Origin of the sequence: Celerinatantimonas diazotrophica, from assembly GCF_004339545.1 — a bacterium.
GTDB lineage: Bacteria > Pseudomonadota > Gammaproteobacteria > Enterobacterales > Celerinatantimonadaceae > Celerinatantimonas > Celerinatantimonas diazotrophica.
Genome location: NZ_SMGD01000018.1, coordinates 57672 through 115342 on the forward strand (window position 1 = coordinate 57672; position 57671 = coordinate 115342).

Below are 57671 nucleotides of genomic sequence, written 5' to 3' on the forward strand. Positions count from 1 at the left end.
AATTAATGTCAGCGGTTGGCGTGCGTAACTTAAAGGGCTACAACGCCAAAGTTAAGGAAGCGAATGCTCGTGGTGAGCCCATTGCTGATCCACTATGGAAACCGGGCGACAGTATGGATGAGCAAGCGCCACCCCTTGAGAAACTGCCTTCGATTGTTGTAGTCGTTGATGAGTTTGCTGACATGATGATGATTGTTGGTAAAAAAGTAGAAGAGTTGATTGCGCGAATTGCGCAGAAAGCTCGCGCAGCAGGGATCCATTTGATTTTAGCAACGCAACGACCTTCGGTAGATGTGATTACCGGACTGATTAAGGCCAATATTCCAACTCGTATTGCTTTTCAGGTTTCCAGTAAAGTGGATTCGCGTACGATTCTCGACCAGCAAGGGGCCGAAACCCTTCTAGGGCAGGGTGATATGCTTTATCTGCCACCTGGAACTAGTGTTCCGACTCGTGTTCATGGTGCTTTTGTTGATGATGATGAAGTGCACCGAGTTGTTTCCGACTGGAAATTACGCGGCCAACCTGATTATATCGACGAAATTTTAAATGGGGATATGGGGCCGGAAGCATTGCTACCTGGCGAGCAACCCGAAGGTGATGAAGAGATCGATGAACTTTATGATCAGGCGGTTGCATTTGTCACTGAAACTCGTCGTGGCTCGGTTTCTGGGGTTCAGCGGAAATTTAAAATTGGTTATAACCGTGCCGCTCGGATTGTAGAGCAGATGCAGGCACAAGGCGTTGTGAGTGCTCCAGGGCATAATGGCAATCGTGAAGTGATTGCTCCGCCACCCGTGAGAACCGAGTGATAGAAAGCAAGCGAGGTATTATGCGACAGTTACGAATTTTAGGGGCAATAGTTTATTTGTTGTTAAGCCCGTTAGTGATGGCGAATCCTGCGTCCGATTTACGTCATAAACTGGAAAAAATCAGTCACTTTGGCGCTGATTTCTCGCAAACAGTTATTAGCCCCGAAGGCAAAGTGATTCATCGGGGCAAAGGGCATTTTGTAATTGCTAAACCAGGGAAACTGCATTGGCAGGAAACTCATCCTGGCCATGACGAGATTATCTCGGATGGGAAAACCATCTGGTATTATTCTCCAATGGTTGAGCAGGTCACCATTTACAATACGTCTCAGGCAATTGTGCATACGCCGTTTATATTGTTAACAGATCAGCGTGAGAAGACTTGGAAACAGTATCAGGTTAAACAGCATGATGGTGTCTATACAGTGAGTAGCAAAGACCCATCACAGCTGGTTACATTCTCTCTGAGCTTTGGTAAAACGGGTAATATTCGTGAATTTACGGTTGTTGATGGACAGGGGCAACACAGCGAATTCAAATTAACTCATTTTAATCTACACCCTGACATTCAGCCGGGGATTTTTAGTTTTAAAGTTCCAAAAGGAACACAAATCGACGATCAGCGCCAGTGATATGGATAATTTAGGATTCGACTTTGCGCCGGATTTTCGACCCCTCGCGGCTCGAATGCGCCCACAAACCTTAGAAACATATGCAGGTCAAGCACAAATTCTAGACCCTGAGAAACCGTTATATAAAGCGATTCAAAATGGTCAGTTACACTCGATGATCCTCTGGGGCCCTCCTGGTACTGGTAAGACGACTCTTGCTGAGATTATTGCTCGATATGCTGATGCTCATGTTGAAAAAATTTCAGCGGTGACCGGTGGGATGAAAGAGATCCGCCAAGCGATTGAAAATGCAAAAATAACTCAGCAGAGTGGTCGACGAACTATTTTATTTGTGGATGAAGTTCATCGCTTTAATAAGAGTCAACAAGATGCATTTCTGCCGCATATCGAAGATGGAACGGTCGTTTTTATCGGAGCTACGACGGAAAATCCTTCGTTTGAAGTGAATAATGCGTTGCTCTCCAGAGCGCGCGTGTATGTGCTTGAGCCGCTAACCGATGGTGATATCGAAGAGGTCCTTACTCGAGCACTAAGTGACGATCTCCAGCTTAAACAACGCCATCTCAGCTTTGCTGATGGCGTTATCGGACAATTAGCACAGTTTGCTCAGGGAGATGCTCGACAGGCGCTTAATTTTCTTGAGATGGCGACAGATTTAGTTAGTGATGGACAACCGATTGGTTCTGACTTATTAGCTCAGGTTTGTGGAGAACATTTTGCCAAAGTCGATAAGCAGGGGGATCAATATTATGATTTGCTTTCGGCTTTACATAAGTCGATTCGAGGGTCTAATCCGGATGGGGCGCTCTTTTGGTTTTGTAGAATATTGGAGTCAGGTTGCGATCCACTCATTGTTGCTCGGCGGTTACTAGCGATTGCCTCTGAAGATATTGGAAATGCCGATATTCGAGCCATGCAGGTTGCGATTAATGCCTGGGATTGTTTTACTCGGGTTGGCCCTGCTGAAGGAGAACGCGCTATTGCTCAAGCTGTCGTGTTTTTGGCTTGTGCGCCCAAAAGTAATGCTGTTTATGAAGCATTTAAGGCTGCTCGCCAGGCTGCTAAAGAATATGGTCATTTAGGTGTGCCAGCTCATCTGCGCAATGCCCCAACTGAATTAATGAAACAGATGGGCTATGGTGCCGAATACCGTTATGCGCATCTAGAACCGGGGGCATATGCGGCAGGGGAAAAATATTTGCCTGAAGAAATTGCCGATTTACGCTTTTATCATCCCCACGATCGAGGACTAGAAAAACAGATCCAGAGCAAACTGGATTATCTTAATGAATTAGATGCGAAAAGTCCGCGACAAAGATACCCTAAGAAGTGATAGAATAACGACGTAGCGAATGAAGCTACGTCGTTAAGTTTATAGAACCAATTGATTAAGCCTTGAATAAGGCGAATGGAACAAAGATAAGGTATATCATGCTAGATGCTAAATATCTCAGGAGTGATATTGAAATCGCAGCGCAGAAATTAGCGCGTCGTGGTTTCAAATTAGACGTCGCATTAGTGACTCAACTAGAAGAACAACGTAAGTCGCTGCAGGTACAAACTGAAAACTTGCAAAGCGAACGCAACTCCCGTTCCAAATCGATTGGACAAGCGAAAGCTCGTGGTGAGGATATTCAACCATTATTAGATGAAGTCGGTTCATTAGGTGAAGAGCTCAACGAAGCGAAAAAATGCTTGAGTGATATTCAACAACAGTTACAGGATATCGCATACAGTATTCCGAACTTGCCAAATGACACGGTTCCTGAAGGTAAAGACGACAGTGAAAATGTGGAGCTACATCGCTGGGGAACACCGCGGGAGTTTAATTTCCCAATTAAGGATCACGTTGATATTGGTGAGTTGCTTAATGGTTTAGATTTTCAGGCTGCAACTAAAATTAGTGGGTCACGTTTTATCGTGATGAAAGATAAGATTGCACGGTTGCATCGTGCACTTGCCCAGTTCATGCTTGATACCCAAACAACTGAGCATGGTTATCACGAGATGTATGTGCCATATTTGGTCAATGCAGATTCGCTCTATGGAACGAGTCAGTTACCGAAATTTGGTGAAGATTTATTTAACACCAAACCAGCAACTGAAGAAGGCATCGGCATGAGTCTGATTCCAACTGCCGAAGTTCCTTTGACGAATATGGTGCGTGATACCATTGTCGATGAAGCTGATTTACCGATTAAAATGACAGCTCATACCCCATGTTTTCGTAGTGAGGCAGGGTCATATGGCCGTGATACACGCGGTTTAATTCGGCAACACCAGTTTGATAAAATTGAGATGGTTCAGGTCGTTCATCCAGATCATTCATATGAAGTGCTAGAACAGATGCGTGAACATGCCGAACATATTCTGCAGAAACTTAATTTACCGTATCGTGTCGTTACATTGTGCTCCGGAGATTTAGGGTTTTCTGCTGCCAAAACATACGATCTAGAAGTTTGGGTACCTGCGCAGAATACTTACCGAGAAATATCATCTGTAAGTAACTGTGAAGATTTTCAAGCTCGTCGAATGCAAGCTCGATTCCGCCCGGCGGGAAGCAAAAAACCTGAGTTGGTTCATACCTTAAATGGTTCTGGGCTCGCTGTTGGAAGAGCACTGGTTGCAGTGTTGGAGAACTACCAACAGGCAGATGGCTCTGTAGTGATTCCAGAAGTACTCCGACCCTATATGAATGGCCTTGAAGTGATTGCTATCGATTGATGAAATCCCTTTATGGGGAAGGCGAGCAGTTAATAACTGCTTGAAATGATTTGATCGAACGTTAAAAGGATTTAAAATCCGATGTTAGTTAGCTGATATCGGATTTTTTTGTGTGTGGAATCAACTCAGTATTCCCGTCTGGCGATTACCTTGTTTTCGCTGCCCCGTAGCTGGACATTCGAGAAATTTCCCTAACTATTTCGAAAAAAACAGGTTTAAATTGCCGCCTTGAAAGACTGGGTTAGTAGCACAACCGAAATTTTGGATATATTCGTTGAAAAATAAAACGTTAGTCAGCTTAACTGAGGGGGATTATTCTGAAAGGGATTTTTATAATGACAAATCTAGATATCGAATTATGATTCTATGTTAATTGGCAAAGACCCAAATTATTTTGTTGTATTGTTCAATTATTTTCTTTTTCATCCCTCTTTTTTGATAAACTCTATCAGCCTTTAATTAATTTCACTTGTTTTTTAATATCAAGAGATTCATCCATGCCAAGTCTTACCAAAAGCGTCTCCTTGTTTTCTCGTATACCTTATCCCATTTGTTGGATTATCTTGGCGGTTCTTTCGGTTAGCTTTGCTTGGGCGATGCAACTCGTTGGCTTGAGTGCTGAGTGGATGGTTGGACCAATGGTTGCCGCCATTGTGATTGCCCTCATGGGGATTAAATTAAAGATGAACCGCCCCTTGTACCAATTTTGCCAAGCTGTTGTAGGGTGTGTGATTGCGCAAAGTTTAACCCCTCAGATTATCAGAGAGGTTTTGAAAGATTGGCCTATCGTGGTATTAGTCGTCGCTTCGGTTATGTTCTTAAGTTGGGGGTTAGGATGGCTCATAGGTAAATTCAAAGTGATGCCTGCACAAGTTGCTATCTGGGGGGCATCACCAGGAGCCGCAAGCGCCATGGTTATTCTAGCAAAAGCTTATGGGACAGATGCTCGTTTAGTTGCTTTTATGCAGTACATTCGGGTGCTATTAGTCGTCATTATGTCATCGCTGGTTGCGGCTTTAGTGGTTCCTGACGGCTCTTTAAGTCATTCATTATTTGAAAATTGGTTACAACTCCCACAGATGAGTAGCTTTGGGTTCACTATGGCATTGATTTTTGGCAGCATCATTTTGGCTAAATATACAAAAATCCCTGCTGGTGCCATGCTGATTCCAATGTTCTTAGGTACCTTTTTACATGTCAATGGTTGGTTGACTATTACTCTTCCACAACCTTTATTGGCTATCAGTTATCTAGTTGTCGGATGGGTGATTGGACTTGGATTTGACCGCCAGACATTTCATGCATCATTTTATGCGTTGCCTAAAATACTATTAATGAATGTGTTACTTATGCTGTTATGTGCTGGATTGGCTGTATTAGCTAGCTATTGGTTTCACGTTGATTTGTTATCTGCTTATCTAGCAACCAGTCCGGGAGGGGCTAATACGGTCGCTATCATTGCATTGTCTAATCCTGTAAATGTACCTTTTATTATGGCGTTACAAACAAGTCGTTTATTTGCAGTTATGGCGTTTGGTCCCTGGATTGCGAAATGGTTAGGTAAAAAAATTGAAGGGTAATTTACAAACCCCCACTAAATTTGATATGCATAGGGCTCTTTTGATTTTCAAGGAGGCCTGCTTTATGCAGCCAAAGAATAGTACCAATGACCTAATCGTGAAATTTGGCCACGATGAGTTGATTATACACCGTCGTTATGAGGTGCTAAGTATCATTAACGATATATTGTTAGCCCTTTGGTTTATCATCGGTAGTATCTGCTTTTTTTATACTGGCACCGTCTTAGATATTGGAACTTCGTTGTTTCTCGCTGGTAGTTGCCAATTATTGATCCGTCCGGTGATTCGTTTGGCCAGAAGTATCCATTTGCAGCATTTACCAGATTCGTCACAAAGTTATTAGTAGATCTGGTTATGGGAAGTCACATAGGGAGAAAGCATGATAATATTTCATGCGTTTCTCTAATTTCGTAGAAACCCGATAATTTTCATACAAAAGTACTATTGTGAATTTAGCTTGGATCGTCATAATAGATAAAAAATAATATTCCGATGATTTACATCAGCATTTCAGTGTAGCTTAGTAAGTGTGCATTAGTGTTTTTTATTAAAAAACAGGTCTTTTGAAAGATTTTATACTAGTTTGACCGTGGTCCTCATAAAACAAGGGGTGGCTTCGCAAATTCATTCAAAAGAATTAATGTAACTATTACACCGGGCTTAAAACGGATCGATAAAAGAATGAAGACTTTCCAGTTTGACCTGATCTTATCAGGTCTTCGACAAGCAACTCACAACGAATTGAAGACACTTGAGAATGAGTTAGAAAAATGCGGTTGTCAGCAACCCAATCCCCGACAAGACAAGTATGGCGTGCGTATTTCTGTCTCGGTTAATGCTGAAACGTTCACTCGGGCCATGTATGAGAGTACTCAATACGTTCACCATCTCGAAAATTTTAAATTATCTGTAAGATCCATCGAATTCAACTAAGTGTTTCGCCTAAATCCTCGATTTCGGATTTAAACTTTTTACTATCAATCAGAACCTTATTTTCCTTAAAGTTTAAGTCGAATAAGGCTCTTCTCTCAGTTTCTGGTCGTTGCCGAACAATTGTGCTTGAAACGTCAAACTCATTGACTATCGCATTTGTAGTAGGTCGATATCGCTAGCATCAATAGCAAGGTTTGATACAATCATTACCCATATTTACTCATCTCTTTTTATATTTACGATAGGATCATACCCCCATGAATGTTGCTGATCAGGTAATGGCTGTTAATAATGACTTGCCAATCCGTACGGCATTGCCGGTGCATAGTGGAAAAGTGCGCTCTGTTTATTGGTTAACTGAGGCAGATAGCCGCCGTTTAATTGAACAGAAAAACTACCCGATTGCAGCTGATACACCATTAGCTGTGATGGTTATTAGTGACCGAATTTCTGCTTTTGACTGTATCTGGCATGGTGAAGGGGGGATGCAGGGTGTTCCAGGTAAAGGTGCATCTTTGAATGCTATTTCGAACTATTGGTTTGAACAGTTCAAATGCCAAGGGTTGGCACAAAGCCATATTGTTGATATTCCTCATCCGTTAGTTTGGATTGTTCAAAAAGCACGCCCTGTTATGGTCGAAGCGATTGCCCGCCAATATATTACAGGTTCAATGTGGCGCGCATATCAACAAGGGGAGAGAGAATTTTGTGGGATTACGTTGCCGGAAGGGCTCAAGCAAAATCAAAAACTTCCTGAGTTGCTCGTTACTCCGTCGACTAAAGGTATTTTGGAAGGGATCCCTGGTGTTCAGGCCGCTGATGATGTGAATGTATCACGTGCTGATTTGATCAATAATTATCAAGCGTTTGGTTTCTGTCAGAGCGAAGATGTTGATTGGTATGAAAAGTTACTCAAAGAAGGATTTGAAACCATTAGTCAAGCTTTGGCCAAACACGATCAGATTTTTGTGGATACAAAATTTGAATTTGGTTATGTCAAAGATATGCAAGGTAATGAAAAACTTATCTATATGGATGAAGTTGGTACTCCTGATTCGTCGCGCATATGGGATGGCCCTGCTTATCGTAACGGGGAAATTATTGAAAATTCAAAAGAGGGATTTCGGCAAATGTTGCTGAATCACTTCCCTGATCCAGATATTTTACTCAATAAAAATCGTATGAGTGAACGATTTGCACTAGCGCGAGATAATGCTTTGCCAGTATCTGCCATGATGGCATTATCGGATACATATCGGGCCATTGCTCAGACGATTACCGGTCAAGCTGTCGAGCTGTCAGATAACCCTCGTCAGGAAATTATCGATTGCTTAAATGATCACTATCAATTGATCGTTTAATCTGGAAAATTATGAAATATACGCCAAGTCTTGATGAATTAATTCAGGCATTACAAGTTTTACCTGGTGTTGGTCCGCGCAGTGCCCAGCGAATGGCATTTACTTTATTAGAGAGTAAACGGCCGCAAGCACATGTATTGGCTGATGCGCTTGCTAATGCGGTTGCCAATGTCGGACATTGCAGCTCTTGTCGCAATTTTTCTGAACAAGGGCAGCAGTGTCCTATTTGTCAATCGCCAAAACGTCACCAGAGTGGATTATTGTGTGTCGTCGAAAGCCCTGCTGATGTTTCAGCAATTGAGCAGACCGCCCAATACAGTGGACTTTATTTTGTTTTGATGGGGCACTTATCACCACTTGACGGAATTGGGCCAAAAGAAATTGGTCTTGATTTACTAGAACAACGCATGCAACAAGAACAGATTCAGGAACTCATTTTAGCAACCAATCCAACAGTGGAAGGTGAAGCTACTGCTTATTACATTGCCGATTTGGCAAAAGCACAAAACATTAAAGTTTCCCGGATAGCACATGGTGTTCCGATTGGCGGAGAGCTGGATCATGTTGATGGCACAACACTTTCTCACTCATTTATAGGTCGTCAGTCTTTTTAAATCGATATCCACTTAAAAGCCTACTAATGTAGGCTAATAAGTGGATATTTTTTTACAAAGCAAAAAGGTCCTGTCGTTTTTGAGCTTGGCGTTTTGCATCACATTTTCCACAGCGTTGAACACATGGATCTTGATCAAGCCGTTTTAATCCGATCGCCTCTTCGCAATCACTGCAAATGCCATATAAACCGATATCATATTGGCATAATGCCGCATCAATACGACGCAATTCAATCAGTAAAGATTCAATCCGCGGATCGGTAAGCGTGCATGCATAATCAACAAACTCTGCAGGCGACAAATGTTGCAATTTGTCGGCTTCCTGTTGCCATTTTTGTTCCTTTGAATTTAACAATGTTGTCACAAGCGCCTGCTTAGTTGTTGCCAACATATCGTCTAGACGCTGCTTATATTGAGAATAATCCAAGATTGTTCCCCACTATTTCGCCACTAAATTACTGGGAGTATAGGAAGACAATTTGTTAACGTTTATGATATGAATCAACAACAGTGTGGTATTTTATCTAATTTATCGACTATTTGATCTGATCACCCTGTTTTTAATTTTGTGCTCTTTTGAGTTCATTCAAAATTGCATCACGATCGCTAAGAATTCTAATTTTTCTAAATAAATCATGAGCTTGAGGGTAACTTAATTTTAAATAATTGAACCACTGTTTTGTTCTCGAAGGGTAATAGATGGTATTTTTCTCATCAACAGGCTGTTGGGCAAACAGAATGAGCAAGTTTAAGACATCATTCCAACTCATTTTGGTGGCTTTCTTGGTAAGGACCGCTCCAAGGTTGGGTGTGGCAACTGCTCCGCGACCAACCATAAACTGTTCAGCCCCAGACTGTTTTTGACATTGTATCAGCGACTCGCTATCCCATATTTCACCATTGGCAATGACAGGCAAAGCCACATGCTGGCGAATTTTAGCGATCCATTCCCAATAAGCCGGTGCTCGATAACCATCTTTTTTGGTGCGAGCATGAACCGCTAGTTCACTGGCGTTGGCTTGGGCTACGGCATCTGCTATCTCAAGCGTTTGGTTAGTATCTTCATAACCGAGCCGTATTTTGGCTGACACAGGGTATTGCTTGGGAACGGCTTCACGTACTGCCTTTATGATCTGGTAAATTAGCTCTGGCTCTTTAAGTAAAATAGCACCGCCACGGCTTTTATTAACTGTTTTTGCGGGGCAACCGAAATTAAGGTCGATTCCTGGCGAACCCAGTTCGATGGCCGTCATGGCATTAATGGATAGCCAATCTGGACTTTGCCCCAATAATTGAACGCGCACAGGAGTGCCACTGGTTGTTGTTCCTCCGGTTGCTAATTCAGGGCAGAGTCGATAAAACACCTTGGGAGGTAGCTTCTGCTCGGTCACTCGAACAAATTCGGTGATACATAGGTCATATCCGCCCAAGCCTGTTAATAACTGGCGCATTTGGGCATCAATCACACCTTCCATTGGGGCAAGAATTAAACGCATAGTGACTCTAGATAAATTAACCGCAGGCGTTTTATCGGAAAAACCCAAGGTTGTCTAGTAAATAGTTTCTTTAGATTGCTGTATATCTTCTCAAAATGGTTATCGTTTGAGCAAATATCTCATCAATCGCATATCAAACTTTGCAACACGGCGACAAATTGAGATAATCCTATCTTAATATTGTGGTCTGTTCATTATGGCTGGTTCGTTAAGAATGCATTGGCACTTTCTTGCTGGTTATGTGATGCAGTCCCGGAAGGCCCACACAATGGTGATGGGCTTTTTATTTGAATAATTGGATTTAATATGAACCCAGAAACTCGTGCATTGATCGAACAAAGCATTGTTTCGATACCTGATTATCCGCAACCAGGCATTATTTTTCGCGATATCACTAGCTTGATGGAAAATGTTAAGGCTTATCAGGCGACTATTGATGAACTTGCTAGCATCTATAAAGATCAAAAATTTACTAAAGTTGTTGGTACTGAAGCTCGCGGTTTTTTATTTGGTGCGCCGTTAGCCTTAGCTTTGGGTGTTGGTTTTGTACCCGTTCGCAAACCGGGGAAATTACCGCGTGAAACTATCAGCCAAAGTTATGAACTTGAATATGGTACCGATACAATTGAAATCCATAAAGATGCTGTAGGCAAAGATGATAAAGTTTTATTAGTTGATGATTTAATTGCAACCGGAGGGACCGCTGAGGCAGCTGTTATTTTACTTCGCAAGCTGGGTGCAACTGTCAATGATGCTGCTTTTGTGATTAATTTAGTAGATCTCCCCGGGCAGAAAAAGTTAGAAGATCTAGGTGTGAAAGTGGTTGATTTAGTCCAGTATCAGGGTGAGTAGTCAACACAAATTAGGAGCATTTTAATGAGTTATTTGGCTCTGGCGCGCAAATGGCGTCCACAGACTTTTGCCGATGTGGTCGGTCAACAGCATGTTTTGACTGCCTTGACTCATTCGCTCGATAAACAAACGTTGCATCATGCTTATTTGTTTAGTGGTACACGTGGTGTTGGTAAAACGACTCTGGCGCGGTTATTTGCAAAAAGTTTAAACTGTGAAGAGGGCGTTTCTTCACATCCCTGCGGGGTTTGTAGTAATTGCCGTGCTGTTGAAGCCGGACAATTTGTCGATCTGATTGAAATTGATGCAGCGTCTCGAACTAAAGTTGAAGATACGCGAGAGCTGTTAGATAACGTACAATATCGGCCTGCTCGGGGTCGTTATAAAATTTATTTAATTGATGAAGTTCATATGCTCTCTCGGCATTCTTTTAATGCATTATTAAAGACATTGGAAGAGCCGCCTGAACACGTTAAATTTCTGCTAGCAACGACCGATCCACAGAAATTGCCTGTCACGGTCTTATCCCGTTGTTTACAATTTCAGTTAACTGCTTTTAGTGAAACCCAGATTGAGCAGCGTTTAGCACATATTCTTAAAGCTGAGGGGGTTGATTTTGACTCGCGAGCTTTAAGTCAGTTATCGATCGCTGCCAATGGTAGTATGCGTGATGCGTTGAGTTTAACCGATCAAGCGATTGCGCTTGGTGATGGCAAAGTTAGTTACGATAACGTTGTTGGCATGTTGGGGATGCTGGATCCGAACCATGTTCGTGATCTACTTGAATTGATCATAGCGGCTAGTATAGATGGTTGTTTTGCGAAACTTGCTGAGCTTAAATTACTAGCTCCTGATTATGATCAGTTGCATCAACAGATGGAGGCTTGGTTACATCGAATTGCACTTGAGCAATTTATCCACCGAGACCATGATAAGGTTGTAGAAAAATTAGCCAACACTGTTGATGCTGAGTTCATTCAACTATTGTATCAAATTGCGTTATCTGGACGTCGTGATTTAGCGTATGCACCATCATCACATAGTGGTTTTGAGATGACCGTGCTGCGGATGCTGGCTTTTAGACCCTCTGCAACTATTGATCTCGATTCATTGCCTGACCCTAGTGATGAAAGAGTTCAGAGTCATCCTAGTGTTACCTCTGAGCCAAAATCTGCTCAGTCTATGTCTGACATTATTCCATCAGCTAAGCGGGATCTTAACTCGGACAATAATGAAGAAGGTGAGCTTGCGTGTACATTAATGCAGGAACAGCAGCAGATTGAAGCACAAGCACAGGCTCAACGTTCGGTTCAAATTGGGGTTGACAACCTTTCGGTGGATCTTAAAGCTAAAGAGCCAGAGCCAGAGCCAGAGCCAGAGCCAGAGCCAGAGCCAGAGCCAGAGCCAGAGCCAGAGCCAGAGCCAGAGCCAGAGCCAGAAACTGGAGATGATGCCTTTTCAGTTGATGCGTTACTTAAAACTCGGAGTTTGTTGCGTTCACAGGTAAGACAGCAAAATCAATCGAGTTCGGGGGCTAAATTCGCCCAACCTAATGTTATGGCTCCGGTTGAAAAGGTTGAATCACAATTTATTCCGCAAGATGAGTCGGATGATGATACGCATTTGGCTGATGAGGTGTTTGATCGTTCTCATGATGATTATGCCATTTGGCAGCAACAACTCGAATCAACAGCCCAGCAAAGTGACTTGCCGCCTGTAGCAATGCCTGATGATCGGAATTTACCTGAGCATATACCACCAAATGACGTAGACCCGGTAGAATATGAGGTGCTTTTAGAGGAGCATCAAGAAGAATATCCAATTTATCAAAGTGAATCACAGTTATCTGCACAAGCGGCCAGAGAGGCCAAAACTTCTCAAGGTCCTACGCATGTTAGCACCGAAGTAGCTTTACCAAAGCATCATTGGGCTGATGTGTTAGAGCAAATTGAGATTGGACCACGAGCACGGCAAATTGGGCTGAATGCAGTCTATGAGTTGACCCAAGACCAGTTGTTGCTTACCGTAAAACCTCAGTTTAAACATCTGTTGCAAGAGGCAACCTGGCAAGAGCTAGTTAATGCTCTGATGCCCTATAGCGAAGGACGTCAGATTAAGTATCAAGTGGGCGATGTGGATGGTCAAACTCCTTTAGAACATCATCATCAGTGTGAGCAAATTCAGCATGATGCTGCAAAAGTTCGCTTGTCGGAAGATCCGAATGTTCAGTTCATCGAGCAGCGCTTTGGTGGCGTTTTAGATGAGCAGAGCATTAAATATTAAGTAAACTTGATTTTTGTAGGTCAAATCATGTTTAATTGCCTGCAAAGAGCTATCCAAAAGAGAGACGAAATATGTTTAAAGGTGGAATGGGTAACCTGATGAAGCAAGCTCAGCAGATGCAAGAGCGGATGAAGAAGGTGCAGGAAGAAATTGCCAATATGGAAGTCCAAGGCGAATCGGGTGCGGGTCTGGTTAAGATTGTGATGACCGGGAACCATAATGTTCGTCGCGTTGAAATAGACGATAGTCTGCTTGAAGATGATAAAGAGATGCTCGAAGATCTTATCGCTGCTGCAATTAATGATGCTAGCCGCCGAGTGGAAGAAACATCACAAGAAAAAATGTCGGATGTTACCGGTGGCATGCAGTTACCACCGGGCATGAAAATGCCTTTCTAAATGCCAAGCGAACCCGTTAGCCGAACACCGCGTGAAAAATCACATGCTGGTGAGTTGATCTGCTAAAGGTTTCAAGATCCAATATCTACCTTGGATATTGGATCTTTTTATTTTCCTATATAAACCATTTCATAGCCTAATATTTAAACCCAAATGGCTGGATAGTGGATGTTCTGATCTCATTATGGCCTGTTGTTTCCAGCCCAGCAGTAAAATTTGCAAAGCCTAGGGACTGTTGATCTTTGGTGGTTGAATTTTGTTCAAATTAAACGCATTTTGAACGCGGCGCCCCCTGCGTCGCTTAATGAGTTAAGCAAGCAGGGTGCAACAAAGTTCAGGATGCGTTTAAATGAACCCCAAGGGCAGTATCTGAGAGGAATTTATCCAGCGTTAAACGTTCTTTGTGGAGAATAACGACACGGCACAACGTTTGCCTTGCCTAAATCCCTCTCAGATTTCTGCAAAACTAATCACAAAAGGTCAACAGTCCCTAGAGTTAAGTTTGTCTTCTTTTAATGGCTTTGCTGTTCAATAAGTTGCATCAAGAGTTCGCCATTTAACATTGCGCGTTTGATCAGTGCTAAGCCGCCCATGGTCGGATTATGTTGGTAATGAGCTGCGCGAATTTCAAGTTGTTGGGTAAAACTCGGCAGAGCTTGATGGGCCAATGACTTGTGAATTTCTTCAAATACAACCGATTGTGCTAGACAAATCTCACCTGAAATCAAAATAGCTTGGGGATTGAGTAAGTTGATCACTGAGGCCAGTGTCTTTCCTAAAGCTCTGGCCGCATGTCGGACTAGCATTTCGCATAACTCATCCCCTTGAGTGGCCAGTTGATAAAGGACTTCAACAGGATCATCAGATTTAAGCTTACTGCATGCCCCTTGTATTAATAACTGGCGAGCTCGAGCAAGTAGGGCAGGGTTAGAGCAAATCGTTTCGAGACAGCCAACATTGCCACAATGGCAGCGCTCCCCTAGAGGGTCTATCTGTATGTGGCCTATTTCTGCCAAGTCGCGATTGCGATGCATAAACACTTGACCGTCGATGATTATGCCTGCACTGGTCCCGTGGTGGACACTGACCAGTAAGCTGTCACTGACGTCAACTGAATGACCAAAATAGTGCTCAGCAAGTGCCATGGCACGAGTATCATTGCCTACATAAGTTGGTAGCTTAAAATGCTCGGTTAGTATGTTCCCCAATGGACAGTTTTGTAATTCGTAATAAGGCGCGTAAATGACCGAGCCATTTGATGGCGAAACTAATCCCGACAGTGTCAAAGCCAGAGCTATCGGTGAGTTTTCCTGCTGTGCTGTTAAGAATTCAGTAATATAAGTGATTAACTCAGGAATAAGCTGTTCTTGAGTTTGAGCAGCCAATCTATGACAATCTTTTTGATATAATTTACCGGTTAAATCGTAAATCGCTAGATCTAAAATACCGCGTCCTAAACGCACCGTAGCTAGGCGAAAATGGGGGCGACTCATCAATGATGTGGCTCGTCTTCCCCCTGTTGATTGCTGCTGTGATACCTCGGCAATTAGCCCTGCACCAAGCAGTTGACGCGTGATTTTGGTAATACTAGCCCCAGCCAATTGGCTTGACTGGGCAATTTGAACCCGCGAGATTGGGCCATGTTTGTCAATTAATCGATAGACAGCGGCCATATTGATTTGTTTGACCTGATCGATGTTAACGATCTGCTTAGTGTCCATATGAATCCGAGAGTAGTTTGCCTTCATTGACCATGGCGTGAACTTCGAATGTTTTCGGGTTGATGACCGCTAGGTTGGCAATGCTATTGGCTTCGACTGTTCCCAGTTCTTGTTCAACACCAATCGCCCGAGCGGGATAAAGGGTAGCCATCCGCAAGGCTTCTTCAAGACTAATTCCCACTGACTGTACACAGTTCCGCACGGCTTCATTTAAGCTCAGTGATGAGCCACCAAGCGTGCCATCACTGCCCAGACAACGGCCATTTTCAACAGTAATTGTTCTACCAACGAATTCAAAGGTTTTAATATCTGAATTCGCTGCCGCTGTGGCATCGGTGACTAAATATAAATGCTCACCTAGTTGTTTTTTGGCAATTCGCACGGCAGCAAAATCCATATGTAAACCATCGGCGATAATACCGCCATAGACGTTAGTACTGTCAAATATTGCGCCTAGCACCCCTAATTCGCGACCTTTTAAGCCACTCATTGCGTTATAAATATGGGTGGCGTAACCTGCTCCGGCTGAAAAGGCCTGCTGCGTTTGATCATAACTTGCGTTCGAGTGGCCGAGCGCAACTCGAATGCCTGCTTGAGTAAGCTGATTGATCTGTTCGGGGGATGCATTCTCTGGCGCCAGCGTTAACAGCGCAATTTGCTCTTTATTAGCGATTAGATATTTAACATCGCTTCCTTGCAAAGGGCGAATAAACGACTGAGTATGGATCCCTTTTTTGGCCGTTGAGATAAATGGCCCTTCCAGATGAAGCCCTGGAACTCGGTTAGGGTAGCGTTGTTGATATGCTTTGGTGACTTTAAATGCTAAAGCTAGTTCATCGCTTGAACAGGTAACTAGCGTTGGTAAAAAGGTGGTTGTGCCCCCTTTTAAATTGGCTTGATGCATCGTTTCTAGTGTTGCTTCACTAACAGCACCATTGAACATAACGCCACCACAGCCATTGAGTTGTAAATCCAGAAAGGATGCACAAATCAACTGGTTTTTGTAATCATGGCAGGGCAGCGCGGGATCCAACTGATTTTTGGGGACAACAGCTGTTATTTTTTCGCCATCAATAATGATAGCGTGATCATTTAGCATTTTAAATCCGGTAAAGACCTGATTTGCGCTGATTGCATAGCTCATAATTTCGCCCTGAAATTTTCTATATTTGCTGATTCTAATTCATTGAAATATTTGAGTGTTTTAACTTTTAGCTCATCTGTGGCAGGTTCATCACAAACAATCATGCATTTGGGATGCATTTGCATAGCAGAGACCGTCCATTGATGCGTCACATTGCCTTCCACGGCAGCATGAAGGGCCTGCGCTTTATGGTGACCATCCACTAAGACTAACACCTCTTGGGCATCTAATAGTGTGCCAACCCCAATAGTGAGAGCCATTTTGGGTACTTCATTAATATCGTCAAAGAATCGTGCATTTGCCTGCAGTGTTTCCTTGGTTAAAGTTTTTACACGAGTTCTAGATGCCAACGATGAGCCCGGCTCATTAAACGCGATATGACCATCGCTACCCACGCCGCCCATAAACAGATGGATTTGACCAAACTGCCGGATTTTTTCTTCGTACTCGTGACACTCTTTATCTAAATCTGCTGCATTACCATTGAGCAAGTGAACATTATCGTGATTGATATCAATATGGTTAAAAAAGTTATTAAACATGAAGTATCGGTAACTTTGTGGGTGGTTGCTAGGCAAGCCAACGTATTCATCCATGTTAAAGGTAACGACATGCTGAAAACTTACTTCGCCAGCTTGAAATAACCGAATTAATTCACGATAAGTTGCCAACGGACTGCTTCCAGTTGGACATCCTAATACAAAAGGTTTGTCAGCGGTGGGGTGGAACTGATTAATTTTATCAGCGATATAGCGAGCCGCCCATTGGCCCATCTCATCAGCGCTGCGAAGAGGAATTAATCTCATAACTATAGATCCCATGTGAGTATGTAATGATTTTATTATAACACTTATTTTTCATTAAAAAATAAGTTTATTTAATTATTCAAATCATGATATATATGTAACCAATTTGTCTATATATAGACTGTTTTTTAGCAAAAAAATAGGCTTTTAAAGATGAATTTTATTAAAAATTTATAATTAAAAAATAAGTTACTTATTGAGCGTTGACCATGCAAACACCCTAACCGTTAGACAGGAGAACAAGGTGAATATACTGGGGAATTTTCAAAAATTAGGGCGCGCGTTAATGCTGCCTATCGCGGTCATGCCAATTGCCGCAATATTACTTCGAATCGGGCTACCCGATGTATTGAATGTGCCGTTTATCGCTAACGCTGGCAATGCGATATTTAACCATTTAGCACTGCTGTTTGCGATTGGGGTCGCAGTAGGGCTTTCAAAAGATAATGCGGGTGCAGCAGCCTTGGCTGGGGCTGTCGCGTTTTTGGTGTTAACGGCCGCGCTTAAAACGATTAATAAAGAGCTGGATCTTCATGTTTTGGGGGGAATTATCTCAGGTATTGTAGCGGGTCTCAGTTACAACCGATTTTACAATATTAAACTACCTGAATTTCTAGGTTTTTTTGGTGGTAAGCGTTTTGTTCCGATATTTTCGGGAGTCGTAAGCCTTATTTTGGCTTTATTATTCAGTGTGATTTGGCCTCCGGTGCAAAGTGTAATCAATGGGTTAGGCAACTGGATGGTTCATTCCGGGGATATTGGGGCATTTGTGTTTGGCTTACTGAATCGTTTATTGTTGCCGTTTGGTTTGCATCATATTTTAAATATGTCTGCATGGTTTGTGTTCGGCTCTTATGAGCACCTCGATGCTGCCGGAAAAATGGTTACAGCAACGGGAGATTTACATCGCTTTTTTGCCGGTGATCCCAGTGCCGGATTGTTTATGACTGGGTTTTATCCAGTGATGATGTTTGGACTGCCAGCCGCAGCGGCTGCAATGTACACCACCGCTAAAACAGAAAACCGTAAACGGGTTGCCGGATTGCTCTTTGGCGTTGCGTTAACCTCTTTTCTCACGGGTATTACCGAACCCATTGAATTCATGTTTATGTTCTTGGCACCAGTGCTTTATGTCATCCATGCTATTTTAACCGGTTTGTCCATGGCAGTTTGCTCCTATTTAGGCATTCATGATGGATTTGGTTTTTCTGCTGGATTGATTGATTATGTTTTAAACTGGGGACTTGCCACAAAACCAGCACTGTTGTTGGTGGTCGGAGCTGTCTATGCAGTGATCTACTATGTGTTATTTGTGGTGGTGATTAAAGCGTTTGATCTTAAAACACCTGGTCGAGAGTTTCTGGAACAAACTGTAACGCCTGCTGCGCCAATGAGTTCTTCAGAGGAGGCTAAACAGTATTTGCAGGCCTTGGGAGGAAAAGCAAACTTGGCTCAAATTGATGCTTGTATTACCCGATTACGTCTGGAAATGGTGGATCGAAGTCGAATAGATGAAGATTCATTAAAACAATTGGGGGCCAAAGGTTTGGTAAAATTAGGAGAGCAAAACCTGCAGGTAATTATAGGCCCGAGAGCAGAAATTCTTGCCGGAGAACTAAGGATATTATCAGATTAGTTTTGTTGGTTAATGCGTCTATAGGTCCGTTTTGCGGACCTTTTTTGTATGTTTATCCAGCAAACTGTTCAGCATCACTACAGTTATTTAAAAACTGTTCCTTAAAGGGTTGTAGTTCACTCTTATATTAGCGATTATACTCTGCTATTCGAGGACAAATGAATACATAGGTGAACAGCGATGAGTGAGGCGGTATCACGCCCGAGTAATTTTATTCGTCAGATTATTGATGAAGATTTAAAAACGGGCAAGCATACAACTATCCAGACTCGGTTCCCACCGGAACCAAACGGTTTTTTACATATCGGTCATGCTAAATCGATCTGCCTGAATTTTGGAATTGCTCAAGATTATCAAGGAAAGTGTAATCTGCGTTTTGACGACACAAATCCAGAAAAAGAAAATATCGATTATGTTAAATCAATTCTGCAAGACGTTCAGTGGTTGGGATTCCAATGGAGTGGTGATATTTGCTACTCATCGAACTATTTTGACAAAATTTATGCATTTGCACTTGACCTGATTCAACAAGGCAAAGCTTATGTCGACTTTCTTTCTCCTGAAGATATTCGTGAATATCGTGGAACGCTGACAGAACCGGGTCAACCAAGTCCTTATCGGGAAACTTCGGTGGAAGAAAACCTAAGTGCATTTGAAAATATGCGCCAGGGTAAATATCAAGAAGGCCAAGCTTGTTTGCGTGCTAAAATTGATATGAGTTCGCCATTCATGGTTATGCGAGATCCAGTTTTATACCGAATTCGTTTTGCCAGTCATCACCAAAGCGGTGATAAATGGTGTATTTATCCAATGTATGATTTTACGCACTGTTTGTCTGATGCTTTAGAAGGGATCACTCATTCACTATGTTCTCTTGAATTTCAAGATAACCGCCGCTTATACGATTGGGTTCTCGATAATGTTTCTGTCGATTGGCAGCCGCGCCCTCATCAGTATGAATTTTCACGTTTAAACTTAGAATATACAGTCACGTCTAAACGAAAATTAAATTTATTAGTAACAGGTGGGCATGTGAATGGCTGGGATGATCCGCGAATGCCAACTGTTGCTGGGATGCGTCGGCGTGGGTATACACCAGAATCAATTCGGGATTTTTGCTCGCGTATTGGTGTCACTAAACAGGAAAACATGGTTGAAATGGCAATGCTGGAAGCTTGTGTGCGCGAGGATTTGAATGAGAATGCCCCTCGGGCTATGGCTGTTTTAGACCCAGTACGTTTAGTGATCGAAAATTACCCGCAAGATCGTGAAGAGCTTATCAGTGCCGCTGTTCATCCACAAAATGAAGCTATGGGTGAACGCCAGGTGAAGTTTACTCGAGAGCTCTATATTGAGCGCGAAGATTTTCGAGAAGAAGCAAATAAAAAATACAAACGACTGGTTTTAGGTAAAGAAGTTCGTTTACGCAATGCATACGTTGTTAAAGCGGAGCGTGTTGAAAAAGACAGTGAAGGAAATATAACGACTATTTATTGTAGTTATGATCCAGAGACTTTAGGTCATAATCCTGAAGGTCGTAAAGTGAAAGGGGTTATTCACTGGGTGAGTGCTAGTTGTAATATTCCGGCAGAATTTCGAGTGTATGATCGATTATTTCAGGTCCCCAATCCGGGTAAAGCGGATGATTTCTTAGCGACAATCAACCCCGATTCGTTGACTATTTTACATGGTTTTGTTGAAGAGAATTTGAGCAAAGCCGAAGTCGGTAAAGGGTATCAATTTGAACGTCAGGGGTATTTCTGTAAAGACAGTGATGCCACAGATGAACATTTAATTTTTAACCGTACCGTTGGTTTGCGAGATACTTGGGCTAAAGTAAATGGTTAGTTAATCTTTTTGGGTCCGCTTAAACGTAAATAAATGAAAAGGCACTAAGTGCCTTTTCATTTTTATGGATGATAGATCCATTAACAAGTTCATATTTACTTGTTTTTAAAAACATACTTACTCGTTGCTTTACTTTTGAACATACGCTCAATTTCTGGTTGTTTCAGTATGTCTGTAAATTTTAGTTTAGGCTATGATGGCAACGGTTAATGCAATATGTCGGCAATTTGCCGTATAGGAGGAACAATGGTGGATAAAACGGTGATGGTAAAATCTGCAGAAGCACTGCCGGGTCGGGAAGAACAGATGCCCGTGTCAGGGGAACATTATGTTCACCATACGTCTTATTTACGGCCATTTGATAAATCAATGGAAGTTACCTATTTCGCGATGGGATGTTTCTGGGGGGCAGAACGACTGCTCTGGGAACAGCCTGGTGTTGTGACAACGGCAGTGGGTTACGCAGGGGGATATACGCCTAATCCGACATATGAAGAAGTATGTACCGGACAAACAGGGCATGCAGAAGCTGTTTTAGTCGTGTTCGATCCAGTTAGAACCAGTTATGAACGCTTATTAAAAGTATTTTTTGAAAGCCATGACCCGACTCAAGGCATGAAGCAGGGTGGGGATATTGGAACACAGTATCGTTCAATGCTGCTGACAACGAATCCTTATCAGTACCGAATTGCTGAACGTGCTTTAGAAAATTATCAACAGGCTTTGGCTCAATCAGGTAAAGAGGCTATTACAACTGAGATTCATCCTGCAGAAGAGTTCTATTATGCTGAAGAATACCACCAGCAATATTTGGCTAAAAACCCTAATGGTTATTGTGGGATTGCTGGGACAGGTGTATGTATGCCGCCGATGGTTCAAAGCTAACGAGTGACTCTAAGACCAACTAAAAATAAAGAGCCACTGGATAGTGGCTCTTTATTATTGAGTGTCACGCATTTTCTGCGGCTCTTTGACCTTCTATCTGGGCCGCCAATCGATGAAAGGCCCGCAATAAGGTTTGTCGATCAATCGTTCCTAACACAAAACCATTTTCAACCACTGGATACAATTTAGGTCGAGTGACTTGGGCTTGTACTAAGTCATCGTCAAAGTTACCAGGCATTCGATTTGGATTAGACGTTTTACTCTCAAACAGTTTATTAGGATCAAAGACCATATAAGCTGCAAGTTCATCAATTGTTTCGCTGGGTGAGACCGTGACGATTTCTTCGCGCATGATATCCCCAATACAATGGTTGATATTAAATTCAAAATCGTTTGCCCATAACTCACGCAAAATATCTTGCTCTGAGACAAATCCAATGAGCTGATTGTGTTTGCTCACAACTGGTGCGCCTACAACATGGTGATCAAGTAACAGTCCCAGAGCCCTATGCAGGCCTGTGGAAGGTCCAAGGGTCAACGGATTATCATTCATAAGGTCGCGAATAGGCATTTTCTGAATGATGCGTAACATAATGTCATCTCTCCTTGCGGCGAAACTCTAAGCTATTTTAGCCCAGTTCTGCTGCTGTTGATTCTTGGTGTTTGGACTTCGCAACTTTTGATTTAAAGATAGTCCAGAAACCAAGTCCAATGATAACTGCCCCACCTACAATATTACCTAATGTGACGGGGATTAAATTATTAATAATAAAGTTACTAATAGTTAAGTCTGCAAAATGCTGACTGGGTATGCCAATGGCTTGCCAAAAGCTTGCATCAGCAAAATAATGAATTGAGATCCCCATAGGAATCATAAACATATTTGCTACACAGTGCTCAAAACCCGATGCAACAAACATCGCTACGGGTAAAATCATCAGCATTGCTTTGGCTAATGGATTACGAGTTGCAAAAGTCAACCAGACAGCCAGACACACCATCATGTTACACAAAACCCCTAAAGTGAAGGCTTGGATAAATGTGTGATGGATTTTATGCTCGGCCAGATGCAATGCACTTAATCCCCATTGTCCTTGGCTACCCAAATAGGTCCCAGACCCCATGATTAGCAAGACAATAAATAGTGAACCAACCATATTGCCGAAATACACGCGTACCCAACAATTTAGTAAAGCTGTCGTTGAGACCTCATTATTGACTCGAGAAATCAACGATAATACAGTGCTGGTAAAAAGCTCTGTACCACATAATACAACTAAAATGAGCCCCATGCTGAATACAATTCCGCCTGCCAAATGGGCTAGTCCAGAATTGCCGCTACCGGTGGTGACCGTGGTGTAAAACACAAACGCCAGAGCAATAAACATTCCAGCAGCAATGGCTAACAAAAACGAAGAGTTAGGATCTTTGACAATTTTTTTGTGACCATAACTTTTGGCTTGAGCTGTCATTTCGGCTGGGCTTATTGCTTCACCAGACAGTTGCTGATTCATATTTTCAATCTTCCTTTTACGACTTAACTTACATAATACTTAATAGCTTTAAGCATCCTACAGGGTGGATATTTTGCGTGAAGAGGTAAGAAATAGGAATCTTTTCTGACGATAAATTCTTAAATTAACCAATCTATTGATTCAGATCAGCCTGTTTAACCCCCTCTATATTAATTCATCGCTCTTCTTTTCTAAGGTAAAATCACCATGGGGGTATTACTTTGCTCATTACGTGAAATAGTTGCTTTAATTTCAAAGACGTTTTCCAGCATTTGCGACGTCATTACCTTATCCGGAGGCCCTTGGGTATAAAGCTGAGCATTGTTTAGAATCATTAATTCATCGCAGTAGTGGCTGGCTTGATTGAGATCGTGAAGGACGCAAATAATTGTTTTACCTTTTTCTTTCAAGGTATTAAGAATATTCATTAGTTTGATTTGATGTTTCAGATCTAAATAGGTTGTCGGTTCATCAAGCAATAAATATTGGCTTTGTTGAGCCAGAGCCATTGCCAGCCATGCCCGTTGACGTTGCCCACCAGATAAATCACTCAGAGGTTTATGGATGAGTGTTTCATCAAGTTCACACCATTGCATGCTTTGTTCAATAATATGTTGATCAGTGGCTGTGAGTTTGGCGAAAAAGCGCTGATGCGGTGTTCGACCAAATTCGACCAGTTGACGAACATTAATTCCTTCTGGGATCGGATTCTGTTGGCTGAGCATCGCGAATACTTTGGCTCGGTGGCGGTTTGTTAATCGGCTAATGGATTGGCCTTGGTAGTTAATTTGACCACTAATGACTGGCTGGAGTTGTGCTATGGTTCGCAGTAATGTTGATTTTCCACAGCCATTGGGACCCAATAAGGCATAAATTTTCCCCGGTGTAAATTCAGCCGAGATATGGCTAATAACAGGTGTATCTTTATATCCAGCACTAACATTTTCTAGCGACAACATATTAACGACGCTCGCTTTTCAACAATAACCAAAGAAAGTAGGGGGCACCACACAAAGCGGTGAGAACCCCTGCGGGGATTTCAACGGGCATGAGAATGACTCGCCCAACCAAGTCAGCAACCAGTAATAACAATGCGCCCACAATAGCGGCTCCTGGAATCAACCATTGATGGCAACCGCCAAATAGTCTGCGAGCAATATGCGGGGCGACTAGGCCAATAAATCCTAGGGGGCCGCAGACTGCTACACTTAAGGCATTGAATAAGACAGCACATCCCAACGCAATATATTGGATATGTTTGGGGGAAGTTCCTAGACAATGTGCTTGGTCTTTCCCAACTAGCAATAGATTGAAATTCCGATGAAATATACTGACAATAATGAGTGCAATGAGCGCAGGCCATAACCAAAGTAGCGTATTCCAACTGCGCCCCCATAGACTCCCTGTTAGCCATAATAATGCGCTTGAGGTTGTTTCTGAACGACTGAGCAATAAGTATTCAGTTATTGCAGCAAATAGCGCAGATAGAGCAATCCCAATGGTTGCAATATAAATTGGATTTTCGCGCTTAGCTATGCAGCACTTTAATGCGATTGCCCCGGCCAATGAACCTGTCAATGTCACCCAAGGTAGTGATGTCATCGGAAAGGATGGAAAGCGGGTGAGTGTTAGGGTCGCAGCTAAAGCGCCAGCATGGCTAATTCCAAGGATATCAGGGGAGGCGAGTGGGTTTTGCACGGTTGTTTGAGTTAATACGCCACTCATGGCTAACAACGCACCAATGCAAACAGCAATTAAGGCTCGGGCGAACCTTTGGCTAACAACCATATTCCAGCTATTCCAAGTTCCGGCAGGTGCATAACCTATGCGAATACTTGCAGCAATAACAATTGTGATAGCGATGGATAGAATGATTAGCTTGAATGGTAAATTTTTCATTGTCGGCGTACTAAATATAGAAAAAATGGTGCACCGATGAGTGCGAGTACGGCGCCAGCAGGGGTTTCGGTAGGAAAGCTAATGGCTCGGGATAGCAGGTCTGCCCAGCACACTAGCGAAGCTCCTAGTAACGCGGCACAAGGTATTAGTCGTTGGTGGCGATGGCCAACCAGACGCCTAGCTAAGTGGGGGACGATGAGCCCAACAAATCCAAAATAACCACAATGACTCACGATTGAGGCAACCAAAATAAGTGTAATTAGGCTAAAAATAAACTGCCATTGCCAAGTGGCAATCCCTAATAACTGTGTATGTGTCGAGCCTAGCGCAAACAGGTTTAGACGTGAACTAAGCATCCATAATAGCAGGCATAGTGGAATGACCACGACTGCAGTTTGCTGTACGACAGGCCAGCGGACGCCAGCTAGGGAGCCGGCTAATTGAGATAACAGACTATGACTACTGGATTCATGAAAGAGTAATAGCGCTTTGGTGAGTGCACCACAAAATGTGCTGATCATCACTCCAGCTAAAATAAGACGTAACTGGCTTGCTTGTCCGATTGCACCAATTAACATGACCAAGCCCCAGCATAGTGCTGCCCCAGCCATACTTAATAAGGTATCTCCAAATTGGACCGGAATTGCAAATAATGTTGCAACGACCAATCCTAAGGCCGCTCCTGCATTCACGCCAAACAGACTTGGCGAAGCGAGCGGATTCGTGGTAATTGCTTGCATCGTGCAGCCAGAACACGCTAGAGCACTGCCAACTATTAGTGCCATGACAAAGCGTGGTAGGCGTAATTGTGCGATGATTAATTCACCCATATTATGGACATGCCAAGTGGTTAAAAGCTGCCATAGCTCTTGGGAATTGATCCTTATGAGTGACAGTTGGGTATTGGCAAGCCATCCCGCCAGAACAATACTGATGAGCAAAAGTAACATGGTATGACTCAAACGGCTCATGAGCATTCTCCAGCTAATTTCGCGGTTAATTGCTTAGCTATTTGTTCTGCACTTAGAATTCCTCGACCTCTGCTCCAGATGCTCGCTTGAACAGAATAGACGTGGTGATCTTTAACGGCTTTAAGTGCATTCCATAAAGGGTCATGTTTCCAAATTTGCGAGAGTGCAAAACGTCCATACTTACCTAATACGATGATATCTGGATTAATCCAAAGTAGCTGTTCGATATTGATTTGACGGCTGGGTTGACTATTACTAAAACCAGTCGCCGCACTGATAAACCCCAATTGCTCAAAAATGCTTCCAACAAATGAGTCCGCCGCATGCGCATATAAAGTGCGACCTCGGGAAATCACGAATAAAATTCGTTGATGTTGGCAGCGTCTCAGCTGAAATTTTAATGAAGCAAAATAATGATGCTGTTGTGCAATTCGTTTCTCCATGATTGCTTTTTTGCCAACGGCCTGGGCAATCCTTTTGGCAACTTTGAGACTTTGGCTATAGTTGGTGCGTTTTGAGCTTAATAACAATGTTGGCGCAATAGCGTTAAGTTGATCTTTGATGAGTTGGTGGCGGTCGCGATCGGCGATGATTAAATCAGGCTTTAAACTTGCTATTGCCTCAATGTTGGGTTGTGCTCGACTCCCAACCGATTGGTAAGGAAATTTCCTCACTGCATTGATCAATTGATTTGCTCGGCCATCATCGGCAATTCCGACGGGATGGATCCCTATCGCTGTAAGATCTTCAGCAAACGAAAATTCTAGTGCAACAACGCGTAGCGGATGAGCCCAACTGACAAAACTAAGCGCTAAAAGAATTAATCCGGCGATCCAGACAATAGGGCGGATATGGCGCATTGAGAGACTAACTTCTGTAAAAGGAGGTATTCTAGCCTAATCATGGAGACATGGTAAATGAAATTGATAATTATTTTTATTTATATATGAGTTATTAGTCACAATAGGTTGTATTTGTGCTGCTATAAAAATAGAATGCGAATCATTTACATTTACGAATAAGGATTTTCATGTCGCCTGTTTTTCGCCTTTCTGTTGTTGCTGTAGCTTGTTTAGGTGCAATATCTTGCGCATACGCTGCCGACAATCGAGTTAAATTAAATACGCTTAATGTCTCTGCTAACTCAACTCAAATAACCACTAAGACCTCTGCTGCAGCGGATGAACAAAGTGTGACAGTCAATCAACTGACATCAGCTGAAATAGATGATTCTCAGCCGCGTGAGTTATCCGATGCAATATCGATATTACCCGGCATCCAAGCGAGTGGCACGAACAGCTATAGTTACACTTCTCGCGGTTTTGCGCTGAGTCGAGACAGCGTCAAAATAGATGGAATGAATGCTTGGGCCTTAAAGGATAATCAAATTCCAATGATTGCTGTGGATCATGTGGATGTCCTCAAAGGTGTGGGTTCGATGCTATATGGCAGTCAGCCAGTGGGAGGGACTCTTAATATTGTAACAAAGAAGCCGCAAGCACAAAGTTATCATAAAATTGAAATTGCAGGTGGCAGTTATCTGAGTAGTCAAACTAACCGATGGATTGGGGCGCGCCGCATTGCGTTTGATAGCACTGGGACCGTCAACGATCACCAAGACTTTTTGTACCGAGTGATCGGAGATTACAAAGGAGATAGCGGCTTTGCTGATTATCAGAATACTCATGGCTATTATCTAACCCCTATGTTCACTTGGCTGGTTGACGATAAGCAATCACTGATGGCTCAATTTGAGTTAACCCGATATACATATAACTATGCGTCAGCATTGGTCGCTCCGGATAGTGATATTAATAAAGTTGCAGCGATATCTACCAATTATTATGGCCCGCAAAATCAAGCTAGTGACCAAGGTGTTTCAGCGACATTAACTTATCAGCGCGACCTCGTCGCAGGTTGGCATAATACAACCCGTTGGCGCAGTGTTTGGCATCGGGATGCGCGAACTAATTTTGATGTCGGCCGTGTGACTGATTCTGAAGTTCTTCGACACTACCGTAATCAACTGAATTATCAATTAAATCATCAGTTGGATAGTTATTTTACCGGACAGCTCCAAACGGGATCGATTAAACATAACCTGACATTCGGATTCGGCTGGGCACACACTCGCAATAATTTTAATCGACTGAATTTGGGAAAAAATGATCCCAGTTTGACGGTTGCCGTTTATTCACCATCATTTAGCTATATTGATACCGCTTCGATATCAAATTCGTCAGGACGGGATCTTTTTTATACTTACGATACCTATAGTGTATATGGACAGGATATTCTGGCGTTGACGCAACGATTGAGTTTCACCTTTGGTAGTCGATTGGACTGGCAGCATCGCACTACATCCGTTAAAACTACGTCATCTTCTAAGGATGATTCGACCCATAAAAATTATTGGACACCAAGTGCTGGTATAAGTTACCAGTTTAACCCAACAGTTCGCTGGCATTTTGGATATGCGCAGTCTTATGAGACGAGTAGCTTGCTTAAAACTGATGTAAACGGTAATCCTTTTGAGCCCACTCGCGGCGAACAATATGAAACGGGATTGCACTTTACTCCCAATAGTAACTGGAGCGCAGATGTTAATCTGTTTCACATTGTGAAGAAGAACGTCATTGTGAAAAATAACTCTGGTGATGATGCAGCATTAGGTAGGGTTCGCAGTCAAGGTGCAGAGGTTTCCTTGAACATCATTGCTAGCAATCATTTATCATTGTATTCATCCTATACTTATTTAGACACCAAAGTGCTGCAGGGTGCGCAAAACTCCAATTCAGAGAAAGGTAATCAGTTTATTAATGCACCACATCATCGGATCGCATTGACTGGTTCATATGAGGTGAATGATCGTTGGCAGATGGGGGCAACAGCTCGAGCACAGACCCATAGTTATGGCAGTACTGATAATGAGCTGAGACTGCCGGGGTATGCAACATTTGACTTAAATAGTAGTTTTAAATTAAATGCCAATATGACCTTGGATGTAAGTCTTAAAAATATTTTTGACAAGACTTATTACAGTGCAGCGAAAAATGCAAACGCTATCTATGCGGGAGAGCCTCGATACTTACAAGCGAAACTCAGCTATGAGTTTTAACGATGTAAAGAAACGAGTCAGCAAATAGATAGCACTAAGCCAGAATATTTAAAGTTCTGGCTTTTTTGTGTCTAAAATCAAGCTCAGATCTTTTATTCTGATCTGCGTTTAATGCTTACGAGAGTATTTTCACAAACCCTACGTTATGGCGTGGTAGAAGAAGGACTATGGAGAACATAGCCCGCTATGGTAAGTGATGGTTCACGCCACACCACTATTTGTGGGGGATTCAGGCGGCATGGTTTTACAAGTGTAGATTAATTTGATGAGTATGGTTAATTGCTGTTTGATTTGCTCTGTCATGGCAAAGCCAATGTTTAGTCTCAAACTATCCTGATAGCGGTTTGATTGGGTAAATTGAGGACCAATACGAACATCTATACCGGCTTTTTGTGCCTGTTGTGTTAACCACTTGGTTTGCAATCCGGGGATTTTTAGCCATAAAACTAAGCCTCCGTCAGGGTGGGTGATTTGGCTTTGTTCCGGGAGATTCTGACTTAAAAAGTCCAGATAGTGCCGTTTGTTTTGATTCAGCTGTTTACGTGCTCGTTTTAGGTGTTTGCTATAGGCGCCGGTGTTAATAAATTCGCTCAATGCCAGCTGTGTAAAAGTGGCAACTTCTTCGTTTTGTCCTAAATAGGTGGCTAAAAATCGCCCGGGCCGACACCATCCTAGTCGATAACTCGGGGTGAGCGTTTTGGACATCGAACTGCACCAGATCATATAGCCGTTGGTGTCATAAAAACTAGCTGGCAGTGTGGCTTGCTCCGTATGACTCAGTTCAAAGTAGACATCATCTTCAATAATTGGTGTCCGATATTGATTGGCAAGTCGAGCCAGTCGCTGCTTTTGAGCATCCGACATGGTAATGCCCTGAGGATTCATATGCGTTGTTGAAAATAAGCCTGCCTGAATAGTCCCTTGTTTTAATAGCGATTCTAGTTCGTCCAGATCGATACCATCGTTGCGTGAGGGGATCTCAATAAGTTTTAGTTTCAGTGCCGAGAGGGTCGATAGGAGTCCGTGAAAACATGGGGAGCTCACTGCGATTGTGTCACCTGTTTGAGTCACTGATAACAGTGCTGATTTCACGGCATCTAGGCAGCCATGGGTGATGACTAACTCATCAGCCGACAACGTAAATCCTAGTTGACTGAAGTGCCTAGCCAATGCATCGCGCAGACTTTTTTCACCGCTGGCTTCAGGATAGAGCATTAGTTGCTGAGAACTGCGTCGAATGGCGCGCTTTAAGCAAGCATTAAACTCCCGTTCAGTTTGTTCACTAAGTTCCAAAGTTGAAACACCAAGTGGTCCTGAATGTTTTCTCGGTAGTGCTTTTTTACTGGCGATAACCGCTGGTGTTCGCTCAAAGCTATTCCATACGGGAGCAGGGGCTAGTTTAGTTGTTGGATTACAAACATAAAAACCCGATTGTGCTTTAGCCGTTATCCAACCTTCAGCGCTTAATTGCTCGTAACAGTTCACCGCGGTTGAAATACTAACGTGGTGAATTTTGGCAAAGTTACGCAATGAGATCATGCGTTCTCCAATGGCCAGTTTGCCTGCTTTAATGTCATCAATACAGCGTTTGGCAAGTTGCTGATATTTATTACTCATTATAAAACTGTACTGGTTAATTTATAAAAAATTGTATCTGTACTGATTTTTACTTGCAAGTGATACTGCATACCTCAACATCCGCAGTGGAGATCAGATGCAAAAGCGCGATTTATTTCTGACATTATTGGTCATGGCAATTTGGGGTTTCAATTTTTCAATGATTAAGCTAGGGGTAAGCGAAATCGATCCTTTAGTGATTGCCGCTGCAAGATTTTTCTTTGCCGCGGTTCCAATGGTCTTTTTTATTCGTAAACCTGCAGTGAAGTGGCGTTATTTAGTGCTTTACGGAATTGTGTTTGGAGTTGGGGTTTGGGGAACTGGGTTAAGCTCAATTGCTTTTGGGTTATCCTCTGGTATGGCTTCGGTTCTTCAACAAACTGATGTTTTAACCTCGGTTGCTGTTGGGGTACTCGTTTATAAGGAAGTGATCTCATTTAGAATGGCGTTGGCAATTGGTTTATCTTTGGTGGGATTGGTGATTTCAATCACTGCAACTAACGGCAATGTAACATTTATGGGGGTCATATGGATGCTAATATCGGTGATCTGTTGGCCCTTAAGCAGTGTGGTGGTGCGTAAATACGCAGGTGAATCGGTATTTGCTTTTAATTTGTGGGGGATGTTGTGCGCGCCCATTCCACTACTTTTGTTAGCGGTAGCCCTCGATGGGGTAAATGTCATCACTCAGTCATTCGCTTTATGGAATGTTCATGCTTGGTTGTCTGTTTTATTTCAAGCTTATCCGACGACACTGTTTGGCTACTGGATATGGAATAAGATGGTGGTCAAATACCCACTAAATTTAATGGCACCGTTTACCTTATTGGTATCTATCTTTGCTCTTATCAGCGGCCAGCTTATGTTTGGTGAACGGTTATCATTGATCCAGTGGGTTTCATGCAGCATCTTTTTAGTGGGCATTGCACTCGTGATAATCCCTGGCAAAGGCAAAAAAAGTCAGCTCAGACAGCAGCAAGAGCTGACCTAACTTTAAGTGAGCATTCTCAAATATGCGTAAGCTACGGAGATAGATGGCCTGTTGGGGGATTAAATAAAAATGAGCATGCTGGTAATTAGACAAGTAGTCGTATCAGATGGCTGACTGAGTGTGTCAGTGTTTAGAATATAGTGTCTTCAACATTGGAGATTCAAACTATCGGGGGAAAGCATGACCATTAAAAAATCGTCGGAATTTATAGTTCAATGATGCTAATCATCGAGGTTTGTATCGCAAATGGTAAATATTTGCTGTAAGTGACGCAAGTATTGTTCTTAGGTGAGTCGTTAATGGTGGATTAAACAAAGAGATTAAAGCTTAAATTTGCGTTGCGTAAAGCGTAAATAGCCCTGGCCACTAAAATATGGTGGCCAAGGCATCGTTGTTAGACCAGTTGACAAGATGGTTTCTGATGATGACGAAGGAATAGTGTAATCAGAGAGACCACACCTAATGTCATTGGGTAGATAGCCATCATTGATATGGTTAAAGGGGATAAGCCAAATAGACTCCCTAGTAGCAGGACCTGAGCGCCATACGGGATGAGTCCCTGAATGACACAGGCAAAAATATCCAAAATAGATGCGCTGCGACGACCGGTAATTTCGTGTTCATCCGCAACTTCTTTGGCAACGCTGCCCGCTATCAAAATGGCAATGGTATTATTGGCAGTACAAATATTAGTCAACATAACTAGAATAGCAATCCCCAGTTGTGCTGTACCTTTATTGGTGCCAAAAATAGAGACTAGCTTCGTTACCAGTTTCTGTAAGTAATGTAGCCCGCCTTGGCGACGCATTAGTTCGCTGAGTCCACCAATCATGAGTGATAGGATAAAGATTTCCTGCATACTGGTGAAACCTTTGTAAATATCCTTTGCAAAAGTCAGCCAGGCGTAGTCCATTCCAATAATGCCGAATAGCCCTGCCATTAAAATTCCTAAGGACAAAACAATAAATACATTCACACCGATAATGGCTAAAAATAAAATGAATAGGTAAGGGATCGCAGGCCAAATACTATACTCATGAACGGGAGCTTGAGCACTGCCACTGAGATACCAAAAAACTGCAAAAGTAATGATTGCAGCAGGTAACGCAATCCAGAAATTTTCACGGAACTTATCTTTCATTTCGCAATTTTGTGTGCGGGTTGCGGCAATGGTTGTATCCGAGATGATTGAGAGGTTATCACCAAACATTGCGCCGCTGATCACTGCTCCGGCCATTAGTGGTGCTGGTATCCCGGCTGTTTGCGAGATCCCTACAGCGATCGGGCCCACTGCGCTGATGGTTCCCATTGAAGTTCCCATGGCAGTTGCAATAAAGGCTGAAACCAAGAATAGCCCAGGGACGAGAAACCAGCTTGGAATGATACTTAGGCCAATGCCAACAACCGAGTCAACACCGCCAGTTGCTTTAGCAACAACACTAAACCCACCAGCAAGTAAATATATCAGACACATTGTGATGATGTTGTTGTGTCCCATACCACTAATCATCTGGTCGATAGCTTTATTGAGTCGTTGTTTACTTAATAATAATGCTAGCGCTAAGGCTGGCAGAATTGCGACCGGTGAGGGCAGTTGATAAAACGCGTATTTGGTACCTATATGCTGGAAATAGGCACCTACCCCAATAAATAAAATAAGAAATACTGCGATAGGCAGTAGCGCAATCGCACTTGGTTTAGGGTTCTGATCTGTTTGTTGACTCATTTAACTATAATTGCATTAGAATTTTCCGGTATTTTATATTGATATTAATGTTTGTCAATCTAGACGTCTAGAAATCCATTTGAATTTAGAATGAATTGATTAATATATCAACTTTTCAGCCGTGTTAACTATCAATATAAGAACGTCAAGCCGTTTGGCGAGCTAGAGGTTGCTCTATGGTATAATTGGGTTCATTAACTGAGTTGTCATCGATGTGAAATCGGCCCTGAGAATAAAGTCTTGTTGGAGCCAGAATAACTGATACACAAAGTCACCCATAGTCCTTAACTAAGAAGTTTGATGTTTATGAGACGTAATTTGCCATATGAAGCGATTCCACAACCTATTATTGATTACCTTACATCTCATCACGTGTTAAGTGTTGCTGGAATGGATGAACAAGGTTTATGGGCTGCCAATTGCTTTTATGTTTGGTCACCAGTTGACCAAGGATTTGTTATTTTAAGCTCTTTAAAAACACGTCATGGTCGTATTATGCTTGATTCGCCGCAGGTTTGTGGCACGGTCGTAACACAGGAACAAACCATCGCGCATTTGCAGGGGATACAATATAGTGCCAAGGCAGTGCTATTACGCGATGAAGCAGAAAAACAAGCACGGAAGCTGTATTACGAAGTATTTCCAATTGCTAGAGCGAAACCTGCTCCGGTTTGGTTGCTTGAGGTACAAAGTCTGAAAATGACCAATAACCGGTTAGGGTTTGGCCATAAAACAAGCTGGCAGCGGATCCCATAAACCGTCACTTTGTTGATTTTATATCGGTATAAAAAATAAGGGCCCGGGTTATCATTCCGGGCCCGGTTACCTTTAAAAAGGTAACATTTTGAGTTTCTATGCAAGGAGCTTTTTTACACTTTCATTATAGTCAAAGGATGAACTTGAATGGTCGAGTTTGGCTAAATTGTGAGCAATCGCAAATTTATTTGTTGTTCTTATAACGCTCTTTTAGAAAAAATATGGTTTAGCCATTGAAAATTAACATGCACGACCTCAGATATAAGCCATCAAATTGGATAGAAGCCAAAATAGCGTGGAGATTTGCAAATAATGGCAGAACAACACACCGAAAATCATAAGTTTAATGCACATACTGAGCAGTTGCTGCATTTAATGATCCATTCATTGTATTCCAATAAAGAGATTTTTCTTCGTGAATTAGTCTCTAATGCTGCGGACGCAGCAGATAAGCTTCGTTTTAAGGCATTAGAAAATAATGCGTTATATGAAGACGATGCGAATCTCCGGGTCCGAATTAGTTTTGATAAAGATGCACATACCATCACAATTGATGATAATGGTATTGGCATGACTCGAGAAGAGGTGATCGATAACCTTGGAACGATCGCAAGATCTGGAACGAAAGAGTTTTTTGGTAATTTAACCGGGGATCAAGCGGCTGATTCACAATTGATTGGTCAGTTTGGGGTCGGCTTTTATTCTTCATTTATTGTATCCGATAAAGTAACCGTTGAGACTCGAGCAGCTGGTTCAGATAAGTCGCAAGGCGTGCGTTGGGTATCTGAAGGTAAAGGTGAATTTGAAGTCACGGATATTGAAAAAGCCGATCGTGGGACTCGCATTAAGTTGCATCTGCGTGACGAAGAACAAGAATTTCTCAATGATTGGAAACTGCGTTCTTTAGTTACTAAATACTCTGATCACATCAGTATTCCGGTTGAAATGTATAAAGAAGGCGAACCGGAAAAAGAAGGTGACGATGGTGAAAAAATCCCAGCCACTGAAGGTGAATGGGAAGCGATTAACCGGGCTCAAGCACTGTGGACGCGTTCGAAATCCGAAGTGACGGATGATGAATATAAAGAATTTTATAAACACATCTCTCATGACTTTGCAGATCCATTAATCTGGAGTCATAACAAAGTTGAAGGTAAGCAGCAGTATACAAGTTTGTTGTATATCCCCTCGAAAGCGCCTTGGGATATGTGGAATCGTGATCATCAGCATGGTTTGAAACTCTATGTGCAGCGCGTTTTCATTATGGATGATGCAGAGCAGTTTATGCCGAATTATCTGCGTTTTGTCAAAGGTGTACTCGATTCAAACGACTTACCGCTGAATGTTTCGCGTGAAATTTTACAAGATACTAAGATCACGGCCAACTTGCGTCAGGCTTGCACGAAGCGTGCATTAAGTATGTTGGAAAAATTGGCGAAACGTGAAGGGGATGAATACCAAAAATTCTATAAAGAATTTGGCAATGTATTAAAAGAAGGTCCTGCGGAAGACTTTGCTAACCGGGAACGAATTGCCAAGTTGTTGCGGTTTGCCTCAACCCATTCCGACAGTTCAGAACCAACCGCTTCGCTGGATGATTATGTAAGCCGAATGAAAGAAGAGCAGGATAAAATTTACTATATCACTGCCGATAGTTATGAAGCTGCAGCTCACAGTCCTCATCTTGAGATCTTCCGTAAGAAAGGTATTGAAGTCCTGCTCATGCATGAGCGTATCGATGAATGGCTGATGAACCACCTTACTGAGTTTGATGGCAAGGAATTTGTTTCAGTTACCAAGGGCGATTTAGACCTAGGTAAACTGGAAGATGATGAAGAGCTGAAAAAGCGTAAAGAACAGGATGAAAGCGAATATGCATCCTTTATTGACCATGTTAAAGAAATTTTGGGTGATAAAGTGAAAGATGTTCGTCTGACTTATCGTTTGACTGATACGCCTTCATGTATCGTAGTGGGTGAAAACGATATGAGTACCCAGATGATCAAACTGATGCAGGCTGCAGGTCAAAGTGTTCCTGAGCAGAAATACATCTTTGAGTTAAACCCTGATCACAGTTTGGTTAAACAGCTGGCCGATGAGCAAGATGAGCAACAATTTGCTGAGTGGACGCAACTGTTATTACAGCAGGCTGAACTGGCTGAAAAAGGAAGCTTAGAAAACCCTGCAGATTTTGTGCAGCGAGTGAATCGCCTACTGGGTAGCACCTCGGTCGCTTAATTTAGCAATAATAAACCGATAGCTCCAATGTAAAAATCCGATATCGGCAAAAGATATCGGATTTTTTTATGGCTAAGTTGAGCGGGTCACGGGCTCCGAACTGAGCGGGTAGATGCTCGATTTTCTGGTGTCTTCAGCCAGTTAGAGTTGAGCTGAATTCTTTTCAACCCAAACTAACTTACCAGCCATGTTATATGGTTTTGTTTGACGAAATATCACTTGATCAAACGTATTTAAAATTGTCCTATGGAATAGCTTATAGATGCGATTGATATGTAAGTGTTGAGCTTATTAAATGTGCATTTTAGTGTGAGCTATTCCGTCTCTCTACCCTTTGGTAAGGCTTAGGTCTCGCAGGAGAAGAGAACTCTGCCATTGAAAAAATCTACTGAAGTGATTGGTATTTTTGGGGAAGCTTGGCAGGTGGCTTCTTTAGAAGGTTAACCTAGCTTGTAGCTCTCTTGGAACCAAGCGTCTTAATTTCGCTGTTATAACTTCCATCCTTGTATCCCTGACGTTTTAGATGCCGCAACCTGCGCACCAAATAAGAGAATGTCTTTGGATTTAATCAAGGGTTGATAGAAAATATAACAGTGTATAAACCCCCATAATGTCGTGACTCAGGTGGTTGTGTTTGGCAAAAAAGCCAAGCAATTTTAAAAGGGGTTTTAATCGTTCTGCAGTTTGTTTAAGCCGCCGTTGGATTTCTATGTTATCAGTCTGTTCAATGTAGCTGTCGATCACTTGCGCGTAAATGTCAGGATTACCTAATGAGTTAAAAGATAATAGAAATAAAAATAGATCTCGAAACTGAATATCAATCAGAGGCCATTTATCGTCAAAACTATCTTCGAAATCAATTGCTGAGACGACCCCTGAATCATCAATTGTATAATTTTTTATTTGTGCACCTGCGTGATAATTCCCCGCATTGTGGATTCTGGCTAATTGTCTCAACGCTTTTAGAATAATTTCTGTGCGTTGCTTATTACTAAGGGAATTTTTTTTAAAGTAACTGCGTAGATCTATTCCAGTATCACTTAAGTATAAGAATTGCTCATCGTGACCGATGACTCTCGGTACATTAATCCCCAGTTCTCCCAGCAATTGTAGTTTTGATGCTTCAAATGCCAAACTTTGTGTAGGCGTTTTATTTGCAACAGGCATGAGTATTTTCATGTGGGTTAAAACATGAACTGAACGATGTAATAAGTTCGATTTAGTTTTTTCACAGCGTTTGACCCAGACACGCTGATAATCTAGATCTAAATGTCCGATCTTTTTGTTTTCAACCCGCATTTGTTCAATCAATGGGTTATCCACAATGTCTTGGAAATGTAAACAGTTATCTGGGTGCATAAAATATTATAACTATAAGAAATAAAAGCAGTTATAGATGCGTATCTGTAATTGCTTTTAATTGTAATAAAGGAAAATCCGCTACTTACTAAAAATGAAATAATGGATAAAAACTGATAATCATTATCATTGTACGATAAAACTTAATTTAAGTCTATGTAAACAGTTATTTCGATTGTCTCGTCATATATCGTAACTGTGTTGATAAATGATTGATCAAGTTAGCATCTTGTTCGACTTCAGCCATCTGTTTGTCGACTACATCAGCTTCCTGAAGGCCCACTTCAGCGCTTTTTGACATATGATCACTGTCACTCGCTAACGCTGTGAGCTCAGTACCTAGTTTCTCTGAATCTTGAGTGATCTGTTCTAATACTTGATTGATATTACGGATTGATGAATCAATATTAGTCACTGAATTTGAAACTCGATCAATGGTCTGTGCGGTTTCATCTAGGCTACTTTGGGTTCGCTGAGATAATGCTCTAACTTCATCAGCTACAACGGCAAATCCACGTCCTGCTTCTCCAGCTCGGGCGGCTTCAATCGCTGCATTGAGTGCTAACAAATTGGTTTGTTCAGCAATCCCACTAATTGAGTGAATGATATCAATAATCTGCTTAGAATTTTCTTTGAGCTGAACCATGCTCTGTGCTAGAGATTCGCGCTGAGTTTTTTGCTGATTAATTTGTGACATGAACTGGTCAAAGTCTTGTTTAAGACTGTGCTGACGAGTTGCTGAATCTTCGGTCATTGTAGAAATTTGGCGCAAATTTTCAGCTGATGAGCGTAACTGAGGCTGATATTCTTGCATGGTTTGAATGACCTGAGCCTGTAGTTGATAAATCCGCTGCATACTGATGAGAGCGATTTGAGAGTGGTAGTTTTTAAAGGTTGCGTAATAGAATGGGTAGTTATTGGCATAATCGTCATAAAACGACTGCTGTAGGTCGACTTTAAAAAATGCCAGTGCTGTAAGCGTCTGGTTTTGGTGTACTCCTAACAGTTCACCAAAAGATGAATAGCCAGAGACACAAATATCGTCAAAACATTGAAGATTGTTCAGGTTATTGTCATTGTTAAGGCGACGCAAAATACAGTCGTTGGCAATCATTGCGATAGGTTTACTGGGCTTATCACGTAGAAATGTTTCATAATCACGCTGAGTTGTTTCAACGAAACTATGCGCCTTGACGAGTAATAGCTGTTCGCCAAATTCTAAGTTCCCAAAATAGGTAATTGAGCCATCGTCATTGATTGACGCAATCGAGCGAATGTAAATGGATGAGCCAATTTCGACACCAAATGAGTATCCATTCAATGCATCGTTTAATTTTTCTTCGCTGCAATTAAAGTAGTTACAGAGGGCTTCTACCGGGGTAATAAGGTTTTTTTGTTTGGATAAAACTGTTTTTAGGGTACGGCTAAAGGGATCAAACTCTGCTACATCTAATGCAAAACCTGAGGGAGCAAAATTATGGGTCTTTAAGATCCCATAACGATATTTTGGGGCTATTTTACAAAACACGATCATCGCTGATTGTGCTAATACTTTGCCGTTTAAAGCCACAGATGCCTGCGTAAAATCTAATTTGCCACCCGCACTACCACCGATGAAATAACAAGGAAGGGTATCGGTCTGATAAAGTGCTTGAGTAAAGAAGTCTTCGCTAGCTGTTAATCCATCGAAATAGGTTATGGCTACAGTATTGAGGCTGTTAATGGAAAAAGACGGCTTAATCTGTGCCAGTTGCTTTTGAATGTATTCTATTCGCTGGGTGCTTATTTGTGGCGCAGATGGCTCAACGAGTTTAATACTATGTGCACTCACTTCCGATAAAATTTCTTCACTGTAGCTATGTAAAACAATGTCATCATTATTATTATGGGTTGTGTGGTAAAAAGGGGTTTGTTGCCCACCCAATTCTCCGGCCGTCATAATATATAAAACAGTTTTAGCAAAATTTAGCTGACTCTGAAGTTGATTAACAGTACTTGCAAAATTAGCGTTGGCAGAGATATAAGCGATCACCAGTGCTGTACCTTGGGCAAAGTTTAAGCTTTGAAGTTGTTCTTGAGAGAATGACGAGCTCTTAACGGTCATGGTTTTGGAAACTTGGAGATTTGTTTTGACAGCTTGGTTTTTGGTCGATTTTCGATTAAAAAACATCAGATAATTGCCAATTGAGATATTTGTTACTAAATATAGATCAAGATTTAACTTATTTAAGTTAATCAAATCACTATGTGAGGCTCTGATAGCAATTAAGAGTGGTATTTTTAAAGCGTATTTTTAAGCATTGCCATATAAAAAGGTTGAAATCCCAACTTAGCATAGAAATACATGGCATTCTTATTACTCATTAAGACATCGAGCCTTAACTGTTGAGATGGACCCACAAATTTTTCGAGATGTGCGATTAATGCGCTAGCCATGCCATGGCAGCGATACTCTCTGTCGGTCACTAATTGACGCAAATAAACAAAATCATCTTCATAGCAGGCGAGTAGATAGGCCTTCATTTGTTCTTCAATTTCGATACCAAAACCGAAATAGCGTTCATCCTTGAGCCAGTTTTTCATCCGCTGACACAGATAGTGGTGAGATAAGTCTTTGGCGTTTCCTTCATCTTCGATGAGTTGCTTGTTCAGAATAGCCAATTGATCAGCCGATTTAGCTGTGAGCTTTGTGATTATAAAATCCATAGACAAGAGCAATTCCTTTGGACGAGAAAGAATCGTTACTGATCTAGTTTGGCAAATAAAGTGATAAATAGGGAGAAAATGATGAAAATAAGAACAGTGACCATTAAAAAACCAATCTTAAGATTGGTTTTTTAATGGTCGGAACGAGAGGATTTGAACCTCCGACCCCCGACACCCCATGACGGTGCGCTACCAGGCTGCGCTACGTTCCGAGCAAGCAATATATTACTTTTTTTATGGCTGCTTGCAACTGATTATTGCTTATTATCAAGCTGTTTGCCGAAGTTTTGCGCAATGTTGATTTATGAATCATCACGATAAAAACGCCGTAGCTCATTGAGCACCTGCAAAATCGTGGGCATATCGGCTCGCGCTGAGATTTTACGATAATCACGATTGCGCACTTGATAATCGCCATGGTTATTAAATAGCGTGATTTTGTTTTTCTGATAAATAGCTTGCTCATCATAACTGCCGACTAAAATCCATGAAGGACGTGAGGTCGCAAACAAATTTGTGCCAGTTGAGTAATCATCACTTGAATTCTGAACACCTAATAACGATTGAGCTAATGTGGGCACAATATCTAAATGACTGGTATCGTGAGTAATGCGGCCGCTGCCATGGCCAGGCCAGTGAATGATCAGGGGAACTTGACTCTGATAACGCGATAGATTATTTCCATATCCCCAACTATTGGGGTGATGATCATCCCCAAATTGTTGGCCATGGTCGGAGGTGATAATGACGACTGTATTGGCCAACTCATCTGTATTTTTAAGTGTGGTAATAATCTGGCCGATTTTTTTATCGGCTGTCATTGCAGCGTGCCGATAAATTTTCATCCACTGACGACGATCTTTGACTGATTTAGGCTTGATAGCCTGCTGAGTATCTAAATCAAGCACCCCAGTTAAGTCGATATAATTAAACCAAGGTGCTTTGTCTGAGTGATGTTGGCTTTGCCACTGTTGCCAGTTTTTCACGGTTTGTTCGTCAGCTTTACTTCCGGTTAGATCAGTATTTATATCGAGCTCTTTTGCTGGGATATCTTTCCAGACCGTTTGATTTAGCTGTGCATCGTGAAATCCAGAGCTTGAGAATACTCTCAGTTGATAATCGCGTTTGTTGAGGGCATTAAATAAAACGGGTTGTAGGTGAGCCTCATCGATGCTCTTCCAATAAGTGGTAGGAAGGCCATAAAAGAGCGAATATAAACCGAGTTGGTGGTCATTACTGCCGCTGAAATGGTGAGTAAAGTCCAATGATTGCTGGGCAAATTTCCAACTATTTGGCATGCTTTGAGCATTCAGTGCATCAAAACGGAGCCCTTCAACGACAACGATTAATAAATTAAATGGTTGCGAATTTAATTTTTTATATTGTAGTGTGTGTTCTGGGTAGTTGAGCGGATTGCCGTCATGTAAACCTGCTTTACGTGATTTGGCACGAATGCGATCAATATCAATTAATCCATAAGAATTGAGTAGGTTGCGCGCTGTCATCGGATAAAACAAAGGATAGTTGATTTTCTGGGCTGTAATAGGGCGATAAATCGTTGCATCCGCCCATACATGAACGACATGGGTTAGAAAGAAGCAAATAAAAAATCCAATCGCAATAGGTTTCCCAAGTTTACGTCGTTCTAAATTATGTAGGCTGACCCAGGTCAGCCGAGCGAGTAATAGCTCTACAAAGAAGATGAGTGGAACTAGAATAAAAATCAGGTTTACATCAGTGCTTTGGCGGTTATTTTCTTTATCAATAAGTAACTGCCATAACATTGGATTTAAATGCACATAAAAACGCGAGAAGACCTGTGTATCAATCGCTAGCGCACTTATCCCTATGGTTGCAATAATTGCACCGAGGAAACGCAAAGTACGACTGCTGGGTAACAAAAAGCTGAGAGGAAACAAGGTGAGTAAAAAAACCATAAATGGCAAAAAAGAAAATTGCCCCAACCAGCTGACAAACATATAAGCCTGACCTAGAAATGTTTCTGGCCAATGGGCTATATACAGATAGCGGATCGCTATCAGCAGCGTAATGATAATGTTTCCTAAACAAAACCAGTGGCCCCAGCTAATGAGCTGAGACACTTTATCGCGATATTTAAGCTCGCCTTGGACCATATTGCTGGTTGTTCCTTACATACTACGAGTGTTTTGGTGACTCAACTGAGCTTTTTAGTGCTTGACCAAAACTTTCGGCTAATTTTTGTCGTTGCCCGGCAGCAATGCGTGTATTTATAATATTTGTTGCTGCATTACCCAATACCATTAATGCCAAATCATTGGGAGCTTGATGATTATCTAAAATTGTTATGATTTCTTGAAGCATTTGTTCAACTTTTTCAGATGGGTATTTTGAAATGATAGCCATGTTGTTCGTCTGATTCCAAAAGAAAAGATGCGTATAATACCGTACCCAAGGCACAAAAACTAACAAAACGACTATGAGCTTATCGCTAAAACACTTCGTTTTACATTCTATCGGCTTAAGTGAGCAGGGCCAAGTGTCCCTGAGTTTACGTTCGCAAGAGCCACCCGTTACCGACAATGCACTTGAGTTAATTGAAAATCTACATCTAACATATAATAGTAAATCCTCGAAGGGATTTGGATATTTTGCCGCCCCTGAAGCTCGTTTGCCAGCGCAATTACAGCAATTTTTATCAGGTGAACAGGAATTTATCCCTTTTTCGGGTGAACTAGCTCAAGAACTTGTTGATCGCATTAATCATTATGAACTTACCGAGCAGGGGATTTTACTGATTGCTTACTATGAGTTTGTCGGCAGTGACTATCTACAAATTATGTTATTGCAAGATAAAGCTGCCCCGGCTGTGAATGATAATATGGAAATCACGGCCAGCCATTATCTTGAGACATCCGCTATTCAACTTGCTGCCCGTATTGACATTACTGAGATGCAACGTAATCGTGAGTCGAAGCGTTATGTGTCATTCATTCGAGGACGAGCTGGGCGCAAGGTTGCTGACTTCTTTGTTGATTTTTTAAGTTGTGAAGAAGGGCTTGATGTTAAACAACAAAATGCCATGCTCATGAGCGCTGTCGATGAGTTTTGCGATGTTGTAAATCTGGATCCTCAGGAAAAAACTGAGTATCGCTCACAGGTTAAATCGTATTGCGACCAACAAATCAAAGATGGCGAAGAGATCCAGGTTAAGGAACTCTCTGCAAACCTTCCGAGTCATGACGGACCGGTGGAGGATTTTTATTCTTATGCGGCTGAGCATTTTCCAATTGAAGAGCAATTCCCAGCGGATCGCAGTTCGTTAAAAAAACTGACTAAATATTTTGGTCAAGGAAAAGGCATGACCATTAGTTTTGATCAGTCTTTGTTAGGGGAGCGGGTTACCTATGACCCTCAAACTGATACGCTGACGGTGGTCGGATTACCACCGAACTTAAAAGAGCAACTTAGACGAGCCACAGGTGGTTCAGAATCGAATGAATAGTATTGTTTGATGCCAAGCCCGCATAGCGGGCTTTTTTATTACATCTGTGCTAGGGACTGTTGACCTTTTGTGATTAGTTTTGCAGAAATCTGAGAGGGATTTAGGCAAGGCAAACGTTGTGCCGTGTAGTTATTCTCCACAAAGAACGTTTAACGCTGGATAAATTCCTCTCAGATACTGCCCTTGGGGTTCATTTAAACGCATCCTGAACTTTGTTGCCCCCAGCTTGCTTAACTCATTAAGCGACGCAGGGTGCGCCGCGTTCAAAATGCGTTTAATTTGAACAAAATTCAACCACCAAAGGTCAACAGTCCCTAATCATGTTAAAGGCGATTAAAGCTGAGACGCTGGCCATTCGCGTCACTCTTAATTTCACCCTGATGATATATAATCTGGCCATTCACGATAGTTGTCTGAATGGCACTTTGGAAGGTTTGTCCTTCAAACGGTGACCAGTTACAGTGATACATAATATTGTCGGTTGCGACTGTATTAGGTTGATTTAAGTTTACTAGTGTTAAGTCCGCGAAATACCCTTCACGAAGATATCCTCGATCTTTAATTTGATAACGCTCAGCCACGCTATGAGAGGTCTTACGAACAATGCGTTCTAAGGTGAAAATGCCTTGATGATAGAGCTCTAGAAGCGCTGGAAGCATATGCTGAACCAATGGCATACCAGAAGGAGCATTAAAGTAGCTGTTGTCTTTTTCCTCTAGGGTATGCGGCGCATGATCGGTTGCAATAATAGCAATACGGTCATCATTCACGGCTTGTTGTAATGCTAGCTGGTCAGAGCGAAGCTTAATGGCTGGATTACATTTAATTAAACTGCCTTTAGTCGCGTAATCGTCTTTGTTAAACCACAGGTGGTGTACACAGGCCTCAGCGGTGACTGTTGCCGCAGCTAAATCATGTAGATCGGTGATGGGTGGGAACTGCTGTAACTCTTCGGCGGTTGTTAAGTGAAGTACATGCAAGCGAGCATTATGTTTTTTTGCCAGTGCAATGGCTTGCGATGATGAGTCATAACATGCTTCACGACTGCGGATTTCCGCATGTAATTCCATCGGAATATTATCACCATAACGGTGGCGATACTCGTTCTCCAGAGCTTGGATCATTGGCGTATTTTCACAATGGGTTGCAATTAATACTGGCGAATTAGCGAAAATATTGGCCAGAACTTGTTCGTCATCGACCAACATATTCCCGGTACTCGCACCCATGAAAATTTTCACCCCACAGGCGGCATTTGGATTAAGTGATTTGATGACTTCTAAGTTGTCATTAGTCGCCCCTAAATAAAAGCTATGATTTGCATAGGCCCTGCCAGCGGCCCGTTGGTATTTGGCTTCAAGTTCATCCAGTGTTGTCGTTTGAGGATTAACATTCGGCATTTCCATAAAGCTGGTAATCCCGCCAGCGACTGCTGCACGTGATTCACTCTGAATATTGCCTTTGTGCATCAATCCTGGTTCGCGGAAATGAACCTGATCATCGATAACACCGGGTAATAAATGCAGACCTTCGGCATCTAACACCTGTTCACCCGGTCGGGCAGAAAGTTCTGATGCAATGGCTTCGATACGTTCGCCTTGAATTCTGACATCGCCGCTACTGATTTTGTTTTCGTTTATCAGTGTTGCGTTTTTAATTAATAACTGTCGCATGGGGGAGGATCCGTTCAATTAATCAGTGGTGTAGGTATAATAGAGGATCTAGACATCAATCATAAAGTAATAGAACAATTTGAATGAAACTTTTTGTGAAAGATTTAACCGTCATCGATTCCACATTTCTCTGTCCTGACAGAGGGTTAGTCGGAGAGAGCTGGATTGTTGACATTGAATTAAGCGGCGAATTAAATCAGATGAATATGCTGCTCGATTTTGGCGTTGTCAAAAAAACGATAAAAAAAATTATTGATACTTATGTGGATCATAAGCTTTTGGCCCCTAAACGGTCACCGCAATGTCAGATCCATGAGCAAGATGATGGGCGAGTGCAGTTAAGTTTTTCTCGTTCAGGGCAAAGCGATATTTTTCTTTGTTGTCCTGAACAAGCATTTTGTTTTGTTGATTGCATTGAAATTACAGAGGCAGCGCTGGTTCATCATCTGATCGAAACGCTTCGACCGCATTTACCGGATAACATTAATGATTTGACAATATCACTGCGTAACGAACATATCGAAGGTCCCTATTACCATTACAGCCATGGTCTGAAAAAGCATCAAGGGAATTGTCAGCGGATTGCTCATGGGCATCGCTCTATGATCGAAATCTTGGTCGATGATGAATTAGATGATGAGTTGTGCGCCAGTTGGGCGATGAAATGGCGGAATATTTATTTGGGGAGCAGTGAAGACTGTGTGGCTGTTTCACATTTAAGTTTTGCGGCTCAGGCAAAGCTGGATAACCATTATGGTTTTGCTTATCAAGCGCCTCAGGGATTTTTTGAACTGGCGGTGCCAATGCATGAATGCGACTTGTTGCCCTGTGATACAACAGTCGAAAATCTGGCTCATCATATTGCCACGCAGGTTAAGCTTGCTCATCCGAATCAATGTATTCGAGTTCATGCCTATGAAGGCGTAGGAAAGGGCGCGATTGAAGAATTACCGTAAAGCTATCTGGGTTACTTTACATCTGTTTAAAACAAATGCACGTGTAGCATCCCAATAGTTAATTTATCGTAAAATGACTTGCCGTTATCAATCATAATCAAATAGATTTATGCGGCATGCTCGATTAAGCTAGCTCATTGATATTCATTATTTCCCTATCTTGGAGGTATGCATGGCCGAAGAAACTATTTTTAGTAAAATTATTCGCAAGGAAATTCCTACTGAATTACTTTTTCAGGATGAACGAGTGACCGCCTTTGCTGATATTTCTCCTCAGGCTCCGGTGCATGTTTTAATCGTGCCAAACAAGTTAATTCCAACCGTGAATGATGTGACGGCTGAAGATGAGCAAACAATTGGCCATATGGTCAATGTTGCCCGACAGATAGCAAATGAAAAAGAAATTGCTGAAGATGGGTATCGTTTAGTCATCAATTGTAATGAATTTGGTGGCCAAGAAGTGTTCCACTTACATATGCACCTGTTAGGAGGCAAACCATTGGGCCCTCTGTTAAGTCAATAATGCATGCATAAACGTGTCGCTATGTGCCGTATTGTTGCGGCTGTCATATTATTGCTTAATGTCGTGGGATGCTCATCTCTAAGTGGGCGTGACCTCATTGAGACTTATAGTTCGCAAATGTCCAATATGCGCCATAGTGTCAAGAGTGGCGATATTAAGCAGGCAATTGATGATATTGACCCGGGTTCCCCCCACAATACGAGTTATTACTTAAGGCAGTTGGAACTAGGGCGGCTCGAGCAATTAGCAGGTAACTATCAAAGCAGTGAACATCATTTTAAAATTGTTGAAGATTATTTAAATTGGCTCTCTAATCAGGCTCAGTATCGGCTTTCGCATGGTATTCAAAACAGTGTAGACATGCTCACTAATGATAGCGCTCGTAGTTATCGAATTCCCGTTTTTGAGCAAGTGATGCTGCATCAATACCAAGCCGTCAATTATCTGCACCAGAACAATCTGACGGGAGCACTAGTTGAAGTTCGAAAGGGAGAATTGCTGCAGCAAAAAGCACTGAATAATCACCCAGATGAACAAAATACGGTTGAGCAACGTTATCAAAGTCAGGTGCAATCGGTGATGTCTCAGTATCCGTCGATGAGTAATTTGATTAGCCAAAGCATGAGTCAGTATCAAAATAGTTATACCTATCTGTTTAGCAGCGCATTGTATTTAGCTGCCAATCAGCCTGATGATGCTTATATCGATTTAAAACGGGCATTGAAAGTGGCGCCTGATAATACTGCCATTGGTAAATTAACTCGTTATTTAGCTACGCAACTGGTCATGCCGGATGCCGATGAACTTAAAGCTCGCTACCCTAAGTTTGATTTAAACAATTCCAAAGGAATGGTATGGGTATTTGTTGAGCAGAACTTAATTCCATATCGTCGTGAATTTGCGGTGCGTTTACCTGTACCGATCAATCACCAATTGCAATATTGGTCGGTTGCGTTTCCTGTTCTCCCCGATTCAATTAAACCTAGTAGAAGTGTGAAAATTCACGCTGATGGGCAGGTTTTACCAGCTCAAGTTAGTACTCAGTTGCAATCTTTGGCTGGGCATGCTTTAAAAGATGAGTTACCAGGAATGATTGTTCGTCAGTTACTACGTTTAACAAGCAAAAGCGTGTTAGCCGACCAAATGGATCGACAAAATCGTTGGTTAGGATTGTTGACTAACCTATATAATGCTGTCAGTGAACATGCTGATACTCGCAGTTGGGAGACTTTACCTGCGACAGTACGTTTTGCCGTTGGTGCATTTGCCCCGGGCACAGTTAATTTAAAATTTTCACCACTTGGGCAAACCGTTGCCGTGCCAGTTAAAAAACAAGCCATTACTCTTGTGATTGTTTCGTCGATTGGCCAAATTTGGAAAGCTCAGGTCTTTACTCTTTAAGGAGGCGTTATGCTTCGCATTGCAATCGCAGCACTTGGGGCTGCATTGATATTAAGTGGATGTGCTACTTATTCAGCTGGTGTAGGAACACCGGTGATTGCGGCAACGGATATGCCTGCCCAGTTGCAGAAAACTGATGATGCATCGCTTGGTCGCAGTGTTCACTTTGAACATGCAGGAATAAAATCGCTTCCTGATGGCCTTAAACAGGCATTTATTACACTTCGTTCTCAAAGTAATTATGACCAGCATTTGCAGTATCGTTTTTATTGGTATGATGCTAATCATCAGCAAGTCGGGCAAACACCTTGGATCGCGCTAGTCTTGCATGGGAAAGAACAACAACAATTGCAATCTACCGCGAACTCTAACAATGCTAGTGCATTTCGTTTTTATGTTCGTCAGGTCGACTAGGAGTCCGTATGAGTAAGAAAACATCTTTATTAGTTGCATCTGCTGTAGTTGCGGCGATTGGTTTAACTGGATGTGCCGAAAAAGTTAGTTATGGCGATCCCAATGCAGTGGAAACCGTGAGTGTTGATTTTGGGTCAACCGATTTGCAGAAAATTGCCAATCATATGACAGATTCGCTGCTTGCCTCTGGTTTTTCACAGAAGCTCTCAGCAGAAGGTAAAACACCGGTTATTTATGTTGCAGGGATCAAAAACAAAACTAGCCAGCATATTGATACTGAGTCCATTACGAACTCAATTTCAACCAAATTGTTACAGTCTGGTAAGTTTCAGTTTGTGGATATGACTCGCGTGAATGCGGTTCGCAAACAGCTGAATTATCAAAATCATAGTGGCATGGTTGATCCCAATAAAGCTGTGAAGTTTGGCCATCAAGTTGGTGCCCAATATATGTTGTATGGCAATTTATCAAGCATCGTTCAATCAAATAGTTCTGTCAAAGATGTCTACTATAAAATGACCATGCGATTGATGGATCTTAGAACCGGTTTGCTGGTTTGGGCTGCTGAAACTCAGATCCGTAAAGACTCTAAACGTGCATTATTTGGTTGGTAAGATGGGCCCCTTATTTTTAGATTTAGCTGGCGTTGAAATCGATTCAGTTGAACGAGAGATGCTTTCTCATCCATTGGTGGCCGGCGTTATTTTATTCAGCCGTAACTATGTTGAAAGGCGTCAGCTTATCGAACTGGTTCGCCAGATTCGAGAGTCTCGCCAAGAGCCATTACTAGTTGTGGTTGATCAAGAAGGTGGGCGAGTGCAGCGTTTTCGTCACGAATTTAGTGCTTTGCCGGCGGCCGGTGAACTTGCATCACTGGCTAGACATCACCAGCTTGATCCTCAGTTTGTTTGTCGTGAAATTGGCTGGTTGATGGCCGGTGAACTGCGAGCTTGTGATGTTGATATGAGCTTAGCGCCCGTATTAGATATTAATGGGGTGAGCAATGTAATTGGTAACCGCGCTTTTGCCAGCGATGCTGATGATGTCATTGAGCTTGCTCAAAACTATATTGAAGGCATGCGGCAGTGGTCGATGCGTTGTGTCGGCAAACACTTTCCTGGACACGGTAGTGTTCAAGCCGATTCTCATGTGGCTCAACCGGTCGATGAGCGAGCTTTCTCTGTCATTGAGCAAAGTGATCTTAAACCGTTCAGCACTCTCATCAAGCATAATATTCTTGATGCAGTGATGCCTGCTCATGTGATTTATTCTGCGGTTGATGATCAACCCGCTGGATTTTCTAAAGAATGGATTAATAGCATTCTTAAGGAGAATTTAGGGTTTAATGGCCTTATTTTCAGTGATGATTTATCTATGCAAGCGGCACATATTGCTGGGACGGTTTTAGAACGGGCGCAATTAGCTATTCAAGCTGGCTGTGATTTGTTGTTAGCCTGTAATGACCGCAGCGCTAGTGAACAATTGCTTGACGGCTTAGATCAAGGTTATTGCCATAACAAAGCCTTGATGCTGAAGCCCAATCAGCCTAGCCCAAGCTGGTATGAGCTAATGCATTGCGAGCGGTACCAGTTCCTGCAGAATCTTCTTGAAGTTTAGTGTGTTAATTGAGTTTATAAGTATTAAATAATGAAATAGTGTCCCATTTTAACGGTAAAATATAAAAGTTTTATTAGTAAAATGGGCTATTTCATGAGTTTTTTCTGTTTGTTACGTGAAAAACACGATTTCCCCAAAAAATGTGATGAAAGTCACTCATTTTTCTTTATAATCATAGCCATTATTGTCATCTGAACGTACCTGACGTTTTATCACAGATAGCGTCTTTTTTAGTCAGAGATATAGATTTAATTGGTTTAAATTTGGAGACGTGTATCCATGTTGAAGATTGTGGTAGTCGGTGGTGGAGCGGGAGGACTAGAGCTTGCCACTAAGTTAGGTCGTAAATTAGGCCGAAAGAAAAAAGCCGAAGTTACTCTTGTCGACCGGGATCGTACCCATCTTTGGAAACCACTGTTACATGAAGTGGCCGCTGGTTCAATGGATTCAGGCATTGATGCTTTGAGTTTTCGCTCTCATGCGTCTCATTGTGGCTTTAGTTACCAAAAAGGTGAGATGTGCGGTTTAGATCGCGAAAATAAAGAAATTCATCTTGCTCCTATTCATGAAGAAGGTAAAGAATTGGTCCCAGAGCGAACAATCCGTTATGACATACTAGTGATGGCGATTGGTTCGATCTCAAATGATTTTGGAACGAAGGGCGTCAAAGACCACTGTATCTTTCTTGATAATCCTGCTCGGGCGCATCTTTTCCACCAGCGATTATTAAACCGATTTTTACAGTTTTCTTCACAAGCGGTTGATCCTGAACATCCCCGTTCTGATGAAAAAGTACGTATTGCGATTGTCGGAGGCGGAGCAACAGGAGTTGAGCTATCTGCAGAGCTGCATAATGCTGCTGAACAGTTAAAAGCCTATGGTGTGCCAAACGTATCAAACGAATGCTTAGCGGTGACGCTAGTGGAAGCCGGGCCACGGATTTTACCAGCACTACCAGAGCGGATCTCAGGTGCCGCTCACAATGAGCTGAGTAAGATGGGCGTTGATGTTCGCACTGCAACGATGGTCACCGAGGCATCTACAGAAGGGTTGATGACTCAAGATGGTGAATTAGTTCGTGCAGATTTAATGGTTTGGGCTGCTGGGATTAAATGTCCTGATTTCATGAAAGAGTTAGGAGGCCTTGAAACTAACCGTATCAATCAGTTAATTGTACGTAAAACGCTACAAACGACTAACGATGACGCTGTTTATGCGATAGGTGATTGTGCCAGTTGCCCCATTGATGACTCAGGTAAAACTGTTCCCCCTCGGGCTCAGTCTGCGCACCAGATGGCTTCATGTGTATATGAAAATATCTTGGCCGGAATCAAAGGTAAGCAGCCTAAAGAATATGTTTATAAAGATTATGGATCACTGGTTTCCTTGAGTAACTATTCAACGGTAGGCTCTTTGATGGGTAACTTAATGCGCGGCTCGATGAAAGTGGAAGGTCGTATCGCTCGAGTTATGTATATTTCGTTGTATCGAATGCACCAAATCGCACTGTTTGGTTATTTAAAAACAGGGCTAATTATGTTGGTCGGACGATTGAATCAAGTTTTACGACCCAAACTCAAATTGCATTAATGAACGAAGCTGGTTTAAGAACTAAACAAGGCTCGCCGATAACGCGGGCCTTTTTGTTATCTGTCAGAGCGATATCTAGTATCATTTTTTCTCGTTATTATAGAGCCTAACTTCAGGTCGAAGGAGAAAAGAATGTCTTGGCAAACCAAGTCGAAAGAAGTCGTATTTGAAAACCCATGGTTACGGGTTGAAGACCATGCGGTGATTAACCCTGCTGGTAATCCAGCTCAATATGGTATTGTCCATTTTAAAAATAGAGCTGTCGGTGTTGTAGCGTTAACCGATGATCTGCAAATCTATCTGGTAGGCCAGAGCCGTTATGCGCTTGATTGCTACTCTTGGGAAATTCCGGAAGGGGGATGCCCTGAACATGAAGCAGTTGAAGATGCAGCCAAACGTGAGCTGCGTGAAGAAACCGGGTTAATGGCAAAGCACATCGAGCCGCTGTTTAAAATGCATTTATCGAATTCAGTTTCGGATGAGACCGCTTATTTATTTTTAGCCACCGAACTGACTCTTGGAGAGCAACAACTGGAAGAGAGCGAAGATATCAGCGTTAAAAAACTGCCACTTAAAGACGCGATTGCGATGATTGAGTGTGGAGAAATCACTGATGCGATCACCATTGCCGCCTTATTTGCGATTGAGCGGCGGTTTGCTCAATAGGCATACCACCGCATTCGATGATTATTTGTTACTGTCAATTTTACGGATCTGAATAATCATGCCAAATTTGGGGTGATCAAAATAATGGATCTCCCCAGAGCGAACTCGGCGTTTTTGGTCAAATTTATAACTCAGAAGGGCCGGTGGGGGGGACTGCATCTCAGGTGAATTTGTGAGGTCTTCCCCATCATTAGATGTCTTTACTACCGAATCTGAACTGTCATCTTGTGCTGCTGCTGGGTTTGGCTCCGTTAATAACAGTTTAGAATCAATATATAGATAGTGTTGCAAGGATATTTTGATTCCCCCTTGTAATTCCCAGAAAGGTCCCTGAGAAGGGTTGACTTGATTTGCATCCAGATGTTTCCCTGCGATTATGCCAAGATAAACGGCTCGATTGGGAGAGTGGATGTCCTGTCGCCAAGCAATATGAAGCATGGGCGTGTAGCGTGAAGAGTTTGTCAGGCGTTGCCACAGGTTGTTCAGTTTAAACTGTGAGCTTGGCAGGACCTGAACTTGCACAGCCGATAATTTGGGCCAACCACTGCCATCAATAATTGTTGGGATCGTGGATAATGGACTGTTTTTAAGGCAAGTTTGTCCTTGGCAGTTTAATACCGGGGATAGCAGCCAGTATTTGGGGGCAATTTTTAATTGTTGCTGAGATTGATCCCAATATTCAGGACTAGATTGTGGATGATTACGTTTAAAAATAATCAGTTCAATATTAAATGTTCGAGCACTCACTGGTAGCGCAGTGGCCATCGTTAATATCGATAACATGACCAGATACACGGTTCGTCTAAGCATAGTGGGCTTCCGGTAGTTGGTGGTTAGCGAAGTCATTGAGAAGTTGTTTGATCTGTTCCATTTTTTCTCGACGATCTACACTTTGCACATTGAATTTTAAGCGAGTGGGTCCATCCATTTGGTATTGGTTGTTGGCTTTTTGTAACAATGCCACAAGATAACTTGGGTCAACACTGGATTGTTGGCTAAATTCGATCATGCCAGTTGTATTGCCAGCTTCAACGCGTTTAAGTCCTAATTGAGTCGCAGTTTGTTTGAGTTGTTGCACACTAAAGAGATTTTTGGCTGCATCAGGTAATAAACCAAATCGATCGATCAGTTCAACTTGCAGTTCTCGCAAAGCCTGCTCATTTTCACAGTTCGCCAAGCGTTTATAGATAGAGAGGCGAGTGTTCACATCATTAATGTAGCTATCAGGGAGTAAGGCCGGAATTTTCAGTTCAACATCCGCTTGGTTACTCTCCAGTAGATCAAGTGATGGCTCTTTCCCCGATTTCAATGCATTCACTGCGCGTTCCAGCATTTCCATATAAAGGGTAAAACCAACCGCTTCAATTTGACCACTTTGTTCTTCTCCCAGTAGTTCACCAGCACCACGAATTTCTAAATCGTGAGTGGCTAGAGTGAATCCTGCACCTAAATCTTCAAGCTCCGATATTGCATCGAGTCGTAGCTTGGCATCACGTGTCATTGCCTTAGGATGAGGCGTTAACAGGTATGCGTACGCTTGGTGATGTGAGCGGCCAACACGCCCTCGTAACTGGTGTAATTGCGCCAGACCAAAATGATCGGCTCTATCAATGATAATGGTATTGGCGTTTGGAATATCAATCCCTGTTTCGATAATGGTGGTGCAAACCAATACGTTAAAGCGTTGATGATGAAAATCAGACATAACCCGCTCCAACTGACGCTCTCGCATCTGACCGTGGCCGATACCGACTCGGGCTTGAGGAAGTACCTGTTGCAGTTCTTGGGCAATTCGATCGATGGTTTCGACATTATTATGCAGAAAATAGACTTGTCCACCGCGAGTGATTTCGCGAGTGATGGCTTCTTTAATTAATGCATCATCACGCCGCCTGACAAATGTCTTGACGGATAAACGTCGAGCTGGAGGTGTTGCAATAATAGATAGATCGCGCATGCCACTCATCGCCATATTCAGCGTTCGCGGAATAGGCGTCGCGGTGAGCGTTAGGATGTCAACATCGGCTCGCATCGCTTTAATTTTTTCTTTGTGACGAACGCCAAAACGGTGCTCTTCATCAACAATTAATAAGCCAAGATCGGCGAATTTAATATTCTTTGACAGTAATTTGTGAGTGCCAATCACGATATCTATTTTACCATCAGCAAGATCTTGCAAAATAGCGCTTTGTTGTTTAGCTGTCTTAAATCGAGATAATACCTCAATACGGACTGGCCAGTTCGCAAAGCGGTCACAAAAGTTATCATAGTGCTGTTGGGCTAGCAAAGTAGTTGGCACTAATACAGCAACCTGTTTATTGTCACTGACAGCAACGAATGCACCGCGCATGGCAACTTCTGTTTTGCCAAACCCTACATCACCACAAACCAGCCGATCCATTGCTTCGGGTCGGCTCATGTCGCCGACAACTGCGTTAATAGCGTTGACCTGATCGTCCGTTTCTTCAAACGGGAATTCGCTGCAGAACTGCTGATAGTCATCATCACTTAGCTTAAAGGGATAACCTGGCTTGGCTGCTCGCTTGGCGTATATATTGAGCAGTTCAGCTGCCACATCACGGACTTTTTCAGCAGCTTTTTTACGAGCTTTCTGCCAAGCATCGCTGCCCAATTTATTCAGTGGTGCACTATCTTCTGAGCTACCGCTGTAGCGGCTAATCAAGTGCAACGACGAAACAGGAACATACAGCTTAGCATCATTGGCATAAAGCAGGGTTAAAAACTCGGTTGTCACACCGCCAGCATCTAGCGTATTTAGCCCTTGATAGCGGCCAACACCATGCTCTAAATGTACAACGGGCTGACCAATGGATAATTCAGCTAAGTTGCGAATCATTGCATCAGGATTAACCTGTGAATGAGATTTTCGAGAGCGGTTTCTAACCACCTGTTTGCCCAACAGATCGCTTTCACCAATAAAAATTAATTTTTGGCTGGGAGCTCTAAATCCTTGTTCTAATGGCGCAATAAACAGATAAAAACGATTTTCACCGGTGAGTTGCTCAAGGCTGGTGATGTTTTTCAGCGGTAACTTAAGTGGTTTTAAAAGCGCCGATAGCGCTTCCCGGCGGCCTGCTGATTCAACCACAAAACAGATGGTATCGGCGCTTTTTTCAATAAATTGCCGTAACTTTTGGGTGGCTTCACTAAGCTGATGATTAAACGCAATATCGGGCAGCGGTTCTAACTCTAAATTAACTCGCCCTGGGGCTGCGGTCCAAGCGTGCTGTTGCATTGACAAACGAGCAAATTGTTTCATTGTTGCAAAGCATTGGTCTACATTTTGATAGAGCTCATTGGGCTCAAGCAGTGGTCGAAGCCGGTCATGACGACGATTTTCATAGCGCTCCTGGATGTTGTGCCAGAATTGTTGGGCGGCATCATTAATATCTTCAATCGTAATGATGCAGAGATCCTCGGGCATCAACTGGCTAATTGTGGATGTCGATTCATGAAATAGTGGTAGATAATATTCAATCCCTGCTGGCCAAATGCCTTTGGAGACTTGCTGATAAATTGATTCACTTTCCCTTGGGACGTCAAAGCGTTCTCGCCAGCGACTCCGGAAGTTTTCAATGGCTTTTGAATCAGTTGGAAATTCGTGAGCAGGAAGTAGGTTAATTTGCTCGATGGTATCACGGCTGCGCTGATCATCCGGGTCGAAACTGCGAATCGTATCGATTTCATCGTCAAAAAAGTCGATGCGATAGGGATCATCTGACCCCATTGGGAAAATATCTAGCAAGCTGCCGCGAATGGCAAATTCACCATGCTCAATGACCTGATCGACTTGCTGATATCCTGCATCAACTAAGTTTGCGCGAAATGTTTCAATATCTAACTGTTGAGAAGTCTTTAGAGAAAACGAGCGTCCCAAAATGTAGCTTTTAGGTGCGCAGCGCATCATCCAGGTTGCTACTGTTGCAATCACAACCAGCGAACTGGGATTAAGAAACATTTGCGAAAGAATGCGTAGCCGCGTTGAGATGATTTCCTGGTGGGGAGAAAACTGGTCATACGGCAGGGTCTCCCAGTCAGGCAGTAGCGCGATTTCCCGTCCTGTATTTAACCCATTTAACTCGTGTTCTAAGCGAATCGCTGAACGGGTATCTGGCGTTAAGATAATAATCGGGGCCTGCGTAGCATGAATATACTGATAAACAGCTAAAGCGATACTGCTGCCGGGTAATTGACCAATCCGTTTATGATCACCTGGTCCTTCAGGCAGAGAAAAGTGTGGCAACAACTTGGTCATAATGATTTTGAGATTTTCCTATCTATCGATATGCACAGGTGCAATAAGTTTAGTTTTGCTGGCGGCGGGCGTTGGCTCGCTCTTGCAGTAATTTAGATTGCACATGTAAGCTGGCGCGAACAAGTGCTTCTCTATCTTCCTCGCGAATTAAAGCATATTCACAAGCAATATTGAATGGTTGCTGGTTCATGACTTCAACTACTCGCGCATAACAAAAAATGGCGCAGGCTTCACTGGCGATAAAAATTTTCATCTTTACAAGTTGCCCGACTTGCAGCACTTCATTCCAGCTAAAGCGAATTTGTGACCCACCAAAATGAGTTGACCCGGTTCGAAAACGGGGATCGTCTTGCAGTGATAAAACATAAGTGAGCACTTGGTCTAGTTTTTCCGCCTGCGCTTTTAAATAATGTTTTAGTGCACCACCTGCTTCCCCTAATGACTGCAGGCT

The 57671-nt window shown here is 42.4% G+C and carries 49 protein-coding genes and 1 tRNA gene (2 of these 50 cut by a window edge); 27 read left to right on the forward strand and 23 right to left on the reverse strand.

Translation table 11 applies throughout. The annotated features are described in order from the left end of the window. The 8 genes from EV690_RS16925 to recR all read left to right on the forward strand — a co-directional run. A protein-coding gene (locus EV690_RS16925; protein ID WP_165872799.1) for a DNA translocase FtsK crosses the window boundary here: on the forward strand, nucleotides 1–812 show its 3' end. The gene continues 1672 nt to the left of window position 1, outside the view; 812 of the gene's 2484 nt are visible here — the last part of the coding sequence; its start codon lies beyond the left edge, outside the window; the stop codon is at nucleotides 810–812. Nucleotides 813–832: 20 nt separating this feature from the next. After that, nucleotides 833–1444 (forward strand): outer membrane lipoprotein chaperone LolA, encoded by a 612-nt coding sequence (gene lolA, locus EV690_RS16930; RefSeq protein ID WP_131914208.1) that lies wholly within the window; start codon nucleotides 833–835, stop codon nucleotides 1442–1444. Between the two features lies 1 nt (nucleotide 1445). Beyond that, on the forward strand, nucleotides 1446–2777 hold the full coding sequence (locus EV690_RS16935; RefSeq protein ID WP_131914209.1) for a replication-associated recombination protein A: 1332 nt from the start codon (nucleotides 1446–1448) through the stop codon (nucleotides 2775–2777). A gap of 98 nt (nucleotides 2778–2875) precedes the next feature. Next, entirely contained in the window at nucleotides 2876–4168 is a 1293-nt protein-coding gene (gene serS / locus EV690_RS16940; RefSeq protein ID WP_131914210.1) for a serine--tRNA ligase, read from the forward strand. A gap of 497 nt (nucleotides 4169–4665) precedes the next feature. After that, a complete protein-coding gene (locus EV690_RS16945) occupies nucleotides 4666–5748 on the forward strand; it encodes an AbrB family transcriptional regulator (RefSeq protein ID WP_131914211.1) in 1083 nt (360 codons plus the stop codon). 64 nt (nucleotides 5749–5812) lie between these two features. Then, nucleotides 5813–6091: a YrhK family protein gene (locus tag EV690_RS16950; RefSeq protein ID WP_131914212.1), complete on the forward strand. Its 279-nt coding sequence runs from the start codon at nucleotides 5813–5815 to the stop codon at nucleotides 6089–6091. Nucleotides 6092–6938: 847 nt separating this feature from the next. Continuing rightward, nucleotides 6939–8042, forward strand: a complete 1104-nt coding sequence (locus tag EV690_RS16955; protein ID WP_131914213.1) for a phosphoribosylaminoimidazolesuccinocarboxamide synthase — start codon at nucleotides 6939–6941, stop codon at nucleotides 8040–8042. An 11-nt stretch (nucleotides 8043–8053) separates the two neighbouring features. Next, a complete protein-coding gene (recR, locus tag EV690_RS16960) occupies nucleotides 8054–8656 on the forward strand; it encodes a recombination mediator RecR (RefSeq protein WP_131914214.1) in 603 nt (200 codons plus the stop codon). 52 nt (nucleotides 8657–8708) lie between these two features. Here recR and EV690_RS16965 read toward each other — a convergent pair whose 3' ends face one another. Beyond that, entirely contained in the window at nucleotides 8709–9083 is a 375-nt protein-coding gene (locus EV690_RS16965) for a TraR/DksA family transcriptional regulator (protein WP_131914215.1), read from the reverse strand. A 133-nt stretch (nucleotides 9084–9216) separates the two neighbouring features. After that, complete coding sequence (locus tag EV690_RS16970; protein WP_131914216.1) at nucleotides 9217–10152, reverse strand: tRNA-dihydrouridine synthase; 936 nt, start codon at nucleotides 10150–10152, stop codon at nucleotides 9217–9219. A 306-nt stretch (nucleotides 10153–10458) separates the two neighbouring features. Here EV690_RS16970 and apt point away from each other — a divergent pair, with 306 nt between their 5' ends. The 3 genes from apt to EV690_RS16985 all read left to right on the forward strand — a co-directional run bounded on the left by apt (nucleotide 10459) and on the right by EV690_RS16985 (nucleotide 13685). Further along, entirely contained in the window at nucleotides 10459–11004 is a 546-nt protein-coding gene (gene apt, locus EV690_RS16975; RefSeq protein ID WP_131914217.1) for an adenine phosphoribosyltransferase, read from the forward strand. A 24-nt stretch (nucleotides 11005–11028) separates the two neighbouring features. Beyond that, nucleotides 11029–13287: a DNA polymerase III subunit gamma/tau gene (gene dnaX / locus EV690_RS16980; RefSeq protein WP_131914218.1), complete on the forward strand. Its 2259-nt coding sequence runs from the start codon at nucleotides 11029–11031 to the stop codon at nucleotides 13285–13287. A 71-nt stretch (nucleotides 13288–13358) separates the two neighbouring features. Beyond that, a complete protein-coding gene (locus EV690_RS16985; protein ID WP_131914219.1) occupies nucleotides 13359–13685 on the forward strand; it encodes a YbaB/EbfC family nucleoid-associated protein in 327 nt (108 codons plus the stop codon). A gap of 512 nt (nucleotides 13686–14197) precedes the next feature. Here the strand turns inward: EV690_RS16985 and EV690_RS16990 are convergent. The 3 genes from EV690_RS16990 to nagB are packed head-to-tail and all read right to left on the reverse strand — an operon-like array spanning nucleotide 14198 to nucleotide 17356. Continuing rightward, on the reverse strand, nucleotides 14198–15406 hold the full coding sequence (locus EV690_RS16990) for an ROK family protein (protein WP_131914220.1): 1209 nt from the start codon (nucleotides 15404–15406) through the stop codon (nucleotides 14198–14200). Then, nucleotides 15396–16550, reverse strand: a complete 1155-nt coding sequence (nagA, locus tag EV690_RS16995; protein ID WP_131914221.1) for an N-acetylglucosamine-6-phosphate deacetylase — start codon at nucleotides 16548–16550, stop codon at nucleotides 15396–15398. Before nagA ends, EV690_RS16990 begins: the two co-directional genes overlap by 11 nt. Then, nucleotides 16547–17356: a glucosamine-6-phosphate deaminase gene (gene nagB / locus EV690_RS17000; RefSeq protein WP_131914222.1), complete on the reverse strand. Its 810-nt coding sequence runs from the start codon at nucleotides 17354–17356 to the stop codon at nucleotides 16547–16549. Before nagB ends, nagA begins: the two co-directional genes overlap by 4 nt. 250 nt (nucleotides 17357–17606) lie before the next feature. Here nagB and nagE point away from each other — a divergent pair, with 250 nt between their 5' ends. The 3 genes from nagE to msrA all read left to right on the forward strand — a co-directional run bounded on the left by nagE (nucleotide 17607) and on the right by msrA (nucleotide 21725). Further along, nucleotides 17607–18992, forward strand: a complete 1386-nt coding sequence (gene nagE / locus EV690_RS17005) for an N-acetylglucosamine-specific PTS transporter subunit IIBC (protein ID WP_207907533.1) — start codon at nucleotides 17607–17609, stop codon at nucleotides 18990–18992. Nucleotides 18993–19172: 180 nt separating this feature from the next. After that, complete coding sequence (glnS, locus tag EV690_RS17010) at nucleotides 19173–20840, forward strand: glutamine--tRNA ligase (protein WP_131914224.1); 1668 nt, start codon at nucleotides 19173–19175, stop codon at nucleotides 20838–20840. A 246-nt stretch (nucleotides 20841–21086) separates the two neighbouring features. Further along, a complete protein-coding gene (msrA, locus tag EV690_RS17015) occupies nucleotides 21087–21725 on the forward strand; it encodes a peptide-methionine (S)-S-oxide reductase MsrA (protein ID WP_131914225.1) in 639 nt (212 codons plus the stop codon). 64 nt (nucleotides 21726–21789) lie between these two features. Here the strand turns inward: msrA and EV690_RS17020 are convergent, their stop codons facing one another. The 6 genes from EV690_RS17020 to EV690_RS17045 form a co-directional block, all read right to left on the reverse strand. Beyond that, on the reverse strand, nucleotides 21790–22317 hold the full coding sequence (locus EV690_RS17020) for a CBS domain-containing protein (protein WP_131914226.1): 528 nt from the start codon (nucleotides 22315–22317) through the stop codon (nucleotides 21790–21792). A gap of 37 nt (nucleotides 22318–22354) precedes the next feature. Beyond that, entirely contained in the window at nucleotides 22355–23239 is an 885-nt protein-coding gene (focA, locus tag EV690_RS17025) for a formate transporter FocA (RefSeq protein WP_131914227.1), read from the reverse strand. 191 nt (nucleotides 23240–23430) lie between these two features. Beyond that, nucleotides 23431–24198, reverse strand: coding sequence for an ABC transporter ATP-binding protein (locus EV690_RS17030; protein ID WP_131914228.1), 768 nt, complete (start codon nucleotides 24196–24198; stop codon nucleotides 23431–23433). 1 nt (nucleotide 24199) lies between these two features. Then, nucleotides 24200–25138 carry an iron chelate uptake ABC transporter family permease subunit gene (locus EV690_RS17035; RefSeq protein WP_131914229.1) on the reverse strand — a complete coding sequence of 313 codons (939 nt, stop codon included), beginning with the start codon at nucleotides 25136–25138 and terminating at the stop codon, nucleotides 24200–24202. After that, nucleotides 25135–26109 (reverse strand): FecCD family ABC transporter permease, encoded by a 975-nt coding sequence (locus EV690_RS17040; RefSeq protein WP_165872800.1) that lies wholly within the window; start codon nucleotides 26107–26109, stop codon nucleotides 25135–25137. Before EV690_RS17040 ends, EV690_RS17035 begins: the two co-directional genes overlap by 4 nt. After that, nucleotides 26106–26969, reverse strand: a complete 864-nt coding sequence (locus tag EV690_RS17045) for an ABC transporter substrate-binding protein (RefSeq protein WP_131914231.1) — start codon at nucleotides 26967–26969, stop codon at nucleotides 26106–26108. Before EV690_RS17045 ends, EV690_RS17040 begins: the two co-directional genes overlap by 4 nt. Nucleotides 26970–27139: 170 nt before the next feature. Here EV690_RS17045 and EV690_RS17050 point away from each other — a divergent pair, with 170 nt between their 5' ends. Beyond that, nucleotides 27140–29227 carry a TonB-dependent siderophore receptor gene (locus EV690_RS17050; protein ID WP_131914232.1) on the forward strand — a complete coding sequence of 696 codons (2088 nt, stop codon included), beginning with the start codon at nucleotides 27140–27142 and terminating at the stop codon, nucleotides 29225–29227. Between the two features lie 201 nt (nucleotides 29228–29428). Here the strand turns inward: EV690_RS17050 and EV690_RS17055 are convergent, their stop codons facing one another. Next, entirely contained in the window at nucleotides 29429–30844 is a 1416-nt protein-coding gene (locus tag EV690_RS17055) for an aminotransferase-like domain-containing protein (RefSeq protein WP_131914233.1), read from the reverse strand. Nucleotides 30845–30941: 97 nt separating this feature from the next. Here EV690_RS17055 and EV690_RS17060 point away from each other — a divergent pair, with 97 nt between their 5' ends. Continuing rightward, a complete protein-coding gene (locus EV690_RS17060) occupies nucleotides 30942–31835 on the forward strand; it encodes an EamA family transporter (RefSeq protein ID WP_131914234.1) in 894 nt (297 codons plus the stop codon). A gap of 394 nt (nucleotides 31836–32229) precedes the next feature. On the opposite strand, the gene EV690_RS17065 is transcribed toward EV690_RS17060, so the two are convergent. Continuing rightward, nucleotides 32230–33561: a Na+/H+ antiporter NhaC family protein gene (locus tag EV690_RS17065; RefSeq protein WP_131914235.1), complete on the reverse strand. Its 1332-nt coding sequence runs from the start codon at nucleotides 33559–33561 to the stop codon at nucleotides 32230–32232. 306 nt (nucleotides 33562–33867) lie between these two features. Here EV690_RS17065 and EV690_RS17070 point away from each other — a divergent pair, with 306 nt between their 5' ends. Then, on the forward strand, nucleotides 33868–34317 hold the full coding sequence (locus tag EV690_RS17070; protein WP_131914236.1) for a PNPOx family protein: 450 nt from the start codon (nucleotides 33868–33870) through the stop codon (nucleotides 34315–34317). Nucleotides 34318–34629: 312 nt separating this feature from the next. Beyond that, nucleotides 34630–36555, forward strand: coding sequence for a molecular chaperone HtpG (gene htpG, locus EV690_RS17075; RefSeq protein WP_131914237.1), 1926 nt, complete (start codon nucleotides 34630–34632; stop codon nucleotides 36553–36555). A gap of 564 nt (nucleotides 36556–37119) precedes the next feature. Here the strand turns inward: htpG and EV690_RS17080 are convergent. The 6 genes from EV690_RS17080 to EV690_RS17105 all read right to left on the reverse strand — a co-directional run bounded on the left by EV690_RS17080 (nucleotide 37120) and on the right by EV690_RS17105 (nucleotide 43005). Then, nucleotides 37120–37866, reverse strand: a complete 747-nt coding sequence (locus EV690_RS17080; protein WP_131914238.1) for a BUD32 family EKC/KEOPS complex subunit — start codon at nucleotides 37864–37866, stop codon at nucleotides 37120–37122. Between the two features lie 214 nt (nucleotides 37867–38080). Further along, complete coding sequence (locus EV690_RS17085; protein WP_165872801.1) at nucleotides 38081–40018, reverse strand: methyl-accepting chemotaxis protein; 1938 nt, start codon at nucleotides 40016–40018, stop codon at nucleotides 38081–38083. 176 nt (nucleotides 40019–40194) lie between these two features. Next, nucleotides 40195–40620 (reverse strand): GNAT family N-acetyltransferase, encoded by a 426-nt coding sequence (locus EV690_RS17090; protein WP_131914240.1) that lies wholly within the window; start codon nucleotides 40618–40620, stop codon nucleotides 40195–40197. A gap of 135 nt (nucleotides 40621–40755) precedes the next feature. Continuing rightward, a tRNA-Pro gene (locus tag EV690_RS17095) sits at nucleotides 40756–40832 on the reverse strand. Between the two features lie 90 nt (nucleotides 40833–40922). Then, nucleotides 40923–42755 carry a DUF3413 domain-containing protein gene (locus EV690_RS17100; RefSeq protein ID WP_131914241.1) on the reverse strand — a complete coding sequence of 611 codons (1833 nt, stop codon included), beginning with the start codon at nucleotides 42753–42755 and terminating at the stop codon, nucleotides 40923–40925. A 22-nt stretch (nucleotides 42756–42777) separates the two neighbouring features. After that, the gene (locus EV690_RS17105) at nucleotides 42778–43005 is read right to left on the reverse strand and encodes a YejL family protein (protein WP_131914242.1); all 228 of its coding nucleotides are present in this window, start codon (nucleotides 43003–43005) and stop codon (nucleotides 42778–42780) included. Nucleotides 43006–43078: 73 nt separating this feature from the next. Here EV690_RS17105 and yejK point away from each other — a divergent pair, with 73 nt between their 5' ends. Continuing rightward, nucleotides 43079–44104: a nucleoid-associated protein YejK gene (yejK, locus tag EV690_RS17110; protein ID WP_131914243.1), complete on the forward strand. Its 1026-nt coding sequence runs from the start codon at nucleotides 43079–43081 to the stop codon at nucleotides 44102–44104. A gap of 323 nt (nucleotides 44105–44427) precedes the next feature. Here yejK and EV690_RS17115 read toward each other — a convergent pair whose 3' ends face one another. Next, the gene (locus EV690_RS17115) at nucleotides 44428–45777 is read right to left on the reverse strand and encodes a dihydroorotase (RefSeq protein WP_131914244.1); all 1350 of its coding nucleotides are present in this window, start codon (nucleotides 45775–45777) and stop codon (nucleotides 44428–44430) included. An 83-nt stretch (nucleotides 45778–45860) separates the two neighbouring features. Here EV690_RS17115 and EV690_RS17120 point away from each other — a divergent pair, with 83 nt between their 5' ends. The 8 genes from EV690_RS17120 (at nucleotide 45861) to EV690_RS17155 (ending at nucleotide 52944) form a co-directional block, all read left to right on the forward strand. Continuing rightward, on the forward strand, nucleotides 45861–46733 hold the full coding sequence (locus EV690_RS17120; RefSeq protein WP_131914245.1) for a 6-carboxytetrahydropterin synthase: 873 nt from the start codon (nucleotides 45861–45863) through the stop codon (nucleotides 46731–46733). 172 nt (nucleotides 46734–46905) lie between these two features. Further along, nucleotides 46906–47256, forward strand: a complete 351-nt coding sequence (locus tag EV690_RS17125) for an HIT domain-containing protein (protein WP_131914246.1) — start codon at nucleotides 46906–46908, stop codon at nucleotides 47254–47256. Between the two features lie 21 nt (nucleotides 47257–47277). After that, on the forward strand, nucleotides 47278–48657 hold the full coding sequence (locus EV690_RS17130; protein WP_131914247.1) for a COG3014 family protein: 1380 nt from the start codon (nucleotides 47278–47280) through the stop codon (nucleotides 48655–48657). Between the two features lie 9 nt (nucleotides 48658–48666). Further along, nucleotides 48667–49071 carry a DUF1425 domain-containing protein gene (locus EV690_RS17135; RefSeq protein WP_131914248.1) on the forward strand — a complete coding sequence of 135 codons (405 nt, stop codon included), beginning with the start codon at nucleotides 48667–48669 and terminating at the stop codon, nucleotides 49069–49071. 8 nt (nucleotides 49072–49079) lie between these two features. Next, complete coding sequence (gene lpoB / locus EV690_RS17140) at nucleotides 49080–49685, forward strand: penicillin-binding protein activator LpoB (protein WP_131914249.1); 606 nt, start codon at nucleotides 49080–49082, stop codon at nucleotides 49683–49685. Between the two features lies 1 nt (nucleotide 49686). Next, nucleotides 49687–50688 carry a beta-N-acetylhexosaminidase gene (nagZ, locus tag EV690_RS17145; protein WP_131914250.1) on the forward strand — a complete coding sequence of 334 codons (1002 nt, stop codon included), beginning with the start codon at nucleotides 49687–49689 and terminating at the stop codon, nucleotides 50686–50688. Between the two features lie 279 nt (nucleotides 50689–50967). After that, entirely contained in the window at nucleotides 50968–52278 is a 1311-nt protein-coding gene (locus tag EV690_RS17150) for an NAD(P)/FAD-dependent oxidoreductase (RefSeq protein ID WP_131914251.1), read from the forward strand. Nucleotides 52279–52410: 132 nt separating this feature from the next. Continuing rightward, the gene (locus EV690_RS17155) at nucleotides 52411–52944 is read left to right on the forward strand and encodes an NUDIX domain-containing protein (protein WP_131914252.1); all 534 of its coding nucleotides are present in this window, start codon (nucleotides 52411–52413) and stop codon (nucleotides 52942–52944) included. Between the two features lie 21 nt (nucleotides 52945–52965). Here EV690_RS17155 and EV690_RS17160 read toward each other — a convergent pair whose 3' ends face one another. The 3 genes in view from EV690_RS17160 to EV690_RS17170 are tightly spaced (at most 46 nt apart) and all read right to left on the reverse strand, a layout consistent with a single transcriptional unit that may run on beyond the window. Then, complete coding sequence (locus EV690_RS17160) at nucleotides 52966–53754, reverse strand: peptidoglycan binding protein CsiV (protein WP_165872803.1); 789 nt, start codon at nucleotides 53752–53754, stop codon at nucleotides 52966–52968. Next, nucleotides 53747–57223, reverse strand: coding sequence for a transcription-repair coupling factor (gene mfd, locus EV690_RS17165; protein ID WP_411675422.1), 3477 nt, complete (start codon nucleotides 57221–57223; stop codon nucleotides 53747–53749). Before mfd ends, EV690_RS17160 begins: the two co-directional genes overlap by 8 nt. A gap of 46 nt (nucleotides 57224–57269) precedes the next feature. Then, nucleotides 57270–57671: the 3' portion of a PilZ domain-containing protein gene (locus EV690_RS17170; protein ID WP_131914255.1), read on the reverse strand. 168 nt of this gene lie beyond the right edge of the window; the window shows 402 of its 570 coding nt (coding positions 169–570); its start codon lies beyond the right edge, outside the window; it ends in the stop codon at nucleotides 57270–57272.

What these genes read in the sequence shown, in the direction of transcription:
- nagA (WP_131914221.1), bottom strand. Translation starts at nt 16,550, where the DNA reads ATGAGCTATGCAATCAGCGCAAATCAGGTCTTTACCGGATTTAAAATG.
- focA (WP_131914227.1), bottom strand. Translation starts at nt 23,239, where the DNA reads ATGAATCAGCAACTGTCTGGTGAAGCAATAAGCCCAGCCGAAATGACA.
- EV690_RS17155 (WP_131914252.1), top strand. Translation starts at nt 52,411, where the DNA reads ATGTCTTGGCAAACCAAGTCGAAAGAAGTCGTATTTGAAAACCCATGG.
- apt (WP_131914217.1), top strand. Translation starts at nt 10,459, where the DNA reads ATGAACCCAGAAACTCGTGCATTGATCGAACAAAGCATTGTTTCGATA.
- recR (WP_131914214.1), top strand. Translation starts at nt 8,054, where the DNA reads ATGAAATATACGCCAAGTCTTGATGAATTAATTCAGGCATTACAAGTT.
- dnaX (WP_131914218.1), top strand. Translation starts at nt 11,029, where the DNA reads ATGAGTTATTTGGCTCTGGCGCGCAAATGGCGTCCACAGACTTTTGCC.
- nagZ (WP_131914250.1), top strand. Translation starts at nt 49,687, where the DNA reads ATGGGCCCCTTATTTTTAGATTTAGCTGGCGTTGAAATCGATTCAGTT.
- EV690_RS17070 (WP_131914236.1), top strand. Translation starts at nt 33,868, where the DNA reads ATGAGACGTAATTTGCCATATGAAGCGATTCCACAACCTATTATTGAT.
- serS (WP_131914210.1), top strand. Translation starts at nt 2,876, where the DNA reads ATGCTAGATGCTAAATATCTCAGGAGTGATATTGAAATCGCAGCGCAG.
- EV690_RS17030 (WP_131914228.1), bottom strand. Translation starts at nt 24,198, where the DNA reads ATGTTGTCGCTAGAAAATGTTAGTGCTGGATATAAAGATACACCTGTT.
- EV690_RS17150 (WP_131914251.1), top strand. Translation starts at nt 50,968, where the DNA reads ATGTTGAAGATTGTGGTAGTCGGTGGTGGAGCGGGAGGACTAGAGCTT.
- msrA (WP_131914225.1), top strand. Translation starts at nt 21,087, where the DNA reads ATGGTGGATAAAACGGTGATGGTAAAATCTGCAGAAGCACTGCCGGGT.
- EV690_RS17160 (WP_165872803.1), bottom strand. Translation starts at nt 53,754, where the DNA reads ATGCTTAGACGAACCGTGTATCTGGTCATGTTATCGATATTAACGATG.
- htpG (WP_131914237.1), top strand. Translation starts at nt 34,630, where the DNA reads ATGGCAGAACAACACACCGAAAATCATAAGTTTAATGCACATACTGAG.
- lpoB (WP_131914249.1), top strand. Translation starts at nt 49,080, where the DNA reads ATGAGTAAGAAAACATCTTTATTAGTTGCATCTGCTGTAGTTGCGGCG.
- EV690_RS16945 (WP_131914211.1), top strand. Translation starts at nt 4,666, where the DNA reads ATGCCAAGTCTTACCAAAAGCGTCTCCTTGTTTTCTCGTATACCTTAT.
- EV690_RS17100 (WP_131914241.1), bottom strand. Translation starts at nt 42,755, where the DNA reads ATGGTCCAAGGCGAGCTTAAATATCGCGATAAAGTGTCTCAGCTCATT.
- EV690_RS17125 (WP_131914246.1), top strand. Translation starts at nt 46,906, where the DNA reads ATGGCCGAAGAAACTATTTTTAGTAAAATTATTCGCAAGGAAATTCCT.
- lolA (WP_131914208.1), top strand. Translation starts at nt 833, where the DNA reads ATGCGACAGTTACGAATTTTAGGGGCAATAGTTTATTTGTTGTTAAGC.
- EV690_RS17065 (WP_131914235.1), bottom strand. Translation starts at nt 33,561, where the DNA reads ATGAGTCAACAAACAGATCAGAACCCTAAACCAAGTGCGATTGCGCTA.
- yejK (WP_131914243.1), top strand. Translation starts at nt 43,079, where the DNA reads ATGAGCTTATCGCTAAAACACTTCGTTTTACATTCTATCGGCTTAAGT.
- EV690_RS17085 (WP_165872801.1), bottom strand. Translation starts at nt 40,018, where the DNA reads ATGACCGTTAAGAGCTCGTCATTCTCTCAAGAACAACTTCAAAGCTTA.
- EV690_RS17040 (WP_165872800.1), bottom strand. Translation starts at nt 26,109, where the DNA reads ATGAGCCGTTTGAGTCATACCATGTTACTTTTGCTCATCAGTATTGTT.
- EV690_RS16985 (WP_131914219.1), top strand. Translation starts at nt 13,359, where the DNA reads ATGTTTAAAGGTGGAATGGGTAACCTGATGAAGCAAGCTCAGCAGATG.
- EV690_RS17135 (WP_131914248.1), top strand. Translation starts at nt 48,667, where the DNA reads ATGCTTCGCATTGCAATCGCAGCACTTGGGGCTGCATTGATATTAAGT.
- EV690_RS17045 (WP_131914231.1), bottom strand. Translation starts at nt 26,969, where the DNA reads ATGCGCCATATCCGCCCTATTGTCTGGATCGCCGGATTAATTCTTTTA.
- EV690_RS17035 (WP_131914229.1), bottom strand. Translation starts at nt 25,138, where the DNA reads ATGAAAAATTTACCATTCAAGCTAATCATTCTATCCATCGCTATCACA.
- EV690_RS17105 (WP_131914242.1), bottom strand. Translation starts at nt 43,005, where the DNA reads ATGGCTATCATTTCAAAATACCCATCTGAAAAAGTTGAACAAATGCTT.
- EV690_RS17115 (WP_131914244.1), bottom strand. Translation starts at nt 45,777, where the DNA reads ATGCGACAGTTATTAATTAAAAACGCAACACTGATAAACGAAAACAAA.
- EV690_RS17020 (WP_131914226.1), bottom strand. Translation starts at nt 22,317, where the DNA reads ATGTTACGCATCATTCAGAAAATGCCTATTCGCGACCTTATGAATGAT.
- EV690_RS17050 (WP_131914232.1), top strand. Translation starts at nt 27,140, where the DNA reads ATGTCGCCTGTTTTTCGCCTTTCTGTTGTTGCTGTAGCTTGTTTAGGT.
- EV690_RS16990 (WP_131914220.1), bottom strand. Translation starts at nt 15,406, where the DNA reads ATGGACACTAAGCAGATCGTTAACATCGATCAGGTCAAACAAATCAAT.
- EV690_RS16970 (WP_131914216.1), bottom strand. Translation starts at nt 10,152, where the DNA reads ATGCGTTTAATTCTTGCCCCAATGGAAGGTGTGATTGATGCCCAAATG.
- EV690_RS16950 (WP_131914212.1), top strand. Translation starts at nt 5,813, where the DNA reads ATGCAGCCAAAGAATAGTACCAATGACCTAATCGTGAAATTTGGCCAC.
- EV690_RS17055 (WP_131914233.1), bottom strand. Translation starts at nt 30,844, where the DNA reads ATGAGTAATAAATATCAGCAACTTGCCAAACGCTGTATTGATGACATT.
- EV690_RS17060 (WP_131914234.1), top strand. Translation starts at nt 30,942, where the DNA reads ATGCAAAAGCGCGATTTATTTCTGACATTATTGGTCATGGCAATTTGG.
- glnS (WP_131914224.1), top strand. Translation starts at nt 19,173, where the DNA reads ATGAGTGAGGCGGTATCACGCCCGAGTAATTTTATTCGTCAGATTATT.
- EV690_RS17090 (WP_131914240.1), bottom strand. Translation starts at nt 40,620, where the DNA reads ATGGATTTTATAATCACAAAGCTCACAGCTAAATCGGCTGATCAATTG.
- EV690_RS16935 (WP_131914209.1), top strand. Translation starts at nt 1,446, where the DNA reads ATGGATAATTTAGGATTCGACTTTGCGCCGGATTTTCGACCCCTCGCG.
- nagB (WP_131914222.1), bottom strand. Translation starts at nt 17,356, where the DNA reads ATGAGATTAATTCCTCTTCGCAGCGCTGATGAGATGGGCCAATGGGCG.
- EV690_RS17130 (WP_131914247.1), top strand. Translation starts at nt 47,278, where the DNA reads ATGTGCCGTATTGTTGCGGCTGTCATATTATTGCTTAATGTCGTGGGA.
- EV690_RS17120 (WP_131914245.1), top strand. Translation starts at nt 45,861, where the DNA reads ATGAAACTTTTTGTGAAAGATTTAACCGTCATCGATTCCACATTTCTC.
- EV690_RS16955 (WP_131914213.1), top strand. Translation starts at nt 6,939, where the DNA reads ATGAATGTTGCTGATCAGGTAATGGCTGTTAATAATGACTTGCCAATC.